Origin of the sequence: Moraxella caviae, assembly GCF_002014985.1 — a bacterium.
In the GTDB taxonomy this organism is placed as follows: Bacteria; Pseudomonadota; Gammaproteobacteria; order Pseudomonadales; family Moraxellaceae; genus Moraxella; species Moraxella caviae.
Genome location: NZ_MUXU01000027.1, coordinates 1 through 57671, shown reverse-complemented (window position 1 = coordinate 57671; position 57671 = coordinate 1). Strand labels below are relative to the sequence as shown.

At 49.4% G+C, this 57671-nt stretch carries 45 protein-coding genes, 3 tRNA genes and 1 other RNA gene (1 of these 49 running past the window's edge); 31 read left to right on the top strand and 18 right to left on the bottom strand.

Features of this window, described 5'->3' with window-relative positions; all coding sequences use genetic code 11:
• Both glnD and ettA read left to right on the top strand, forming a co-directional pair.
• Window positions 1-607, top strand: the final stretch of a protein-coding gene (gene glnD / locus B0181_RS04395) for a [protein-PII] uridylyltransferase (RefSeq protein ID WP_078276270.1). Its footprint begins 2237 nt before the window's first position; the window shows 607 of its 2844 coding nt (coding positions 2238-2844); the start codon falls outside the window, past its left edge; its stop codon occupies window positions 605-607.
• A 290-nt stretch (window positions 608-897) separates the two neighbouring features.
• Window positions 898-2559 carry an energy-dependent translational throttle protein EttA gene (gene ettA / locus B0181_RS04390; RefSeq protein WP_078276269.1) on the top strand — a complete coding sequence of 554 codons (1662 nt, stop codon included), beginning with the start codon at window positions 898-900 and terminating at the stop codon, window positions 2557-2559.
• A gap of 184 nt (window positions 2560-2743) precedes the next feature.
• On the opposite strand, the gene B0181_RS04385 is transcribed toward ettA, so the two are convergent.
• Entirely contained in the window at window positions 2744-3547 is an 804-nt protein-coding gene (locus tag B0181_RS04385; RefSeq protein ID WP_078276291.1) for a hydroxymethylpyrimidine/phosphomethylpyrimidine kinase, read from the bottom strand.
• A gap of 203 nt (window positions 3548-3750) precedes the next feature.
• On the opposite strand from B0181_RS04385, the gene B0181_RS04380 reads away from it, so the two are divergent.
• From B0181_RS04380 to hemN, 4 genes are all read left to right on the top strand, one after another.
• Window positions 3751-3840, top strand: a tRNA-Ser gene (locus B0181_RS04380).
• 107 nt (window positions 3841-3947) lie between these two features.
• Window positions 3948-4024 (top strand) — tRNA-Arg (locus B0181_RS04375).
• Window positions 4025-4260: 236 nt separating this feature from the next.
• Entirely contained in the window at window positions 4261-4890 is a 630-nt protein-coding gene (locus B0181_RS04370) for an RDD family protein (RefSeq protein WP_172462104.1), read from the top strand.
• Window positions 4891-5169: 279 nt separating this feature from the next.
• Window positions 5170-6573, top strand: coding sequence for an oxygen-independent coproporphyrinogen III oxidase (gene hemN / locus B0181_RS04360; RefSeq protein WP_078276267.1), 1404 nt, complete (start codon window positions 5170-5172; stop codon window positions 6571-6573).
• Between the two features lie 121 nt (window positions 6574-6694).
• Here the strand turns inward: hemN and B0181_RS04355 are convergent, their stop codons facing one another.
• Window positions 6695-7318 carry a 50S ribosomal protein L25/general stress protein Ctc gene (locus B0181_RS04355; protein WP_078276266.1) on the bottom strand — a complete coding sequence of 208 codons (624 nt, stop codon included), beginning with the start codon at window positions 7316-7318 and terminating at the stop codon, window positions 6695-6697.
• A gap of 438 nt (window positions 7319-7756) precedes the next feature.
• Between B0181_RS04355 and putP the strand changes: the two genes are divergently transcribed.
• Window positions 7757-9256 carry a sodium/proline symporter PutP gene (gene putP, locus B0181_RS04350; RefSeq protein ID WP_078276265.1) on the top strand — a complete coding sequence of 500 codons (1500 nt, stop codon included), beginning with the start codon at window positions 7757-7759 and terminating at the stop codon, window positions 9254-9256.
• Window positions 9257-9727: 471 nt separating this feature from the next.
• Here the strand turns inward: putP and B0181_RS04345 are convergent, their stop codons facing one another.
• From B0181_RS04345 to B0181_RS04325, 5 genes are all read right to left on the bottom strand, one after another.
• Window positions 9728-10684 (bottom strand): ribose-phosphate pyrophosphokinase, encoded by a 957-nt coding sequence (locus tag B0181_RS04345; RefSeq protein ID WP_078276264.1) that lies wholly within the window; start codon window positions 10682-10684, stop codon window positions 9728-9730.
• 212 nt (window positions 10685-10896) lie between these two features.
• Window positions 10897-10972, bottom strand: a tRNA-Gln gene (locus B0181_RS04340).
• A 496-nt stretch (window positions 10973-11468) separates the two neighbouring features.
• Window positions 11469-12386 carry a 4-(cytidine 5'-diphospho)-2-C-methyl-D-erythritol kinase gene (gene ispE / locus B0181_RS04335; RefSeq protein ID WP_078276263.1) on the bottom strand — a complete coding sequence of 306 codons (918 nt, stop codon included), beginning with the start codon at window positions 12384-12386 and terminating at the stop codon, window positions 11469-11471.
• 54 nt (window positions 12387-12440) lie between these two features.
• Window positions 12441-13313, bottom strand: a complete 873-nt coding sequence (lolB, locus tag B0181_RS04330; RefSeq protein ID WP_245953244.1) for a lipoprotein insertase outer membrane protein LolB — start codon at window positions 13311-13313, stop codon at window positions 12441-12443.
• Between the two features lie 184 nt (window positions 13314-13497).
• Window positions 13498-15606 (bottom strand): tetratricopeptide repeat protein, encoded by a 2109-nt coding sequence (locus tag B0181_RS04325; protein ID WP_078276262.1) that lies wholly within the window; start codon window positions 15604-15606, stop codon window positions 13498-13500.
• A 420-nt stretch (window positions 15607-16026) separates the two neighbouring features.
• On the opposite strand from B0181_RS04325, the gene hemA reads away from it, so the two are divergent.
• The 4 genes from hemA (at window position 16027) to B0181_RS04305 (ending at window position 19709) form a co-directional block, all read left to right on the top strand.
• A complete protein-coding gene (gene hemA / locus B0181_RS04320) occupies window positions 16027-17427 on the top strand; it encodes a glutamyl-tRNA reductase (protein ID WP_078276288.1) in 1401 nt (466 codons plus the stop codon).
• Window positions 17428-17825: 398 nt separating this feature from the next.
• Window positions 17826-18647 carry a WG repeat-containing protein gene (locus B0181_RS04315; RefSeq protein WP_078276261.1) on the top strand — a complete coding sequence of 274 codons (822 nt, stop codon included), beginning with the start codon at window positions 17826-17828 and terminating at the stop codon, window positions 18645-18647.
• 157 nt (window positions 18648-18804) lie between these two features.
• Window positions 18805-19161, top strand: a transfer-messenger RNA (tmRNA) gene (gene ssrA, locus B0181_RS04310).
• Between the two features lie 86 nt (window positions 19162-19247).
• A complete protein-coding gene (locus B0181_RS04305) occupies window positions 19248-19709 on the top strand; it encodes a hypothetical protein (protein ID WP_078276260.1) in 462 nt (153 codons plus the stop codon).
• 271 nt (window positions 19710-19980) lie between these two features.
• Here B0181_RS04305 and B0181_RS04300 read toward each other — a convergent pair whose 3' ends face one another.
• The 4 genes from B0181_RS04300 to B0181_RS04285 all read right to left on the bottom strand — a co-directional run bounded on the left by B0181_RS04300 (window position 19981) and on the right by B0181_RS04285 (window position 26418).
• Window positions 19981-20535: a hypothetical protein gene (locus tag B0181_RS04300; protein ID WP_242620095.1), complete on the bottom strand. Its 555-nt coding sequence runs from the start codon at window positions 20533-20535 to the stop codon at window positions 19981-19983.
• Window positions 20536-20839: 304 nt separating this feature from the next.
• Window positions 20840-21409, bottom strand: a complete 570-nt coding sequence (locus B0181_RS04295) for a hydrolase (protein WP_078276259.1) — start codon at window positions 21407-21409, stop codon at window positions 20840-20842.
• Window positions 21410-21872: 463 nt separating this feature from the next.
• Window positions 21873-25814, bottom strand: coding sequence for a phosphoribosylformylglycinamidine synthase (gene purL / locus B0181_RS04290; RefSeq protein WP_078276258.1), 3942 nt, complete (start codon window positions 25812-25814; stop codon window positions 21873-21875).
• Window positions 25815-26163: 349 nt separating this feature from the next.
• Window positions 26164-26418: a hypothetical protein gene (locus B0181_RS04285; RefSeq protein WP_078276257.1), complete on the bottom strand. Its 255-nt coding sequence runs from the start codon at window positions 26416-26418 to the stop codon at window positions 26164-26166.
• Window positions 26419-26696: 278 nt separating this feature from the next.
• On the opposite strand from B0181_RS04285, the gene B0181_RS04280 reads away from it, so the two are divergent.
• The 3 genes from B0181_RS04280 to B0181_RS04270 all read left to right on the top strand — a co-directional run bounded on the left by B0181_RS04280 (window position 26697) and on the right by B0181_RS04270 (window position 29612).
• A complete protein-coding gene (locus B0181_RS04280) occupies window positions 26697-26972 on the top strand; it encodes a GNAT family N-acetyltransferase (RefSeq protein WP_078276256.1) in 276 nt (91 codons plus the stop codon).
• 69 nt (window positions 26973-27041) lie between these two features.
• Window positions 27042-28871 (top strand): DUF294 nucleotidyltransferase-like domain-containing protein, encoded by a 1830-nt coding sequence (locus tag B0181_RS04275; protein ID WP_078276255.1) that lies wholly within the window; start codon window positions 27042-27044, stop codon window positions 28869-28871.
• A 72-nt stretch (window positions 28872-28943) separates the two neighbouring features.
• Entirely contained in the window at window positions 28944-29612 is a 669-nt protein-coding gene (locus tag B0181_RS04270; RefSeq protein ID WP_078276254.1) for a 3'-5' exonuclease, read from the top strand.
• A gap of 199 nt (window positions 29613-29811) precedes the next feature.
• Here the strand turns inward: B0181_RS04270 and B0181_RS04265 are convergent, their stop codons facing one another.
• Window positions 29812-31263: an NAD-dependent succinate-semialdehyde dehydrogenase gene (locus B0181_RS04265; RefSeq protein ID WP_242620096.1), complete on the bottom strand. Its 1452-nt coding sequence runs from the start codon at window positions 31261-31263 to the stop codon at window positions 29812-29814.
• 358 nt (window positions 31264-31621) lie between these two features.
• Here B0181_RS04265 and aroE point away from each other — a divergent pair, with 358 nt between their 5' ends.
• The 3 genes from aroE (at window position 31622) to B0181_RS04255 (ending at window position 34950) form a co-directional block, all read left to right on the top strand.
• Window positions 31622-32422 (top strand): shikimate dehydrogenase, encoded by an 801-nt coding sequence (aroE, locus tag B0181_RS04260; protein ID WP_078276252.1) that lies wholly within the window; start codon window positions 31622-31624, stop codon window positions 32420-32422.
• 197 nt (window positions 32423-32619) lie between these two features.
• A complete protein-coding gene (locus B0181_RS12210; protein WP_165474525.1) occupies window positions 32620-32763 on the top strand; it encodes a hypothetical protein in 144 nt (47 codons plus the stop codon).
• Between the two features lie 369 nt (window positions 32764-33132).
• Window positions 33133-34950, top strand: coding sequence for an acyl-CoA dehydrogenase C-terminal domain-containing protein (locus B0181_RS04255; protein ID WP_078276251.1), 1818 nt, complete (start codon window positions 33133-33135; stop codon window positions 34948-34950).
• A 205-nt stretch (window positions 34951-35155) separates the two neighbouring features.
• On the opposite strand, the gene B0181_RS04250 is transcribed toward B0181_RS04255, so the two are convergent.
• Entirely contained in the window at window positions 35156-36445 is a 1290-nt protein-coding gene (locus tag B0181_RS04250) for a glutamate-5-semialdehyde dehydrogenase (protein WP_078276250.1), read from the bottom strand.
• A 398-nt stretch (window positions 36446-36843) separates the two neighbouring features.
• Here B0181_RS04250 and B0181_RS04245 point away from each other — a divergent pair, with 398 nt between their 5' ends.
• From B0181_RS04245 to ppc, 7 genes are all read left to right on the top strand, one after another.
• A complete protein-coding gene (locus B0181_RS04245; RefSeq protein ID WP_078276249.1) occupies window positions 36844-37617 on the top strand; it encodes an ABC transporter ATP-binding protein in 774 nt (257 codons plus the stop codon).
• A 237-nt stretch (window positions 37618-37854) separates the two neighbouring features.
• Window positions 37855-38631 carry a transporter substrate-binding domain-containing protein gene (locus B0181_RS04240; protein WP_078276248.1) on the top strand — a complete coding sequence of 259 codons (777 nt, stop codon included), beginning with the start codon at window positions 37855-37857 and terminating at the stop codon, window positions 38629-38631.
• A gap of 18 nt (window positions 38632-38649) precedes the next feature.
• On the top strand, window positions 38650-39420 hold the full coding sequence (locus tag B0181_RS04235) for a transporter substrate-binding domain-containing protein (RefSeq protein ID WP_078276247.1): 771 nt from the start codon (window positions 38650-38652) through the stop codon (window positions 39418-39420).
• A gap of 269 nt (window positions 39421-39689) precedes the next feature.
• Complete coding sequence (locus B0181_RS04230; protein WP_078276246.1) at window positions 39690-40469, top strand: transporter substrate-binding domain-containing protein; 780 nt, start codon at window positions 39690-39692, stop codon at window positions 40467-40469.
• 211 nt (window positions 40470-40680) lie between these two features.
• Window positions 40681-41403: an ABC transporter permease gene (locus tag B0181_RS04225; RefSeq protein ID WP_078276245.1), complete on the top strand. Its 723-nt coding sequence runs from the start codon at window positions 40681-40683 to the stop codon at window positions 41401-41403.
• Entirely contained in the window at window positions 41400-42128 is a 729-nt protein-coding gene (locus tag B0181_RS04220; RefSeq protein ID WP_078276244.1) for an ABC transporter permease, read from the top strand. Before B0181_RS04225 ends, B0181_RS04220 begins: the two co-directional genes overlap by 4 nt.
• A gap of 327 nt (window positions 42129-42455) precedes the next feature.
• Window positions 42456-45221, top strand: a complete 2766-nt coding sequence (gene ppc, locus B0181_RS04215; protein WP_078276243.1) for a phosphoenolpyruvate carboxylase — start codon at window positions 42456-42458, stop codon at window positions 45219-45221.
• Here ppc and B0181_RS12045 read toward each other — a convergent pair.
• On the bottom strand, window positions 45164-45310 hold the full coding sequence (locus B0181_RS12045) for a hypothetical protein (RefSeq protein ID WP_158078930.1): 147 nt from the start codon (window positions 45308-45310) through the stop codon (window positions 45164-45166). The two genes, ppc and B0181_RS12045, sit on opposite strands and share 58 nt — an antisense overlap.
• A 287-nt stretch (window positions 45311-45597) precedes the next feature.
• On the opposite strand from B0181_RS12045, the gene azu reads away from it, so the two are divergent.
• Complete coding sequence (azu, locus tag B0181_RS04210; protein ID WP_078276242.1) at window positions 45598-46206, top strand: azurin; 609 nt, start codon at window positions 45598-45600, stop codon at window positions 46204-46206.
• Window positions 46207-46392: 186 nt separating this feature from the next.
• Here azu and hslO read toward each other — a convergent pair whose 3' ends face one another.
• Window positions 46393-47286 (bottom strand): Hsp33 family molecular chaperone HslO, encoded by an 894-nt coding sequence (hslO, locus tag B0181_RS04205; protein WP_078276241.1) that lies wholly within the window; start codon window positions 47284-47286, stop codon window positions 46393-46395.
• A 261-nt stretch (window positions 47287-47547) separates the two neighbouring features.
• Here hslO and B0181_RS04200 point away from each other — a divergent pair, with 261 nt between their 5' ends.
• The 3 genes from B0181_RS04200 (at window position 47548) to B0181_RS04180 (ending at window position 52485) form a co-directional block, all read left to right on the top strand.
• A complete protein-coding gene (locus B0181_RS04200) occupies window positions 47548-49236 on the top strand; it encodes a fatty acid--CoA ligase (protein ID WP_115338096.1) in 1689 nt (562 codons plus the stop codon).
• Window positions 49237-49640: 404 nt separating this feature from the next.
• Complete coding sequence (locus B0181_RS04190) at window positions 49641-50771, top strand: acyl-CoA dehydrogenase family protein (RefSeq protein WP_078276239.1); 1131 nt, start codon at window positions 49641-49643, stop codon at window positions 50769-50771.
• A gap of 346 nt (window positions 50772-51117) precedes the next feature.
• Window positions 51118-52485, top strand: coding sequence for an FAD-dependent oxidoreductase (locus B0181_RS04180; protein ID WP_078276285.1), 1368 nt, complete (start codon window positions 51118-51120; stop codon window positions 52483-52485).
• A 147-nt stretch (window positions 52486-52632) separates the two neighbouring features.
• Here B0181_RS04180 and B0181_RS04175 read toward each other — a convergent pair whose 3' ends face one another.
• The 3 genes from B0181_RS04175 to B0181_RS04165 all read right to left on the bottom strand — a co-directional run bounded on the left by B0181_RS04175 (window position 52633) and on the right by B0181_RS04165 (window position 54021).
• On the bottom strand, window positions 52633-53028 hold the full coding sequence (locus B0181_RS04175; RefSeq protein WP_078276237.1) for a hypothetical protein: 396 nt from the start codon (window positions 53026-53028) through the stop codon (window positions 52633-52635).
• Between the two features lie 412 nt (window positions 53029-53440).
• A complete protein-coding gene (locus tag B0181_RS12040) occupies window positions 53441-53593 on the bottom strand; it encodes a hypothetical protein (protein WP_158078929.1) in 153 nt (50 codons plus the stop codon).
• On the bottom strand, window positions 53593-54021 hold the full coding sequence (locus B0181_RS04165; RefSeq protein WP_078276235.1) for a hypothetical protein: 429 nt from the start codon (window positions 54019-54021) through the stop codon (window positions 53593-53595). The genes B0181_RS12040 and B0181_RS04165 overlap by 1 nt, the downstream gene beginning before the upstream one ends.
• 319 nt (window positions 54022-54340) lie before the next feature.
• Between B0181_RS04165 and B0181_RS04160 the strand changes: the two genes are divergently transcribed.
• The 3 genes from B0181_RS04160 (at window position 54341) to B0181_RS04150 (ending at window position 57602) form a co-directional block, all read left to right on the top strand.
• On the top strand, window positions 54341-55720 hold the full coding sequence (locus tag B0181_RS04160) for a CmpA/NrtA family ABC transporter substrate-binding protein (protein WP_078276234.1): 1380 nt from the start codon (window positions 54341-54343) through the stop codon (window positions 55718-55720).
• Window positions 55721-55746: 26 nt separating this feature from the next.
• Complete coding sequence (gene ntrB, locus B0181_RS04155; RefSeq protein ID WP_078276233.1) at window positions 55747-56634, top strand: nitrate ABC transporter permease; 888 nt, start codon at window positions 55747-55749, stop codon at window positions 56632-56634.
• 113 nt (window positions 56635-56747) lie between these two features.
• A complete protein-coding gene (locus B0181_RS04150) occupies window positions 56748-57602 on the top strand; it encodes an ABC transporter ATP-binding protein (RefSeq protein ID WP_078276232.1) in 855 nt (284 codons plus the stop codon).
• Window positions 57603-57671: the final 69 nt, after the last annotated feature.

The window sequence follows — 57671 nt, the reverse complement described above, 5'->3', positions numbered from 1 at the left end:
TGAACATGGCGACGTGGCATTAGGCGCAGTGCAGCTTTTGGTGTGTAATCAAGACCAAGATGATTTGTTTGCCGCCACCGTCTGCACGCTTGATGGCATGGGGCTTTCAGTGCTGGACGCCACCATTTTGACAGGTAAAATTGATGGCGTGCCAGTGGCGATTGACTCGTATGTCTTGCTTGACAGACTTGCCATCAAAGGCAGTGAGCGTAATGATATTTTGACCGACAGCCACCGCCAAACACTGCTGATACAAAAGCTTGCCACCGCCCTGCGCACCAATGATTACCGCACGCCGCCACGCACGTTTGGACAAAGCGAACTCAAGCATTTTAGCGTGCCGACACAAATCTCTTTTCAAGCCGCCACGTCCATCGCCAATGACGGACACCACGCCATGATGCTCATCACCAAAGATCGCCCTGCGCTGCTTGCCAAGGTGGGCGGCGTGTTTCGTAAGCTGCGCATTGAAGTGCATGGCGCACGCATTACCACGCTGGGCGAGCGTGCCGAAGATATGTTTCACATCAGTGCCAAAGATGGGCGCACGCTTAGTGATGATGAGCTTGCCACGCTCAAAGCGCAGCTTTTAGAAGTGTTGGGGTGAATTTAGAAGTACTGAGGTGAATTGGAGCAGGTTTCATAAAATTAAAAAACTGGGCGAATAAAATCATCAATTCGCCCACCAGTTAATTGCGCAGAGCTTTTTATCTTTTTGGCAACATTTTTATCTTTTTAATGATTGCCACGCTCAGCGCATAAATCAACCACCAAGCACCAACCCAACCCCAAATCCACACAACGCAAATCAAAGATACCAAATCCTTGTCTTTTGGCTTATAATAGGCACAATCTTTACATCATTTTTAATTTAATGAGCTGTCAATAGGAAAATTCATGGCCCAATACATCTACACCATGAACAATGTGTCAAAACTTGTTCCGCCCAAGCGCGAAATTCTAAAAAACATCAACCTATCGTTTTTCCCGGGTGCAAAAATCGGCGTGCTGGGTCTAAACGGTGCAGGTAAATCTACTTTGCTGCGCATCATGGCAGGCGTAGACACCGATTATAGCGGTGAAGCGCGCGCGCAAACTGGCATTAAAGTTGGCTATTTGCCCCAAGAACCGCAGCTTGATCCTACCAAAGACGTGCGTGGCAACGTGGAAGACGGCGTGCGTGAAGCCCTTGACGCACTTGAGCGCCTAAACCAAATCTATGCCGAATACGCAGAGCCTGACGCAGATTTTGACAAACTTGCTGCCGAACAAGGCAAAATGGAAGACATCATTCAAGCGTGGGACGCACACAACCTAAACACCACACTTGAAAAAGCCGCAGACGCACTGCGCTTGCCACCTTGGGACGCAGACGTATCTAAGCTGTCTGGCGGTGAAAAACGCCGTGTTGCCCTGTGCCGTTTGCTGCTTTCTAAGCCTGATATGCTGCTGCTTGACGAACCGACCAACCACTTGGACGCAGAATCGGTGGCGTGGCTAGAGCGTTTCTTGAAAGATTACACTGGCACGATTGTGGCGATTACCCACGACCGCTATTTCCTTGACAATGTCGCTGAGTGGATTTTGGAGCTTGACCGTGGCTATGGCTACCCTTATAAGGGCAACTACACCGAATGGCTTGAGCAAAAAAATAAACGCCTAGAGCAAGAACAAAAACAAGAAGAAGCCTTTGCCAAGGCGTTGAAGCAAGAATTGGAATGGGTGCGCAAAAACCAAAAAGGTCAGCAAGCCAAATCCAAATCTCGCCTAGAGCGCTTTGAAGAAATGAACTCGCGTGAGTTCCAGCAACGCAACGAAACGGCAGAAATCTACATTCCACCGGGGCCACGCCTTGGTAATAAGGTGATTGAAGTCAATGGCATTTCTAAGTCCTTTGGCGACCGTCTGCTGTATGAAAACCTATCATTCACCGTGCCACCGATGGCGATTGTCGGCATTGTGGGGCCAAATGGCGCAGGTAAAACCACGCTGTTTAACATGATTACTGGCAAGGACAAGCCTGACACTGGCTCGGTGGAAGTGGGCGAAAGCGTGAAGGTTGCCTACGTTGGGCAGGTGCGTGATGAGCTTGACGACAACAAAACCGTGTGGGAAGAAGTCTCTGACGGTCTTGATATGATTACCGTGGGCGAATACACCACGCCAAGCCGCGCGTACATCGGACGCTTTAACTTTAAAGGTCAAGACCAACAAAAACGTGTGGGTCAGCTGTCAGGCGGTGAACGCAATCGCCTGCAACTTGCCAAAACCCTAAAACAAGGGGCGAACGTTATTTTGCTTGACGAACCATCAAACGACCTTGACGTAGAAACCTTGCGTGCGCTAGAAGACGCGGTGCAAGTGTTCCCCGGCACGGTGCTGGTGGTGAGCCATGACCGCTGGTTCTTGGATCGTATTTGTACGCACATTTTATCGTTTGAAAACGATGAGCCTGAATTTTTTGATGGCAACTACACCGAATACGAAAAATGGCGTAAAGAAAAATTGGGCGCAGATGCCACGCCTAAGCGTATGAAATATAAGAAGATTGGTGGTTAATCAACCAAACTTCTTAAAGCTAAAACACCGCCTGACTGATACGTTAGGCGGTGTTTTTTTGATGAAGTTTTGACAAGTTTTTGGTAAAGACTTGGGTAAGTTTTAGTTTTTGGTGAAATTTGGGGCAAGTTTTAAAGCAAGTTTAAAAGTAAATTTTCAATCAATTTTTAAGCCAAACCCACCATCAACCAGCAAATTTATCCGCCCCAAAGCGTCTTGGAATCAGCTGCGCCTTGGCATCGGTATGCGGACGGTCAGCATCGTCAAGAACCTTGGCAATCCACGCATCGGCACGCTCAATCGCACGCACCACATCATCGCCCATCGCCAGCCGCCCTGCGATATGACTGGCAAGCGAGCAGCCAGAGCCGTGAAATTCGCCATTTAGCCGCCGAATCACGCTTGTGTGCGCAATCTGCCCATTCACATACAAAAACTGCTCAATATCACCTGCGCTAAAATCGTGCGAAGTCTTTACCAGCACGGCTTTTACGCCTTTATCGTTCAGCGCTTTGGCGCAGTCGTGCAAGTTGTCTTTGCCCGCCAAAGCCCTAAGCTCATGCGTGTTTGGCGTAATCAGCGTGGCAAATGGCAAAAGCTGCTCAAACGCTGCCACGAGCGTTTTTGGGTCGCCCAAAGAGCCGCCAGAGTTTGCCACCAGCACAGGGTCAAGCACAAAAGGCGTGCCAGCGGCAATCTTGCGCGTGGCGAACAGCTGGGCAATGGCAGCGATGTTTTCCACCGTGCCAAGCATGCCTGTTTTGATGGCTTTGACGGGCAAATCGTCCAGCACCGCCTTTGCCTGCGCCATCAAAAGCGTGTCCGCCACAGGCTCAAAGCCCAACACCGCCTGCGAGCTTTGCACCGTGATGGCAGTACAAGCGATGGCAGCGTGCGCACCTGCCTGCCCGATGGCTTCAATATCCGCCTGCAAGCCCGCCCCGCCTGATGGGTCAAGCCCTGAAAAACACAGCACCGTTGGACGCATGATTGTCATAATGTATCCTTATTCTTGGCAAATTCACCCAATTATCATAGCAAGTTTTCGCACGTACCGCCATCGGCTTTTTATTTTATGGGAAAATTCATCAAAAAAGTGAAAAATTTGCCAATATTTGCAAAATTTTGCTTGCAATCTTGAGAATTTTTGTTATAATTACCGCCCACAACGTACTGATTGTACAGCAAAACGGTGACGTGGGTGAGTGGCTGAAACCACATCCCTGCTAAGGATGCATACGGGAAACTGTATCGAGGGTTCGAATCCCTCCGTCACCGCCATTTATTTTCTAAAAATTGAAAAATAAATGAAAAAAGTGCTTGACATTATAAAATTAACTGCTATAATGTCGCACCATCAACGCTGAACACTAAGTTAAGTTGATTAAGCGCCCGTAGCTCAGTTGGATAGAGCACTTGGCTACGAACTAAGGGGTCGGGAGTTCGAATCTCTCCGGGCGCGCCACATTATGAAAACCACCAGCTTTTAAGTTGGTGGTTTTTTGTTACGCAGCTTTTCTTGTGTAAGTTTCACTCATCACGCTAACTTTCCACACATTTTCACCACATATTTTCACCAGAACGAGCTGCGCACCAACTTACCCCAACTACCCCTTAAAAACCACACCCACAATGTGCTACAATAGCAGCTTTAATCAGCCAGCTTATTTTAGTAATCAGCCCACGAACCAAACGAACGCCATGACCCGCCAAACCAAAAAATCCAGCACCGCTCACACCCAGCCAGCCGCCCATCTTGATGATGAAGTAAAAATCGCCAAACCTTTGGTGCGCTTGGCGGCGCTTTTGTACGATGGCATGCTGATTTTATCCATGCTGTTTTTGACCAGCCTTGTGCTGACGGTGATTGGCACGCAGCTGCTGATGGACACAGGCACGGCGGCTGCGGACGCTCAAACCTTGCCCGCTTGGTATCAAAATGGCGTGATGACACCGATGGCGGTGCTGACGCTCGTGGGATTTTATGGCGTTTTTTGGCGCAAAACTGGGCAAACACTCGGCATGCAAACGTGGCGACTAAAAACCGTTACCACCGATGGGCAGCTTTTGGACTGGCGTGCCAGCTTTGTGCGCATCATTTACGCCTGCCTTTTGCCCATGCTGTGCGCCATCATCGGCACACTCGTTTATGGCGGACGCTTGGCGGCGGTGGGCAGCGCATTTTTGGGCTTGCTGTGTAATTACGCAGTGTGCTGGTTCAATGCGCGTGGATTTGCCGCGCACGACATCTTGTCAAACACCATGACCTTAAAAGTGCCAAAAATCGCCCACGAAGGCATTTTTGCCAGCCTAAAAAAACGTGGCAAATAAATTTGGCGGCTTAGCACTTTTGCCCAATCTTTACCATCTAAGCTTGCCTACAAATTTCACCAAACACCAACAAATGCCACGCTTAGTCCAGCTTGTCATTTTATTAAAAGTTGTTAAAAACGGCATTTTACCCAAAGGCATTTTGTTGAAAAATCAGTACAAAAAACGGTATAATGAAGCCGTTTGAATAAACATTCATAATAAATACATTTTTAAAACAACAACATTTAGCGCAGTTGCTTGACGGCTCAACACAAACTTACGCCAGCCGAGATTTTTATGCACAATCCTTATGCCAACCCAGAACCGCTGCATTTTAGCGGTGTCAGCTTTGATGAAACCTTAATCCAAAAATACAACCGCCAAGGCCCACGTTACACGTCCTACCCCACCGCGCTTGAATTTGCGCCCATCGCAGAAGGCGTGGAAGCAGACGTGCTTGCCAGTCGTGATGTGGACGTGCCGCTGTCGCTGTATTTTCACATTCCGTTTTGCCGCCATCTGTGCTACTACTGCGGCTGCAATAAAATCATCACCAAAAAGAACAGCGATTCTGGCGATTATCTGGAGCATTTATTTGCTGAAATTCGCCACAAGGCTTCGCTGCTTCAGGGCAATCCGCTGGTTAAGCAAGTGCATTTTGGCGGTGGCACGCCCACCTTTTTGACCGATGATGAGCTTGTGCGCCTGTGGGAATTTTTACAAACGCAGTTTCGCTTTGCGGACGATGGCGATTTTTCCATTGAGATTGACCCACGAGAATTGCGTGAAACCACGCTGGAAGTACTGCGTGGACTTGGTTTTAATCGCCTAAGTTTTGGCGTGCAAGACCTTGAAGAAAAGGTACAAATCGCGGTAAATCGTGTGCAGCCAGAATCTTTGGTGCGTGCGGTGATGGCAGAAGCCAGACGCTTAGGCTTTCGCTCCATCAATATTGATTTGATTTATGGCTTGCCACATCAGACGGTGGCGAGCATGGCAAATACGGTGACGCGCGTGATTGACATTGCGCCTGATCGCCTATCGGTGTTTAATTATGCGCATTTGCCTGAGCGTTTTTACGCCCAAAAACGCATCAACGAAGCCGATTTGCCATCACCTGCCGACAAGCTCACCATGTTTGGCGACACCATCAACGCCCTAACCCAAGCAGGCTATCAATACATCGGCATTGACCATTTTGCCAAGCCTGACGATGAAATGGCAATCGCCCAACGAAATGGCGAGCTGCACCGCAATTTTCAAGGCTATGCCACGCTTGGCGAGTGCGATTTGCTGGGCTTTGGCGTATCGGCAATCAGCCAAATCGGCCGCCATATCCTGCAAAACCACACCAAACTTAAAACCTACACGCAAATGGTACAAGACGGCAAACTCACCGCCGTCAAGCACATCGCCGCCGACCCAAAAGACGCACTGCGCCGCTATGTCATCATGAATTTATTGTGCCATGATTATTTAGATTTTGCCGATGTGAGCGCCAAATTTGGCATTGATACGCCTACTTATTTTGCCGATGAGTTGGCGCAGCTTGGCGATTTACAAGCGGACGGCTTGGTAGCAATCAGCGACACAGGCGTGCGCATTTTGCCAAAAGGACGCATTTTAGGGCGCAGCGTGGCGATGGTTTTTGATGAATATCTGGGCAAAAAACACGCCAACCGCTTTTCTAAAGTGATTTAAAAAACCAAACCAGCCGATAAGCTGATTGACTTTCATTTTAAAACAAGCACCAAAAGAAAAACCCAGCAATAACGCTGGGTTTTTTAGGCTGAAAGCTGTTTGCGTAAATACGCACTCAGACTTATTCTTCGCCTTTTTCTTCAGTAGCAGCTTCTTCAGCAGCAGGCTCAACGCTTGGCGCTTGCATGGTAGCGATTACGCGCTCTGCGTCAGATTCTTCGTGGATAACCAAAGTTACATCGCTTGGTAGTTTCACGTCTTTTAGGTGGATTGATTCACCGATTTCTAGTGCAGATACGTCCACTTCGATCGCTTCTGGCAAGTGGCGTGGCATGCACGATACTTCAATGTCGTTCACCAAAGTAGATAGGATACCGCCTGCTTTTTTGCCAGCAGATTTCTCAACGTTCACCAGGTGTACAGGCACATGGAAGTTCATCACTTGACCGCGTACGATGCGTTGGAAGTCAACGTGTAGCGGGAAGCCTTTTGATGGGTGGCGTTGTAGGGCTTTTACCACAACTTCGTGGTTCTCACCGTCCAAAGCAAGCGTGGTTACGCTTGAGAAAAACGCGTCATCTTCCAGTGCTTTTACCAGCTCGTTTTTCTTAACGCAAACAGATACTGGCTCAGCGTCGCCACCGTAAACGATAGCAGGCACTAGGTTTTCTTTACGCAGGCGGCGGCTCGCACCTTTGCCCTGCTGCTCGGTAGGACGTGCTACCGTAGTTAGAGTGTAGCTCATGACAATTCCTTAAATTGTGATGTCAAGGGGAGCAAACTTGCGACCAGCTTGCTCAAAAATGCCGTTCGTGCTTGGCGCACGATTTGGTTTCGCTCGGCAAATTAGCGCAATATTATAGCCAATTTTTGCTGATTTACCAAGTAAAATTTCATCAATTTGGATAATTTTTATAAAAATTTACAAGATTTTTCACCATAATTGAGAGTAATTCTTGATAATTTGTGAAAAAAGATAGTACAAATTTTGCTGATTTGTTATAATATCGTACGAAAGTGTGTATATTTTCTACATTTTATTTGTATGTTTCATGACAAATAGCACTTTTTAATGACAAATTTTTACCGAAATTTACCAAAAAGTTGGCGAAAATGGCTTGCGTAAAAGCCTTGTGGAATTGAGCATTGCAAGTTTTGCCAACGCATGAAAAAGGAGTGAGCCATGAATGGAGTGGCTTTTGGCGTGTGGATTTCGCTCGCCATTTATTTTATCGGCATGATTGCCATCGGCGTGTACGCCTATTATAAGCAAAAAAATGACGTAGAAGGCTATATGCTGGGCGGTCGTAACCTAAGCCCTGCGGTGGCTGCGCTGTCGGCAGGTGCGTCTGATATGTCTGGCTGGCTGCTTTTGGGCTTGCCGGGTTATATGTATGCGTCTGGCATTGTCAGCCTGTGGATTGCAGGCGGTCTGACGCTTGGCGCTTTCGCCAATTACCTGCTCGTTGCGCCACGTTTGCGTGTTTATACCGAAGTGGCGAATAACGCCATCACCCTGCCAGACTTTTTCGCCAACCGCTTTGACGACCGCTCGCATATGCTGCGCATCATGTCGGCTGTGGTGGTGATTGTATTCTTTACCGTGTACACCGCGGCAAGTTTGGTAGGCGGCGGCAAGCTGTTTGAAAGCTCGCTGAATATGTCTTATGACATTGGCTTGTGGGTAACGGCAGGCGTTGTCGTGGCGTATACGCTGTTTGGCGGCTTTTTGGCGGTGTCTTTGACCGACTTTGTGCAAGGCGTGATTATGCTGGTTGCCATGCTGCTGGTGCCGATTGTGGCGTTTAGCGATGTGGGCGGTTTGTCTGCTGGCGTGGCAGTGGCAAGCTCTGTGAATCCTGAGCTGTTTAACATCATGAGCGGCGTTACCGTCATGGGCGCAATATCTTTGGCGGCGTGGGGTCTTGGTTACTTTGGTCAGCCGCACATCATCGTGCGCTTTATGGCGATTCGCTCAGTCAAAGACGTGCCTGTGGCGTGCGGCATTGGCATGGGCTGGATGATTCTAAGTTTAATTGGTGCGCTGATGGTGGGTCTGTCTGGCGTCGCTTACATCAAAAATCACAACATGGAACTTGCCGACCCTGAGACCATTTTCCTAGTGTTCTCACAGCTTTTGTTCCACCCGCTGATTTCTGGCTTCCTATTGGCTGCGATTTTGGCGGCAATCATGAGTACCATCTCAAGCCAGCTTTTGGTGGTGTCAAGCTCGCTGACTCGTGATGTGTACAAGCTGTTTTTGGACAAAGAAGCATCAGAAGCACGCCAAGTTTTGGTGGGTCGTATCTCGGTGGTTGCCGTGGCTTTGGTGGCAATCATCATGGCTTCAGACTCAAACAGCTCGGTACTAAAAATGGTATCGCACGCTTGGGCAGGCTTTGGCGCGGCGTTCGGCCCGCTGGTGCTGTTTAGCCTAATGTGGAAACGCATGAACCGCCACGGCGCATTAGCTGGCATGATTGTCGGTGCTTTGACGGTGATTGTGTGGGTGTATGGCGGCATTGAGATTGGCGGACAGCCAGCCAACGACGCCATCTACTCAATCCTGCCGGGCTTTGCCTTTAGTGCAATCGCCACGGTGGTGGTAAGCCTAATGACCGCACCGCCAAGCCGTGAAATCACGGAGAAATTTGAGATGATGGAACGTGGCCTAAAAGGCTGATTTCATCGCACGCATAAAAATACCGCTGGCAATGCTGGCGGTATTTTTTTTGGGTTTGTACTGGGGTTAAATGTTGGGTTTTGTGGGTTTGGTTTGAGCTACCGTCCGATTTGATGAATGATTTGTAGGCGTGTTGTTTGTGCGGTTTGTAAGCGTTTTTCGCATGGTTTGTAAGTTGGGTTAGCGACAGCGTAACCCAACATTTTGGAACGGAATTTAAACCCATGTTGGGTTTTCACTGCGCTCAACCCAACTTACGCATCGTCATTGAACCCAAATCATAAATCGGTTTGATTGGTAGATTTGTAAGTTGAATTAGCAACGGCACAACCCAACATTCCAAGCAACAAACCCCATTTTAAACACTAAATTTCGCCTACTAAAAAATCACCAACCCAACAAAAAGCCCGTCCGCAGACGGGCTTTTATGACTAAACTTGCATTGCCAAACATTGCAAGCAGCAAGTTTAATCACACTTCATAATCAAACATGGCACTGATTGATTCTTCGTTGTTGATACGGCGCAGCGCTTCAGCAATCATCGGTGCGATGGTGATTTGGCGAATGTTTGGGCAAGCCTTCGCAGCTTCTGACAAAGGAATGGTGTCTGTAACCACAAGCTCATCAAGCGCAGAGCCGCTGATGGTCTCAATCGCCTTGCCAGACAGCACTGGGTGCGTGATGTAGCCCACCACACGTTTTGCGCCGTTGTCTTTTAGGGCTTGGGCGGCTTTACACAGCGTGCCTGCGGTGTCCACGATGTCGTCTACAATCACGCACTCACGCCCTGCGACATCGCCGATGATGTGCATGACTTGCGATTCGTTGGCACGAGCGCGGCGCTTGTCAATGATGGCAAGGTCAGCGTCGCCCAAAAGTTTTGCCATGGCGCGAGCGCGCACCACGCCGCCCACGTCAGGCGATACCACCATTAGGTTTTCGTAATTTTTTTGTTTCAAATCACGCAGCAAAACAGGCGTGCCGTACAGATTGTCTACTGGCACATCAAAGAAACCTTGGATTTGGTCAGCGTGCAAATCCACCACCATCACACGGTCAATGCCCGCGATTGACAGCATATCCGCCACCACTTTGGCAGAAATCGGCACACGCGCCGAACGTGGGCGGCGGTCTTGGCGTGCATAACCAAAATACGGAATCACTGCCGTGATACGCCCTGCGCTAGAGCGGCGCAATGCGTCTGCCATCAGTACGATTTCCATCAGGTTGTCGTTGGTTGGTACGCACGTTGGTTGTAGGATAAAAACGTCTTTGCCACGCACGTTTTCTTTGATTTCAATGGCGATTTCACCATCAGAAAAACGTGTGATGTCGGCTTTGCCAAGGGGAATGTGCAGATTGTCAGCGACGGTTTGCGCAAGCTGTGGGTTTGCTGTGCCTGAAAAGACAGCCATATATGATGACATAAAAGAATCCTATATAGTCAAGCGGGCGGTGCTACGGTGGTGGTAGCGTTCGCGAAAAGTTGCATTGCCTAACTATTTTAGCATTTTTGCGCAAATTTTGCAGTAATTTTATCAAAGAATTTCTGTGTTTTTGGCAAGTCAAGATAACAAAAAAGCCAACCTTGACGGCTGGCTTGATTGCTTTTAGTGAATGGAGCTTAACACTAATAATATGGCAGGGGTAGCTGGACTCGAACCAACGAATGTCAGGATCAAAACCTGATGCCTTACCAACTTGGCGATACCCCTTTATAGGCTCGCCATTATACCGATATTTTTAAAAGTTGCAAGTGTTTTTTCAAGTTTTTTTGTGATTTTCAATCAAGATGAGCAAAAACTTGCCGTAAATTTTCTTAAAATCACACAAATTCTCCCAAAGAGCTAAAAACTTACGCCACGCAACCACGAAAACAAAACAGCGACATAACCGCACACACAATCACGCAAACAAAAAAGCCAACCTTAACGGCTGGCTTGATTGCTTTTAGTGAATGGAGCTTAACACTAATAATATGGCAGGGGTAGCTGGACTCGAACCAACGAATGTCAGGATTAAAACCTGATGCCTTACCAACTTGGCGATACCCCTTTATAGGCTCGCCATTATACCGATATTTTTAAAAGTTGCAAGTGTTTTTTATCACTTTTTGCTAAATTTTAGTAATTTTTAGTCAATTTACTAATTTTTTAGCGGATTTTGGCGGATTTTGGCAAGTTTATTGGGTAAATCGCCCTCAAAATTTGCTTATTTATCCGCCACATCGGCTGCGTTTGGCTCGGCAGTTTTTAGATTTGAGACGATGAACGCACGGCTTGGCGCACGCTCAAGCCACGCTTGGCGAGTGTCTGCGTCCACGCTCGCCACAATCGGCAAATACACCGCACTGCCCGTCCCTGTCATGCGTGCCACACCGCCCGCTGCAGGCTCAAGCGTGCGCAGGTAATTGAGCGCTGCCGCCACATCTGGTGCATAAGCGGTGGCAATCGGCTCAAAGGCATTATGAAACGGTGGATTAAATTGTTCAGCAAAATCAGACACTTGCGCAGGCAAATCATCAATGATGGGCGCATCTTTGCGCAAATTTAAATCACAAAACAGCTCAGCGGTCGCCAAATGCACTTCTGGCAAAAGCAGCAAATAATCACAATCAGGCAGCGTGATTTCAGTAAGCTGCTCGCCAATGCCCGTGGCGATGGCGTCAGGGTGCTGGCACTGCGCAAACACAAAAAACGGTACGTCAGCCCCCAAAGCCGCCGCCAATAAAAGCAGCTCATCAAGCGGCAAATCCAGCTCCCACAGCACATTAAGCGCCACAAGCGTAGCAGCGCAGTTGCTAGAGCCGCCACCCAGCCCTGCACCAGTCGGAATGCGCTTATTTAGCGTGATGGTAACAGGCTTGGCAGCTTTTGGGTAGTTATCGGCAAGCAATGCCGCCGCCTTGACAATCAAATTGTCCGCCGCCGTCTCGGTCAAGCCATCAGCACCAATCAGCGTTACAAGCGGCACATCATCGCTGGCAGAGAGTAGCGTAAACTCTAGCTCATCGCCAAAATTAAGCGCACGAAACACGCTTTGTAAATTATGATAGCCGTCATCACGCTGCCCTGTGATGTGTAAAAACAGGTTAATCTTGGCAGGTGAAAAAAGCGAAAGAGTCTGCATGGCGCACCTTTATTTAGATAATAAGCGATGAAATGAGCGACAAAAGGCTTGCAGCTAAGGCGTATGATTGATGGTCATCACCACACGCGAGCCATCGTCATGCGTAATGCGCAAGCGATACGGCTGGGTTTCGTTGGTGCGGTAGTCAAATTGCGCCGTCCACGCACCATTTTTGGCAGTGGCAAGACGTGCCGACTCGTCCGTGCTGCGTGCGTCATCAGACGGTGCGCTGCGTCCCAGCACCCAATAAGGCAGCTGGCTGATGGGCGCTTGCCAGCCTGTCGCTGCCAAAAGTAAGCGTTCTGGGCTGTCTGCACTGATTTCGCCTGTGCGCTCGCTGCTTAGCACAGCCGTTTGCCCATCGTAGCGGATGCTCGTTGCGCCAAGTCCTAGCGCGCCTGTCAAATCAATGGCGAAACGCTCGCCCTGCTGTCCCCATGCATAAAAAGCACTGCCCGCCTGCTTGCCTGCTTCAGACACGCTGGTAATGCCGATTTTGCCTGTGATATTAAAGGCGATAGGCGCATTGGCGGTGGCAGCTGCACTCACGGCAGGCTTGACGCTTTGAGTGGTCTGACAGCCTGCCAACGCCACCATCGCCACAGCAAAAACGGACGAACGCACAAGCGTGCGCTGACTAGAAAACTTAAAAAAACGTGCCATAAGATAAACTTTGATGAATTTTTGGTTATAACAATTTAATGATAAAAAACTTGATGGTAAAAATTTATAGCAAAACTTGACAGCAACATAAAACGTACGCCAACTTTTGCCAAACTTGCCAAGACTTGCCGACAATTCACTGATGGCGTGCCGATAATTTACCGACAATTTGCTTGCCAATCGGTTATAAACCAGCCGATAAATCTGCTTGCCTGCCAATTTACCACGCCCCACCAAAAAAATAAAGCCAAAAAATGTAGCCAATACGAAAGAAAGTCGTTTCGCTCGTCAAATGCTTAGCCAAACGCTTATCTGACAAGCCTTGTCAATTTTGCTAAATTTTATATTCATTAAAAACAAAAAAAGCGCAAAATTCTTGCGCTTGTTGTGTGTGATATTTCTGATTTTTGTGCCAGTTTTTCGCCAGTTTTTTATCAAAATTGCACGTTTAAAATCCTTGCCCTTGCACTGGCGTGCTTTGCGCTGTACCAAAGCGTGCTTGCAAATCCGCCAACAGCTCAGCCACCATGCCATCATCGCCCAAGCCCTGATAAGCACGCAGCAGCAGCACGCCTGTTTGTACACTTGGTGCAACGTCATAAGGCATTTGCAGCATATCAATCACCGCTTGATAATCGCCTTGCTTGAGTGCGTGTTCGGACAATACCACAAGCGATTCTAGCTGCAATGCGCTGTCATACAAAGGGTCGTCCACGCCAATCAAGCTGATGTTTTGGGCGGTGGCAAGCGCAGGCGCATCGTTTGGATTGTCCGCCAAAATCAGGCGTGCGTTCATCAGCTGATAGCGTGGATTGTAGCCGTCCAGCTCCAAAAGTTTGGCAACCGCTTGGCGTTTTTCATCAGCGGTCAGCTCATTTTCTAAAAGCTGGAAGCTTGCGTACAGCAGGCGGTCATCGTCTGGATATTGGCGCGTGGCAACGGTGAGTAAATCCTTGGCGGCTTCTTTGTCATTTTGGCGCAAGTGAATTTCCGCTTGTAAAATATAACTGTCCGCCGCCAGCATTTCATAATCATCACGCAGGCGCACCAAGGTCGCCATCGCAGCGTCCACGCGGTTTTCCAGCAGATAAAAGCCCACCACTTTGGTGCGTGCGTCCAGCACATGCTCATAATCGTCCACTTTTTCATAATGCGTGCGTGCGTGCGCCAAATCGCCCAGCCGCTCATAGCCAATGCCCAAATAATAATGCGCCTGACTGCGAAATTCTGGCACTTGGGTGAGTGATTTCATCAAATCAATGGCGGCATGATAATCGCCCACGTCCAACGCCACTAGGCCGCCAAGCAGCATGACATCGGCATTTTGGGTGTGTGCCAGCGCTTCTTGGAGCAAGCGCCACGCCCCCATCAGATCGCCTTGATTGATGAGCGTGCGGATTTCATACAAATACAAAGAATGCTCGTGCGGCAGCTCGCTGCGCTTGGCGTGGATAAATTGCCACAGGGCATCAGTATCGCCAAGTGATTGTAAAATATCAATTTTTAGGTTAATCAGCGCAAGATTGGCAGGCTCAAGCGTCAAAGCGTGATTGATGTGCAAAAGTGCCGCCTGATACTCGCTTAGGCGCATTAAAAGACCTGCTCGCAGCACCGACACCGAAGCATTATCCGCACCATCAACGTCCTGCAACGCCACAAACAGCGCGCGCTGATCGGCTGGCGCATTGGGCAAAATGCCTGTGAAAATCTGCGACAAATCCGAATGCGGATCGTACTGTAAAATCATCGCCAGCATTTTGGCGGCTTGGTCGTAATCCCCTGCTTTAATCGCCAAATGCGTAACATAAAACCACGCAGGAATATGCTCTGGATTGCGCATTTGCCAAGCGGTCGCAAAGGCAAGCGACACTGCTGGCTCTTCGTATTCTATGGACAAACCAAGCGCACGCTCAAATACTGGCGTGGCGTTTTGTTTAAAAGATTCCGCCTTGTAGATGGTGAGCGCCTGCTCAGGATTGCCACGATCAGCGGCAAATTCAGCGTACAGCAGTGCTTCTAAATCTGGCGAATCAATCATCGGCGTGGTGTCAAACGCCACAATCAACTCATCAAACAGCTCATCTGGCAAATCTTCCACGCCAAATTCACCGCTCGCCACACGCTTTGCCTGCGCTTCGTTATGGCGAATCACGCCTTTTTTTGGTGTATCCGCTTCTATGCCATCGGCAGGCAAATACGCATCATCGCTGCCATCATCTGCGTGCTGAAACCATGCGTCATCGCCTTCGTCAGCGTGTATATCGTTCGTGTGCTGAGCGTTTGGCGTAGTTTGCTCGTTTTCGTGGGTGAAGCTGTCGTCTTGGGCAGAATCATCGCTTTGGGCGGAATTATCTTGAGTGGATTTGTCGCTCGGCTGATAAAACGGCAACAAAATTCGCAGCAGCGGATCAAATACCGATTCTGCTTTTGCATTCACAGGCAGCACAGCAAGCACACACGCCGCTGCCAGCGCACCCAGTTTTTGCCAGCGATTTGGCAAACTTTTGTGCGGCTGCGATGCCAAATGGCGATTGGCGTGGCGCGGTTTTAAAATCATGATAATGCGTTTAATGACTTGCTGGATTTAACGGCAAAATAGTAAGTTTATAAAGGTTAAGTTGGGCTGATTTATCAAAACACAAGCCCCAACTCTAAGACCCAAGCCCAAGACTTGCCCATCAAACAAACAGCAAACTTGGCGACTTAGGCAGGCTTGCAAATTTTTAAGCCAAATTTGTCTATTATAAAAGGAAAATCCCAAAGCGCAAGGCTCTTTGATAAGATTTACACAAACTTTGTGCCAAAATCTGCGCCTTATTCTTTGCGGTTTGCTGATGGATTTTTAAACATTTAAAAATACAAAAAGTAGATTTTAAAAGAATTTTCACAAGAATGTTGTGCCTTTTACTGTTATCACTTCAAGAAAAATGCTATAATGCACGATTTATTCTCAGCCATTTTTAGCTTAAGTCAATCCATGAAATTAGCAGTCATCGGTGTCAATCACAAAACTGCTCCCGTTGAATTGCGGGAGAAGTTGTCGTTTGGTGCGGATTTGCCTGTGGCGATTGGCGAACTTGGCGCACTCAGTGATGGCTGCACCATCGTTTCCACTTGTAATCGCAGCGAGCTGTACATCGGCATTGCTGATGACAAAAATTCAGCAGGCAATGACGAAGCGCACGCCTTGCTTGCCCTTGCCAATACAGATGCGCACACAGATGGCGATGAATTTGTCTACGCTGAACAAATCGCCAAGGTTTGTCAGTGGCTTGCTGATTTTAAGGGCGTAAATTTTGCGGAAATTGCGCCATATTTGTACATTTATGAGCGTGCGCGTGCGCTGAATCACTGGCTGCGTGTGGCGGCAGGTTTGGATTCGATGATTTTAGGCGAGCCACAGATTTTGGGGCAAATTCGCCAAGCGGTTGCGCTGTCTCGTGAGCATGGCGGTATCAGCAGTGATTTTGGCTGGCTGACGCAGCAAGTCTTTGCCGCAGCACGCATCGTGCGCCGTGATACCAGCGTGGGTCAGCAGGCGGTTACGCTTGGTTTTGCCACCGCCAAGCTGGTAACGCAAATCTTTGATGAACCCAGCGAGCAGACGTTTTTACTTGTGGCGGCTGGCGAAATGAACCGCTTGGTGGCGCATAACGTTGCCGCACTTGGCATGAAGCACATCATCATCGCCAATCGCAGCCGTGAGCGTGCCGAAAATCTGGCGCGTGAACTGCATGAGATGGCAGCGCAGGCAAATCGCCCATTGACGGTGGATTTGGTGGGGCTGAGCGCACTGGACGACGTGCTGCACCAAGCGGACGTGGTGAGCAGCTGCAGCGGCAGTATGCAGGCGCTGATTTCTTATGACATGACAAAAGCCGCCCTAAAACGCCGCCGCAACAAACCCATGCTGATGGTGGATCTGGCGGTGCCTAGAGACATTGAGCCGAGCGCAGGCACGCTTGATGATGTGTATTTGTACTCGGTGGACGACTTGCAGCACGTCATCGCAGGCAACTTACAAGAGCGCAAACAAGCCGCCGTGGAAGCTGAGATTCTCATCAGTCAGCTGGTGCTGGACATCGAGCATCAGGCACAAGTACAGACCGCGCGCAGTCAGATTGCCGCTTACCGCAGCACCGCTCAGTGGCACAAAACACGCCTACTGGAAGAAGCTATGCTTGCGCTTGACGATGGCGCAGACAGCAAAACCGTGCTGGCTGAATTTGCCCACAAGCTCACGCAGACGCTGGCGCACGCCCCTTCTAAGATGATTCGCCACGTTGCGCTGCATGGTGAGCCTGCCGCTCTTGAAATGGCGGCGCACGCCCTAAATCACGCTTATCGTGCTAAATCATCGCCAAAGCCTTCTGAATAATTCCCACAAATTTGGCGCAAAACTCCGCCAAGTGCTTGCACGCAGCACGCCCAGCCTGCGCCCAAACAGCCACTTCCAAAATCAACCACGCCTGAAAGCCAAGCCATACAAAAATCAACAAACAAAACACTTGTCGCACACGCTTTTATGCTAAACTAATGCGCCATCAAGCCAAAATTTGCTCACAGGTTTAGTTTTTATTGACCACAAAAAACGTGTTAAAATTAAACACTTAAACTTGTCTTGCTTGACACAATTTTTAGCACAGCTTTTGGTACAATTTTTTAGCACAACTGTTGGCATATTTGCCACTATTTTGATACACAAATCAAAATCACAAATCAAGACACCCAAATTCAAACACTTAAATCAAAATTAAGACACACAAGGATTTTATCATGACAACGATTCGTAAGCTGGCACTTGGCGCATTGACGATGGCGACTTTCGCCCTATCCGCCCACGCACAAAACACGCAGACCATCGTTTTGGGCGACATTGAAGACGTGGGGCAAGGCGATGCGTGCGAAGCGAACATCAAGCTGCCAAAAGGTTACGAATTTGACCGCCTGACCGCCGACTGCCAATACAACGAAGGGCTAAACGTGGTGCGCAAAGGCAAATTGTACGGCTTTGCCAACAAACATGGCGACGTGGTAATTCCTGCCAAATACGAAGAAGCGCACGGCTTTGATGACGGCATGGCGCTCATCAAACAAGGCGGCAAATACGGCTACTTGCGCCCAGACGGCAACATCGCCATCAAGCCACAATTTGCGGACGCTTGGGGATTTTGGGAAGGCCGCGCCAAAATCATGCAAAACTCACGCTACGGCTTCATTGACAAATCAGGAAAAATCGTCATCAAGCCCACGCACGCCGAGACGGGCAACTGGTTTGAAAATGGCTTGGTGTCGGTACGCCAAGGCAAACTTTGGGGATTTATGGACAAATCAGGCAAAATCGCCATCGCCCCGAAGTTTGATTATGTAGAAGATTTTGCCGAAGGACTTGCGCTCGTTGGTAAGGCGTACGGCACCGATGACGCTGGCGACACGCTGTATCGCTTTGGTTTTATTGATAAAAATGGCGACGTGGTGATTGATATCAAATACGATTTGGCATCAAGTTTTATCAACGGCTCAGCCTTTGTGGTTGATGGCGATGAAGTGTACTATATTGACAAAACAGGCGCACGCACCGAAGCACAGGCGTTGTAACAGGTGTTATAATTTACGCCAAGCGTGAGCAAATTGATGATTTGGCGCTCAATTTTGCCAATCGCTTGTCGTTTACTTGCCATTTACGCCAATTTTTGCTACAATCAGAGTTCGGATTTGTCATTTTGGCTTAGGCTGGCTTGATAAAATCCACATTGGGGATGTTCTGGCTTCGACGCTGGTAATGAAACCTAATGATGCACGTCAAGAGTGTATGCCTCTTGTAAATCAACATACATTTAAAATAGTCGCAAACGACGAAACTTACGCACTAGCTGCCTAAGGGCGCTTGGGTCGGCACAGATTACCTTTGGTCTGGTTGCTCACCCCGATGCGAACGCACAAAGGTTAGTTTGACTTAGCGTTGCGATGAGTCAGGCGAAATTTTAGCAAATCGTCCAAGCCTACCTGACTGTCGGTTCGGTGCGGATTAAAGCCATAGACAGATTCTAAGCGTGTAGAGTCATGGGCGTAGTGCTGGCGGACGCGGGTTCAACTCCCGCCATCTCCACCACTTTTACACTCCGAAAAACACTAAAGCCTTGATTTTCAAGGCTTTTTTATATTCATCAATTCATCAAAACCGCCACCCACGCCTTTTTGTTACACGCCAACGCACACCGTGGCACAATCACGCACCGCCTTGCACTCATGACCGTCTTTTTGCTCAATGCGCTCGCCAAATTCTTAATCGCTTTGATATTCATCACACCATTTTTGGCATATTTTTTGGCACGCAAATACCGCATTCATTTGGCGCTGGTGTTTTTGCTCGCTTGCGTGGTGGTTTATGGATTGGTAGTCGGCGGTGCGCTGGCAACGGACGCACACTTGCAAGCACTTTTAGCCAGCTATGATTTAAATAATGATGGCTTTTTTGATGGCGATGAAATCACCCCAGAGCAAGAAAAAGTCATGCAAGCGGTCGTCTCGGACACAGGCAGGCGCATGGCTGTCGTTACAGGGCTGATTGTCGCGCCGATTTTAGTGAGCGGTTGCTTTTTGGGCTGTGCGATTTTGATGCGTATTGTCAAGTGGATTATACCCCATCGCACATCTTAAATTTAGCTCAAAGCTAAACCACGCCAAGATTTATTCAGCATTTCGTGCCAATATTTCACACCAACATTTCACGCCAAATCAACGTTACTCAAACTCTATTCATGTTATTTAGACAACAAAAAAAGCCAAACACTCAGTCTGGCTTTTTGGGTAAGTTTTTCAGGTAAGTTTTGGATAATTTTTAGCTACTTTTCAGTAAATTTCAGCGAATTTCAGCCAGTTTTCAAACGAAACTTTCAGCTCGATTGACTAAAAATCAGCCAAATTACCATCACTGAATTTTAGCGCGGTATTTTACCACTGCCGTTGCGCCAATGCCCAGCTCTTCAATCGTCCAGCGCAAGCCCTTGTAATTTGCCAATGGCAGCTCTTGCGCTTGACCGTTCACGCTCACACGAATCGGCATATTCACAAAACGGCCGCCGTCCATCGTGGCTTGGGCGATGGCAGGCTCGATGTTACCCACCAGCTCCGCGCCTTTTGGAATGTCCATGGTCGCCACCATCTTGCGCACACGGTTTGTGCCGTGATTGGTGAACAGACCTTGATATTCCACGATTTGCCCTTTGCTGATTGGCGTGTTCATGCCCACAGGGGTCAGCGTTTCGTTGCCTGCTGCGTCTTTTGACACCACAAAAGCATTCACCACCATGTTTACATTGGCATCATTGGTGGTGTTCATGACAGGTGCGGCGGCTGTCTTGGCAGGGGCGGCGGCTGCGGTGGTTGTGGTTGTCGGTGCAGCTTCAGGCGTTGGCAAAACTGCGCAAGCCGTTACCAAAACGCCAGCCGCCAAAATCGCCAATACTGTGGTGTGCAATTTCATAATAAATCCTTGGTGTTCAATGACACGATGTTTTGATTGAATAATTGAATAAATTGATAAAACGCCAATGCGAGCGTTTAAAACTTGCCTTGATGGCAAGAAATTTAAGCAAAATAAGCGCAAAAGCTGGCTCATTTACCAGCCTAAGCTCAAAGTCGCTATCATACCACAAACCACGCCTAAAGTTTGCACTTGGCGTGTTTGTTTATGTAACTTTTGTTGATGGATTTTATTGATGAATTGGTTTTGCTGCGTGAAAAACAAGATTTTCGCACAGCAAACCGTCCAAATCCGCTGCGCCAGCTCATTTCACCAGCTGGCTGATGGTCTTAAACGCAGGGTCGCTGCTTGAGCGCAATAGCTCAAATAAAATCGCTTCGGTGGTCGTTACCACAGCGCCTGCCCTGCGCATACGGCGAATGGCGATTTTGCGGTCGTAGGCGTTGCGTGAACCAATCGCGTCCACCACCAAAATCGGCTGCATACCATTATCCAGCAAATCCAGCGCCGTTTGTTGTACGCAGACGTGCGCTTCAATGCCAAACAGCAGCACATGATGGCGGTTTTGCATGGCAAGATGTCGCCATGTGGGCGCATCGTCCACCGAGCTGAACGCCCGTTTTTCAAAGTGCGGTGCGTCTTGTAATAGCTTGGCAAGCTCAGGCACGGTATTGCCCAAGCCCTGCGGATACTGCTCATTCACCGTGATTGGCACGCCAAGCGCATTCAAGCCCTGCACCAAAATGCTGGCGCGCGACACCAGCGCATCCATGCCGTCAATGTGCGGCACAAATTTTTCTTGGGTGTCAATCAATAACGCCTGCGTGTCTTCTCGCAAAACACGATAAGTGCGCTGAACGGTGGTGGTTGGCATGGCTGCACTCCTTGCAATGGTGGGTTGATGGCTTTACTTTAGCGCAATTTTGCCCGCCTTTCAAGCAAAACCCCAAAACTTATTGGGAAAATTTTACAAAAAATGGGGAAGTTGGTTTAAAACCAATCTTGTGGGCTGGATTGGGAAGGTGGCTCATAAATCAGATTAGTGGCGGCTTGTAAATTAGATTGGCAGCAGCTCATAAGTTGAATTAGCGACTGCTTGTAAGTTGGGTTAGCGACAGCGTAACCCAGCGTTTTGCGGAAAAATCTCGCCCCATGTTGGGTTTTCGCAAGCGCAACCCAACTTACCCATCGTTCACAAACCTAAATTACACATCATTTCCAAACCCAACTTACAAATCTCGTGCAGTCCACCATTTATAAAAAACAAACCTTGACCAAAAGCCAAGGTTTGTCTTATTTTTAGTGTTCAGCCAAACGGCTAAACTTGCCGTCAATTATTAACGCAAAAACGCACGCGCATTACGGAACAGACGCATCCACGCACCGTCATTCGTCCACTCGTCAGGTTTCCAAGAGTGATTCACCGCGCGCAAAGTACGCTCTGGGTGCGGCATCATCAAAGTAACACGGCCGTCATTGCTGCACACGCCTGTGATACCTTCTGGCGAACCGTTCGGATTTAGCGGATAATGCTCGGTTGGGTTGCCTTGGCTGTCCACATAGCGCATGGCGATTTGACCTTGCAGCGTCAGCTCACGCAATGATTTTTCGTCTAGGTCGGCATAGCCTTCACCGTGTGCAATGGCGATTGGCAAAATGCTGTCTTGCATACCTTTTAGCAGCACAGATTTGGTGCGCTCAATGCGTACGTTCACCGTGCGTGCTTCAAAACGTGCCGATTTATTGAACGTAAAGCGTGGGAAATGCTCTGCGCCCACCATCAAATCTTTAAGCTGGCTCATCATCTGACAGCCGTTACACACGCCCAGCGCAAAGGTCTCTGGACGATGGAAAAAGCGTGCAAATTGCATACGCAGCTCATCGTGGAACAGCACCGAATTTGCCCAGCCAGAACCTGCGCCCAGCACGTCGCCATAACTAAAGCCACCGCACGCCACCAAGCCTTCAAAATCACGCAAATTGATACGGCCGCTCATCAAATCGCTCATGTGTACGTCCACCGCATCAAAGCCTGCACGCACAAAGCCTGCGCCCATCTCTAGGTGGCCGTTCACGCCTTGCTCACGCAAAATCGCCACTTTTGGCTGGCTGGTGCGGCTGTTCACATACGGCGCTTCTACCGCCAAATCCAGCTCAAAATTCGCCTGCGCAATCAAGCCATGATGATTTTCATCGCCAATCAAGGCAAATTCTTGGTCAGCACATTCTGGATTATCACGCAAACTTGCAATGCTGTGGCTGACTTTCGTCCATTCTTGCTGCAGCTCGGCACGGCTAAAGCGGTGCGTTTGCGTTGGCGTGCTGATAGTTAGCACGTCCAGACCTGCGCCGCCTGCTGGCGTTGCCGTTACTTGACCGACTAGGCTTGTAAACTCTGCCACGCCATGCTCATTAGCAAGGGCGATGAACGCTTCAACTTGCTCTGGCAAAACTTGCACCACCGCACCAAGCTCTTCGGCAAACAGCTGACCAAGCAAATCATCATCAGTCAATGCCAAAGACACCGCACTGCGGCTCGTGAACTGCATTTCTGCCACTGCCGCAAGCAAGCCGCCATCGCCAATGTCATGATACGCACGAATCACACCTGCTTCGTTTGCCGCTTGGATAAAGGCAAAAAACTTCGCCAAATCTTCGCTGTTGTCCAAATCTGGCGCTTCATCGCCAAGCTGGCTAAGCGTCTGGGCAAAAATCGAACCGCCAAGGCGCAATTTACCGCGCGACAAATCCAAACGATACAGCGCACTGTCTGCATTGACAAGCTCTGGCGTGATGGTCTTGGCGACGTTTTGTACTGGCGCAAAGGCTGTGATGATAAGGCTCATCGGTGAAGTTACGCTCTTATCACCGTCTGCGTCTGCCCAGCCTGCTTTCATGGACAAGCTGTCTTTACCCACAGGAATGGTGATGCCCAGCGCAGGGCAAAGCTCTTCGCCCACAGCGTGTACCGCGTCAAACAATGCTGCGTCTTCACGCTCATCGCCACACGCCGCCATCCAGTTGGCAGACAGCGTGATGTCAGAAATTTTGGCAATGCGTGCCGAAGCGATGTTGGTTACCGCTTCACCCACCGCCAGACGTGCTGACGCTTTTGGGTCAATCAAGGCAACTGGCGCGCGCTCGCCCATCGCCATCGCCTCGCCTGTGTCCGCCATCAAACCTGTCATGGTAACGGCGCAGTCCGCCACAGGCACTTGATAACGACCCACATACTGATCTTGAGTAACCATACCTGTGATTGAGCGGTCGCCAATGCTGATTAGGAACGATTTGCTGGCAACGGTTGGGTGGCGCAGCACGTCTTTGATGCTCTCTGCCAAGTCTACACCGCTCACGTCCAGCGCACGCAAAGCGTTTGGCTTACGCTCAAAGCTGCGTTTCATTTTCGGTGTACCGCCAAGCAACACTTGCATTGGCATATCCACAGGCTGCTCTGGCAATAGGCTGTCGTCCACTTTTAGTTCACGCACGTCCGTTGCCACGCCCAAGATGGCATAAGGGCAACGCTCACGCGCACAAATCTCATCAAACAGCGCTTCACTTTCTGGCGCAATGGCAAGCACATAACGCTCTTGGGCTTCGTTTGACCAAATCGCCATTGGCGACATACCTGCTTCTAGCGATGGCACTTTGCGCAAATTCAAATGCGCACCCAGCTCGTGATCGTCCACCAGCTCTGGCATGGCGTTTGACAAGCCGCCTGCACCCACGTCATGAATTGATACGATTGGGTTTTTATCGTCGCCATCAGCTGCCATCGCCCAGCAAGTGTCAATCACTTCTTGGCAACGACGCTCCATCTCGGCATTATCACGCTGCACAGACGCAAAATCCAAGCCTTCGTCCAGCTCGCCGCTGTCCACCGAACTTGCTGCGCCGCCGCCCAAGCCGATTTGCATGGCAGGCCCACCCAAAACGATGAGCAAATCACCTGCTTTGATGGTGTTTTTTTGTACCAAATTGCGCTTGATGTTGCCATAGCCGCCAGCAATCATAATCGGCTTATGATAGCCACGCATTTGGCTGCCGTCTTGGTTTTCTGACGTGTCCAGCTGGAACGTACGGAAATAGCCGTTCAGATTTGGGCGACCAAATTCATTGGCAAAGGCTGCACTGCCCAGCGGCCCTTCAATCATAATATCAAGCGCACTCGCCATGCGCTCAGGCTTGCCGTAATCTTTGGCAGAGACTTTGCCTGACGTTTCCCATTTTTCTGGCATATTTGGCAAGTGCAAATGCGACACGCTAAAGCCTGCCAAGCCTGCTTTTGGCTTACCGCCACGACCTGTCGCACCTTCGTCACGAATCTCACCGCCAGCACCTGTCGCCGCCCCTGCAAATGGCGCAATGGCGGTTGGGTGGTTGTGCGTTTCTACTTTCATTAAGATGTCAATTTGCTCATCATGAAAGTCATAAACGGCATTGCCTGCTGCGTCTTTGATCGGATAAAAACGTGGCGTTTTAAAGCCTTCCATCACCGCAGCGTTGTCTTTATATGCCGACAAAATGCCTTCTGAGTGCTTTTCGTGCGTGTTTTTAATCATCTTGAACAGCGATTTTGGCTGCACTTGCCCATCAATCGTCCATTCGGCATTGAAAATCTTATGGCGGCAATGCTCTGAGTTGGCTTGGGCAAACATCATCAGCTCAACGTCAGTCGGATTGCGCCCAAGTTTGGTGAAATTTTCCACCAAATAATCAATGTCTTCGCCAGACAAAGCAAAGCCAAATTCGGTATTAGCTTTTTCAAGTGCGACGCGCCCTTGTCCTAAAATGTCCACTTGCTCAAGGTGCGCAGGCTCGCCATCAACGAACAAAGCCGCCACGTCATCAAGCGCATACACCAAACTTTGGGTCATGCGGTCGTGCAGCACCGCTTCGGCAGCGGCTGGCAATTTGCTTGGCAAATCTTTGCCTTTTAGGATAAATACCAGCACACGCTCCATGCGGTTTACGTTCACGCCGCAGTTGCGAAAAATGTCGCTCGCCTTTGATGACCATGGGCTGATTGTCCCAAAACGTGGCGATACCACCACCAAAAGCTCGTCATCGGCAGCCGCCATCGGTGCAGGCGCTTCGCCTTGATTGAGCAGATTGAGCGCTTTGGTGCGCTCAGCGTCAGACAGCGCAGTGTCAAACACATACACCTGCTGGCTTGCGATGGAATCTACACTAAGTCCTGCTTTGGTCAGTTGGCTTAGCAGTTTTTGGGCTTGAAAATCGGTCAAATAACGATGTCCAGCGATGATAGTCATCATAATGTCTTACCCCAATTTGGTAACAATTTGGCAAATTGTCTGGCTGTGCAAATAAATTTTCATATTATAACAGACTTTAGCGCAAAAATTTCGCCTATTCATCACAAAAAACACACCCAAGTACGAACTTAAGGCGTGTTTGTGTGTTTTTAGGGATTTTGGGCTAATTTCAGGGCAATTTTAGGGAAACTTTTGGATAATTTTTTGGCAAATCACCGATAGGTTTTGCTAAGTTTGACCGATTGTTCATTTTTAAATTCCGCCCTTTTAAATTCACCCTTTAAACTCGCCAATTTAAAGCGCATTTTAAAAAGCATTTTTAAAACTTACCAATTTAAATGCGCCAGCGTCAAACACTCATCGCACCCATCTTAATGCCGAAAAGCGCAAAAGCAGCAGCAAAAATAATCACCAGCACAATAAAAATCAGCTGCGCTTTGGCAAAATTGGACTTACTTGGATTGGTGCTGCGGCTAAACGCCCAAATCAAAAGCGCAATGATATTCACCACAGGAATGGATAAAATCAGCAGTGTCAGCAGCCATTCGCCTAGGCTGATTGGCTTGGGATTGGCGGCTAAATTATGATTTTGAATTTCGTTCATGATGTTCTCCGTGATTATTTTGTCAATGACTGATTTTACGATTGGTTTTGCGATTGGCTTTCGCCGTACCAATCACTGTACAAGATTGTACAATAAATGACAATTCATCTTACAAATCAACAACAAACGCACACCGCCCACAAATACAAACCACAAACACCAACCACAAAGCATAATCCACCATTTACACACGGCAAATTTTGCATTATGATGGCAAGACAAACCGCTTTTAACACCAAATCACAAAACACCAAACTATAAAACAACAAGGATTTATCATGACCACCATCACCCACCACCCAGAACGCCGCCGTTTTGAGACGCAAATTGACGGACACACCGCCTATTTAAGCTACGAAATCGTCAGCGATGACGTGCTGGATTATGATCACACCATCGTCCCAAGTGAGTTGGGTGGTCGTGGACTTGGCAAGCAGCTTGTCAAGCACGCCCTAGATTATGCGCGCGCCAATGGCAAAAAGGTGATACCAACGTGCAGCTTTGTGGCGGCAATCATCGACAAAACGCCAGAATATCAAGATTTGCTGGTGTAACTGGTGCTTAGGCTGTTGCCAAGGATTGACCGCTAAATTCACACACTCTTTCTCATAAAAAGGACTTTTATGACCGCTCAAACGCTACTTCAGCTGACCCAGCCGCCCTTTGATGTGCTGACCGACACCGAACGCAGCGAGCTGACACGCCACGCCAAGATGATTTATTTGGCGCAAAACGAAACCTTGCCCACCGCTTGGCAAGACGACTTTTTTATCATCATCAAAGGCAAGCTCACCCAATCACAGCACGGCGAGCTGATTGCAGGTCTGCGTGCGGGCGATTGGTTTTTTGCCAAGGACAAATCAGGACTTGCCTACGACATCACCACCCAAGAACAAAGCCTGCTGTACCATTTGGCAGGCGATGCGGTGAATGCAGCCAGCCAGAAAAACAGCGCATTAAATGCCCTGCTGTTTGCTGATTTGGCGGCACGCAGCCACACCCAAAAAACTCGCCACGCCCACCACGAAAACCAAGCACTGCTGCACCGCCAAATCCGTGAACTTGGCGAATACATCAGCCCTGCGCACTTTGTGGATTCAGACGCCAGCTTGCAGATGGCTGCCATGGCGATGACAGCCGCTGACGCCAAGCACGTTTTAGTCGTTGATGATGCGGCAGATAATGACAAAAAAATGGGTATGTTCACCCAAACTGACCTGTGCCGCGCCATCGCCAACGCCGCCGATTTACAATCCTGCGTGCGTGATTTTAGCCATTTTCCTGTGCGCACCATTCACCAAGACCACGAAGTCGCCGAAGCGCTCACCACCATGCTTGAGCAGCGTATGCACCGCTTGCCCATCGTCAATGACGCAGGCGCAATCGTAGGCGTGATTGGGCAGACGCAGCTTTTAAATTTCCTTGCCAATCACTCCGAACTCATCAGCGCACGCCTTGATGGCGCACAAACGCTCGATGACGTGGCGGCAGCGGTAGAGCTCATCGGCAAATACATTCGTGGGCAAGCGCAAAATGGCGTGAAAGTCCACGTCATTGGGCGTGTGGTGCAAAGCCTGAATGCGCAAGTGTTCGCCAAAGTTTGGCAGCTCATCGCCACGCCAGCGGTACAAGCGGCAAGCTGCGTGATTGTGATGGGTTCTGAAGGGCGCGGCGAGCAAATCATGCGCACCGACCAAGATAACGCCCTTATCATCAAAGATGGCACAGACGAAGCCTTACTCCAAGAAATCCAAACCTGCGCCATCGCCTTTAATGACGCGCTTGCCCAGCTTGGCTATCCGCCTTGTGATGGCGGTATCATGATGGCGAATGCGCTATGGCGACAGCCGCTTGGCAAGTTTTTAAACGAAGTGCAATCGTGGTTTTTGGCAAGCCATGGCGATAAGCTGACGTGGCTGTCCACGCTGCTTGATGCGCATTTTGTCTGCGGTGATAAATCGCTGTTTGATGCTTTGATGGCGCACGTTTTTGAAGTGGCTTATCCTGCCGCCACCGCCAATTTCATCAACCGCTTTGCAGGCGCAACCTTACAAATGGGCAGCTCGGCACGTTTTTGGGCGAAATTCACAGGCGGACACGATCACGACATTGACCTAAAAAAGGCGGGCATTTTCCCCATCGTGCATGGCACGCGCGCCTTGGCGTTAGAGCACGGCATTCGCACCACAAACACACGCGCACGCCTAGATTTGCTCGTGCAAGCCAAAGCCATTGATGAAAAATTGGCAAAAAACCTACAAGAAGCGCTGGATTTTTTCCTTGCCAAACGCCTAGACGTGGCGCTTAGCACGTCTGACCGCCACGCACGCAAGGTCAATCCAAATACACTCTCCACGCTGGAGCGTGATTTGCTCAAAGAAAGTCTTGCGGTGGTCAAGGAATTTAAAGGCTTTATCACTCGCCATTATCGGCTTGATGTGTTTGTCGGCTGATGCGCTTGCCAACCGATATGCCAATCGGTTGAAAATTTAGCAAAAAGGATTGACAATCAAATAAGGAAATTTATGCTCGCTTCACTAAAAACTTGGCTGTACAGCTTTGGCAAAACTGGCACGCACAGCAAAACGCCCGCTCGGCTCACTCGCCCAGAATTTGGCTATCTTTTTGCGCCGCCGCCTGCCGATGAATGGGTGTGTCTTGACCTTGAAATGACAGGATTAAACCCAAAAACCGACCACATTTTAAGTCTTGGCGCAGTCAAAATCAGCCGCACGCATGGCACGTTTAGCATAGACACCGCAAACGCCCTATCCATCATCTGCAAGCCGCCCATCATGCCTGCGACAGACACCATCGTCATTCACGGGCTTAGACCGATGGACGTGGCGGACGGTGTCAGCTACGATGAAATGCTGGCGCAGCTGTTGCCGTTTTTGGGTGCGCGTCCCATCGTGGGCTTTTATACACAGATGGATTTGGCGTTTTTAAATGCGCTTGCCAAGCCGTTTTTGGGCGCAGCACTGCCAAATGCCGCCATTGATGTCAGCCTACTTGACCAAAAACTGCGCAAACAACAAAACCGCAATCCCGATGCGCCCATTGACCGCCGCCATTTGCACGAAATGCTCAAAACCGAGCGCATTCCTGCCTTGCCTGCGCACGATTCGCTCAATGACGCATTGATGACCGCCATGCTGTTTTGTCAGTTGCAGCATGAGTTGCAAGCGTCTTAAATTTTGTGTGGCTTAGTGTAGCTTGGTGCGACTTGATGATTTTTCGCCCAATTTTTCCCTAATTTTTTGCCAATCCTGTGTCAATCTTGCGCCAATTCACCCAAAACAAAACCGCACTTATTTGGCTATTTGGCGGTTTTGTCTTTCAAGCACGATTTTATGAAAAAATCACAATGTTATAAAAACCAAGATTTTGCGATTAACTGTCAAGCCCTGCCAGCAGCACATATTTGATTTCTATATAATCTTCAATGCCATATTTTGAGCCTTCACGCCCAAGTCCTGACTGCTTCACGCCACCAAAAGGCGCAGCTTCATTGGATAAAATGCCCGTATTCACCGCCACCATGCCATACTCCAGCCGCTCGCTAACACGCACAATGCGCCCAATGTCTCGGCTGTAAAAATACGCCGCCAAGCCAAATTCGGTATCGTTCGCCATGTGCAGCACGTCATTTTCACCATCAAAGCGAAAAACTGGCGCAAGCGGCCCAAAGGTTTCTTCTGTGGCAACTTTCATCTGCTGCGTGGCGTTTTTCACCACCGTTGGCGCAAAGAACAAATCACCGCACGCTTCGCCGCCCAGCACCACTTCACCGCCTTTATCCAGCATATCTTGTAAATGCGCCTGAACTTTTTTCACCGCATTTTCATCGATCAAAGGCCCAATGCTCACGCCTGCATCCATGCCGTTGCCGACTTTTAACGCGCGCACCGCTTCGGCAAATTTCGCCACAAATTCATCGTACACGCCGCTTTGTACATACAAACGATTGGCGCACACGCACGTCTGCCCTGCGTTGCGGTATTTGCTGATGATGGCGCCTTCCACCGCTGCGTCAATGTCGGCATCATCAAAGACGATGAAAGGCGCATTGCCACCAAGCTCCATAGACACTTTTTTAATCGTGGGTGCGCACTGCGCCATCAAGATTCTGCCGACTTCGGTTGAGCCTGTGAAGCTAAATTTTTTCACTCTGTCGTCTTCGGTCAGCACTTTGCCGATTTGGCTTGCTGCGCCTGTGATGACGTTGAACACGCCTTTTGGCACGCCTGCTCGGTGGGCAAGCTCGCCCAATGCCAATGCCGAAAGTGGCGTTTGCGAAGCTGGGCGAATCACAAACGCACAGCCAGCCGCCAGCGCAGGCGCAGCTTTGCGTGTAATCATGGCGCAAGGAAAATTCCAAGGCGTGATGGCAGCGCACACACCGATGGGCTGCTTGGCGACCAGCACTCTTTTGTCATTGGCAAAACTTGGAATGATGTCGCCATAAATGCGCTTGGCTTCTTCGGCATACCACTCAAAATAAGACGCGCCATAAGCAATCTCGCCTTTGGCTTCGGCAAACGGCTTGCCCTGCTCGGCAGTCAAAATCCGCGCCAAATCGTCTTGGTGCGCCATCATCAAGTCAAACCATTTACGCAAAATCTGACTGCGCGCCTTGGCACTCATCGCTGCCCACGCACTTTGCGCTTCGTGCGCCGCTTGCACCGCACGCTTCGCTTCATCTGCGCCCATGTCAGGCACATGAGCGATGATTTCGCCTGTGGCTGGGTTTTTGACCGCCAAACTTTTGCCGTCATTTGCCGCTTGCCATTCGCCATTGATGTAGGCGCAAGTTTTTAGTAGCGTTGGGTCTTGCAGTACCAAGCTGCCTTGTGCGTGTGGGCTGTTTTTGGGTGCATCTTGTGATTGCATGGCGTTTTTCCTTGTGGCAAAAGAAGTGTTGGGGTAAAATGACGCCAGCCGTTTTAGACAAATGACTTGAACGAACAACTTAAGCAAAAGACCGAACTCATCGCAGTGGCTGGCGGTTTTAAATAATTGATTTTAAATTAAATTTTATGCGAATTTTAAAGCTATGGTTTTAATCTTGGTTCGTCATGCCAAGCAGCCAAGCGGTCAAACTTGATATTTAAACTTGCGCCACAAAACACGGCAAACTCCCAACGAAAGTAACAAATTTATCCCAAGATGTAAAGCCCAAAACGCACGCACAAGGACTCTCATGCAGCATTTTATCGTCATCGGTAATCCCATCGCCCATTCCAAAAGCCCGCAAATTCACCACGCTTTTGCCGAAAGTTTGGGGCTTAATATTCGCTATTCACGCCAATTTTGCCCTGATGATGCGGCAAGTTTCACCGCTGTGGTGGAAGCGTTTTTTCATGGCGGCGGCGCAGGCGCAAACGTTACGCTGCCCTTTAAAGAAATCGCCTTTTCGCTGTGCCAAAACACAGGAGTACTCAGCGAATACGCCAAAAGCGCAGGGGCGGTGAACACGCTTGTCATCAAAGACGGCAAATTATTTGGCGATAACACCGATGGGCGTGGCTTGGTGGCGGATTTGGTGGCGCAAGGCGTGAATCTGCAAGGCGCGCACGTTGCCATCGTGGGTGCAGGCGGCGCAACTCGTGGGGCGATTTTGCCCTTGGTAGAACATGGCGCAGCGCTCACCATTTTTAATCGCACGCTCGCCAAGGCGCAGACGCTTGCCGATGAATTTGCCGCCCACACCGCCATCAGCATAAAAAGCCTTGAGTCGCTGGGCGCAGACACCGCACATTTTGACGTCATCATCAATGCCACCAGCGCCACCACGCACGGCACACCGCTTACGCTTGCGCCCACGCTGAGCGCTGATTTTGCCTACGACATGATGTACGGCAAGCCATCGCCATTTTTGGCGCATTTTGCCAATCAAGGCGCACGCACATCGGACGGCTACGGTATGCTGATCCATCAGGCGGCTTTGGCGTTCACGCTGTGGACGGGACGTGCGGTGGATTTACAAAAGGTGGATTTGTGATTTAACATTGATTTTATTTAAAAATACCTTTTAAATCAATGGCTTAAATTTTATCTTTTGTCGTCAATTTATCATCATTTTTAGCTTGAATACAGCTTGAAATTGGGCGCACAAGCCCAACTTACAACGCACGCCAGCCGCATTTGGCAAATTGGCGAGCAATTTTACCCTTTGACAATTTATCTTTGGAGAGTGTTATGAGCGAAACAGCCGACAGCCTTGATGGCTTGGATTTTGACAACTTGGACGATTTGCTGAATGATTTTGATGGCATAACCGTAGAAGGCGGCGTGGATAACAGCGATGATGACGGCTGTGAAGGCGGTGCGTGCAAGCTGTAATTCGCCATTTTTTCAAAACCGCACTTGGCTTAGGCTAAAGTGCGGTTTTTTGTGGGTTTTTATAAGTTTTGCACCAAATTATTGCGCCAAATTATTCCGCTAAATTTTGTGCAAAACTTTGACAATTTCTTACCAAATTTCCGCCAAATTTTTGCCACATTGCGCACCACACTGATAATCATGAGTTTGAATAACATAAATTTTCAATGAAAATAAGTTATCAATCATGCTTTGACCCTTTCGTAAATCTTAAAATCCCTGTATAGTGAAACACACTTGAAATTTTCACATCTGGCGTAATCGGCATACTTATCAAGCGATGATTACCGATTGCGCCAAACACACCACGCATTTAATAAGGAAATGACCATGCTGACGTACAAAGCACCGCTTCGTGATATGAAATTTTTGATGAACGAAGTGCTGGATTATCAAGGCCACTACAAAGCCCTAGACAATGGCGCAGGCGCTGATGCCGAGACGGTGGCGATGATTTTAGAAGGGTTTGCCGACTTTGCCGAAAACGTGCTGTCGCCTTTGTATCAGCCTGCGGACGCTGAAGGCTGTACATTTAAAGACGGTGAGGTCAGCACGCCAAAAGGCTTTAAAGAGGCGTATCAGCAGTTTGTTGAAGGCGGCTGGCAAGGCATTTCTTATCCTGAAAATTATGGCGGCATGAACTTGCCCATGTCCTTAAATCTCATCAAATCTGAAATGATGGGTACGGCAAACTGGCCGTGGGCGATGTATCCGGGACTCACCACAGGCTCAATCAACACCATCTTACAATATGGCGATGACGCACAAAAAGACGCCTATCTGCCAAAGCTCATCTCTGGCGAATGGTCTGGGACGATGTGCTTGACCGAAGCGCAGTGCGGCACGGATCTTAACCAAATGAAAACACGCGCTACGCCAAACGCAGACGGCAGCTACGCCATCACAGGCAGTAAGATTTTCATCTCGGCAGGTGAGCATGATTTGACCGAAAACATCATTCACATCGTGCTGGCACGCCTGCCAGACGCACCTGCTGGCACGAAAGGCATTTCGCTGTTCATCGTGCCAAAATTTATCGTCAATGCCGATGGTTCACTGGGCGAGCGTAATGCGGTAACGTGCGGCTCGATTGAGCATAAGATGGGCATCAACTCAAGCGCCACTTGCGTGCTAAACTTTGATGGCGCGACAGGATTTTTGATTGGCGAGCCGAATAAAGGGCTAAAAGCGATGTTCACCTACATGAACACCGCACGCATTGGCACAGGCATTCAAGGCTTATCACACATGGAACTGGCATTCCAAAACGCCCTGCCATACGCCAAAGAACGCCGCTCCATGCGTGCGCTTTCTGGCGCAAAAGAGCCTGAGCAGCCTGCGGATGCCATCATTCATCATGCCGATGTGCGCCGTATGCTTTTAACCCAAAAAGCGTTTGTGGAAGGTGCGCGCTCCATGATTTATCACGCCGCTCGCTACTCTGATCATCTAAGCAGTGCTGTGGTGCGTGGCGATGAAGCCGCGATTAAAAAATGGGACGACAAATTGGGCTTTTATACGCCAATTTTGAAAGGATTTTTGACCGAACTTGGCATTGAATCCGCCAAGCACGGGCAGCAAATCTTTGGCGGACACGGCTACATCAAAGAATCTGGCATGGAGCTGATTGCTCGTGATGCACGCATTTCCACACTGTACGAAGGCACCACAGGCGTGCAGGCGCTGGATTTGCTGGGTCGTAAAGTGCTGCTGCACGGCGGCGGTAAAGTGGTGCGTGATTACACCACAGGCATCATGAAATGGTGCGGTGAATACGCACTGGATAAGGATATGCGCCAGTTCGTCTGGGCGCTGACCAAGCTGTGCGCTGAGTGGAATATGCTCACCGCGCGCCTGCTGCTCACCGCGCGCAAAGACCGCGACATCGTCTCAGCGGCGTCTGATGACTTTTTGATGTATTCTGGCTATGTGATGATGGCGTATCACTGGGCGCGCATGGCGGCAGTGGCGTTTGACAAGCTCAAAAACGGTGGCAAGCAGCCCAAAGAGTTTTATCTTGCCAAAACCCAAACGGCTGAGTTTTATTTTGAAAAAATTCTGCCACGCACCAGCAGCCATGCCGAAGCCATGACCACGCCAAGCGAAGTGATGATGAAAATGGACATTGAGCATTTTATCATTGACTAAGCGTGCCGTTGGCATGACGCACTGGCAGGACAAATGCCTGATGAATGACAAAACCGCCAGCAAATGTTGGCGGTTTTTTGGGTTTAAATCAATATTTTATTAAAAGTCCGACTTTAAAATGCAAATTTCATCTTAAACGCCGAACCTTTACAAGCACAATCCCTGCAGGTTGTTCAGACTTGAAAAAGCGATAGCAATCACTCACCTACCGCACTTCACCTCCGCCAAACACCACCCATTTTTGGGAAGTTAAGCCGTGCAAGCCCACAGGCCCGCGTGCGTGGATTTTGTCGGTGGAAATGCCGATTTCTGCGCCCAAACCATACTCAAAACCATCGGCAAAACGGCTGGACGCATTCACCATCACGCTTGATGAATCCACTTCACGGATAAATTTGCGGCTGTCGGCATAGTCATTGGTGATGATGACATCGGTGTGGTGGCTGCCGTAGTGGTTGATGTGGCTGATGGCAGCGTCAATATCCGCCACCACTTTCACCGCCAAAATCGGCGCAAGATATTCTGTCCACCAATCTTCTTCGCTGGCAACACTGATGTGATTTGCCAAATCGGCAGCATTTGCCAAGGCGCTTTGGGTTTGTGTACACACACGAAATTGCATCTTATCATCTGCTGCCACCATCGCACGCAGCACATCAGCAATTAACTCCGCCTTGTCTTGATGTACCAGCAACGTTTCCATCGTGTTACAAGTGCCATAACGAGACGTTTTAGCATTCACCGCCACCGAAATCGCCATCTCGTTATCCGCTGCCTTGTCAATAAAAGTGTGGCAATTACCGTCCAAATGCTTAATCACAGGCACTTTGGCGTTGGCGGCAATGCGCTCAATCAGCCCCCTGCCGCCGCGCGGAATCACCACGTCCACGCAGTCTGTCATGGTGATTAGGCTGTCCACCGCCGCACGGTCTGTCGTGGCAAGCACCTGCACACCGTCCATAGGCAAACCCACCGCCAAAAGCCCTTCGTGAATGCACGCAGCGATGGCTTGATTGGAATGAAAGGCTTCAGAGCCGCCACGCAAAATGATGGCATTGCCTGATTTGATGGCAAGACTTGCCGCTTCTAGCGTTACGTTTGGGCGGCTTTCATAAATCATGCCCACCACGCCAAGCGGCACACGCATTTTACCAAGACAAATCCCAGACGGACGGTACGTCATCTCGCTCATCTCGCCAATCGGGTCTTGCAAGGCGATGACGTCATTTAAACTTGCCACCATGCCATCAAAGCGTGCGTCCGTCAGCGCCAAGCGGTCAAGCAGCGCACTGTCCAGTCCGTTTTGCTCGCCCTTTGCCACGTCTTTGGCGTTTTCACTTAAAATGGCTGCTTTTTTGTCCAGCAAAACTGCCTTGATGGCAGCAAGCGCAGCGTTTTTGGTCTTGGTATCGGCAGCGGCAAGCGTGCGTGCGCATTGCTTGGCACGGCTGCCCACATCTTTCATGTATGAAGCGGTGTCGGTGATGGCGGTCATGAGTTTTCCTTATTTTCCTTATTTGTTCATCGTTTTGGCAAATGACGATACGCACAGTGATTAAACCGCCATCATACCGCAGCCAAGCACGACACGCAAGACAAAGCACGTCAATTTCGCCATCATCTTGGCAAATCAGAGCAAATCTTTAAAACTTACCAACAATCAACCCATTGACCGCCAATTTATCGCCACTCACCGCACCATTTACGCCAAAATTTTGCCGAACTTTCAGCAAACTTGCGCCAAATCGACCCAAAATTTGCAAAAATTATGTAAAATTGTCGCAAAGTGGCGAAAACCATTTGCCTTTTTGTGTCATTTTGGCGAAAATATAGGGTTAAAACATTCCGTGCTTATTTTATTAAGTTCTACTAATACAATTTTATAGAAAAATTATGACAGACTCTCGCCCGATCGCCCTTGATTTGCAAGACATTCACAAAAACTACGGCGCGCTAGAAGTGCTAAAAGGCGTATCTTTGACCGCCCATGATGGTGATGTCATCAGCATTTTGGGCTCGTCTGGCTCGGGCAAATCCACCCTGCTGCGCTGCATCAACTTGCTAGAAAAACCCAGCAGCGGTAAAATCATCGTGGGCAACGAAGAACTTGCGCTCAAGCCGCACAAAGGCGAGCTTGTCGCTGCCAACCCAAGACAGCTGGAAAAATTGCGTGCCAAAATCGGCTTTGTGTTCCAAAGTTTTAACCTATGGCCGCACAAAACCATCTTGCAAAACATCATTGAAGGCCCAACGCAAGTGCTTGGCGTATCTAAGACAGAAGCCACCAAAGAAGCCGAACGTTTGCTTGAAAAAGTGGGGCTTTTGGACAAAAAAGACGCTTATCCTGACAATCTGTCTGGCGGTCAGCGTCAGCGTGTGGCGATTGCCCGTGCGCTTGCCATGCGTCCGCAGGTGCTGCTGTTTGATGAGCCGACCAGTGCGCTTGACCCAGAGCTTGTCAATGAAGTGCTGACGGTCATGCGTGAGCTGGCTGCCGAAGGGCGCACCATGCTGATTGTTACGCACGAAATGCGCTTTGCTCGTGAAGTTTCTAGCAAAGTGGTGTTTTTGCACCAAGGGCGCATTGAAGAGATTGGCACGCCTGAAGAAGTTTTTGACAATCCAAAATCTGAGCGTGTGCGTGAATTTATGGCATCGCACCGCTGATTGGTATGTGAGAATTTGGCAAGTTTAATAACTTGATTTTAAATGATTTTTAACTTGATTTTTATCCAACGTTTAATCGCCTTTGCCAAATTACCAACTTAAACTTTAAAGCCGATTTTTATCTTTAGACTTATTTTTATCATCCATTTTAATCGTCAAAATATGGTCAAGCCATGCCCTTGAAGCCAAAAAAATCAAGCGCAAGCAGACCATCACTCTTGTAAAAGGATTCAACCCATGAAACACACCCTAAAATTTGCCGCAGCTGCTGCATTTGCCCTAAGCCTAAGCGCCTGTGGTGGCGACAAACCAGCCGAAACCGCAGCCGCGACTGACACTGGCGAGCGCACGCTACGCATCGCCACCGAAGCTGCCTACCCTCCGTTCAACGACACCAGCCCAGACGGCAAAATCATCGGCTTTGATGTGGACGTGATGAACGCTTTGTGCGAAGAGATGAAAGCCAAGTGTGAAATCGTTGCCCAAGACTGGGACGGCTTGATTCCGGGTCTTTTGGCGAACAAATACGACGCCATCATCGCAGGTATGTCTATCACCGAAGAGCGCTTACAACAAGTGGATTTCACCGAGCCATACTTTGCCAACACCATCGTTTGGCTTGCCAAAAATGACGGCAGCTTTGACCCAAATAACATCAGCAATTCGGTGCTTGGCGGACAACGCTCAACCACAGGCGCAGCGTACATCACCGAAAAATATGACGGCAAAGACGGCAACCGCGTCCAACTTTACGACACCTACACCAACGCTTATCTTGACATGAAAGCAGGTCGTAACGTTGCGGTGATGGCAGAAAAAGTGTCAGCAAGCGACTGGCTAAAACAAAACAACGAAGGCTTTGGCTTAGTTGGCGAAGAAATTGACAACAACGACAACATCGGTATCGCTGTGCGTAAAGGCGATGCGCTAAAAGCCGAGTTTGACGCTGCGCTTGCCGCCATCAAAGCCAATGGCACGCTAGAGAAAATCGAACAAGCCAACTTTAGCAACTAATCGCCCAAGGAGTGTACCATGAACATCAAATTGATGACTGCCGCTGTGGCAACCGCCCTGCTTGCTGCTTGTGGCGGCGACAAACCAGCCGAAACCAGTAATTCAGGCGAAAAATTCATTCGTATCGCCACCGAGTCAAGTTTTAAGCCGTTTAGCTATCTTGACAACCAAGGCAACTTGGTCGGCTTTGAGATTGACCTTGCCAATGCGCTTTGCGAAGAGATGAAAGCCAAGTGCGAAATCTCAAGCCAAGACTGGGACGGCTTGATTCCGGGTCTAAACGCTGACAAATTTGACGCCATCATGGCAGGTATGTCTGCCACGGCTGAGCGCGCGCAAGTGGTGGATTTTTCTGAGCCGTATTTTGACAACACCATCGTACTGATTGGCAAAAAAGGCGTAGACGCAGACGCGAACGCCCTAGCGGGTAAAACCGTAGCGGCGCAGCTTGCCACCGTGTCTGCTGACTGGGTGAGCGCAAACCAGCCACAAGCCACACTAAAAACCTACGACAAGCAAGACAACGCTTATCTAGATCTATCAGCAGGTCGTGCTGATGTGATGATGAGCGACATCGTGCCTGCACTGGACTGGCTAAAAACCGAAGCAGGTCAAGACTTTGAAGTCAAAGGCGAGCCGATTGACATTGGCGATACCGTTGCCATCGCTGTGCGTAAAGGCGATGCGCTAAAAGCTGAATTTGACGCTGCGCTTGCCGCACTAAAAACAAACGGCAAATACAACGAAATCGTTGGCAATTATTTTGACGCTTCGGTGGTTGGCAAATAATTGCACGCCGAGCAGATGATTTTATCATCAAAACAAATCCCCCTTGAGCAATCTTGGGGGATTTTTAGCGCTTACACCTTATCGATTATGCCTTGCCAACTTGCCAAATTTTAAAAAATCGCACGCCAAACCAATAAAAGATACACAAACACAACAAAAACGTGTATTATTAGAAAGTTTTACGCTCGTCAATACCGATTGAAACGAGCTTGGCGATATGCCAAATCAAACGAACAAAACCCAACCCATCACCACACAAGGAATTGTCTATGTTTAAACGCACTCTTACTGCACTTTTGGCGGCTTTTGCCTTGGCTGGCTGCAGCGGCGGCAACAGCACTGCCACCAACGAGCAAACCCTGCGCATTGCCACCGAAGGCGCGTACGCTCCATTCAACCACACCAACGCTGACAGCACGCTTGGCGGCTTTGACGTGGACATCACCCACGAGCTGTGCGCGCGCATGGCGGTAGAATGTCAAATCAGCGCCCAAGATTGGGACGGCATCATTCCTGCACTAAAAGGCGGTAAATTTGATGCCATCATCTCTGCCATGTCGGTTACGCCAGAGCGCAGCGAGCAAGTGGCATTCAGCGAGCCATATTACTCAAACAGCCTAGTATTTTTGGCACGCCAAGATTCTGCCTTTGACCCAAATAACGCAAGCGACATCGCAGGCGCTAAAATCGCCGCTCAAGGCTCAACCATCTCAAGCCAATGGCTAGAAGCGACCCACCCAAACGCCAAAGCCCAGTTGTATAACACGCTGGATAACGCCTTTTTGGACTTGGGCAATGGACGCGCGGACGCGATGGTGGCGGATTTATTGCCAGCTTTGACGTGGCTTGGCAGTGATTTGGGCAAAAATTTCACCATCAAAGGCGCACCGATTGACATCAACGACCACTTCGCCATCGCTGTCAATCCTGAAGATGCCGAACTTTTGGCGAAATTCAACCAAGCGCTTGCCGACATCAAGGCAGACGGCACTTATGATAAGCTGGTTACCGAACATTTTGGCGAAATGGCGGCAAACACCAGCAAATAAGTCAGTGCGCCAATTTGACACCAAAACCGACAAGCGCACATCGGCAAGCAAAAAAGTTTGCCGATAATCGCAAGTCTTGGTAAAATATGCGGTTTGGGATTGATTTTCCTGACTGCATATTTTGCTATTGTATTTTACTCATCTTTTTGTTTCACTCCATCATCACCATCACGGCACGCTGCATACCGTGGCGGCATTAAGGTAAAAGAACGTGTTTGACCTGCAAGGCTATGGCCCACTACTCTTACAAGGCACGATAGTTACCATCAAATTGGGACTGACAAGCCTAATTTTTGGGCTGTTGTTCGGTCTGCTTGGCGCACTTGCCAAACTCTCGGGCATTTGGATTTTTAAGAAACTTGCCGATATTTACACCACCGTTGTGCGTGGCATTCCTGAGCTGCTCGTGGTGTTTTTCATCTATTTTGGCGGCAGTGCCATCATCATGATGGTCGCCAAGCAGTTCAATTACACAGGTCGCATTGATGTCAGCCATTTTTGGGCGGGCGTGGCGGCGTTGTCCATCATGTTTGGCGCGTATGCCACCGAAGTTTTTCGTATGGCGATTGAAGAGATTCCAAAAGGACAATGGGAATCCGCTCAAAGCCTTGGTATGCGTCCATTTCAGACCTTTTGGCGCATTATTTTGCCGCAAATGTGGATGGTGGCGTTGCCGGGGCTTGGTAACTTGGCGCTGGTTTTACTCAAAGACACCGCTTTGGTGTCGGTCATCGGTCTAAAAGATTTGATGTATTTTAGTGCGCGTGCAGCACAGTCCACCCAGCAGGCATTCACCTTTTATTTGGCAGCAGCGCTGATTTATCTGTGCTTGACGATTGTCATCACCGCCTTGATGTCTTGGGGTGAGTGGCGCGCCAATCCTGCCGCCCGCTACGCCAAACGCCTAGCCGCTGGCAAAGGGGGTGCGTCATGAATTGGAATTGGCAAGCCATTTTCACTTATTTTCCAGATTTGCTCAAAGCGTCTGTTACCACCATTGAGCTGGTGGCGTTGTCGTGCGCTTTGGGCTTGGTGTTTGGCGTGATTTTGGGCTTGGTGCGCTCATCTAAAAACCCACTGATTGCCGCCTTGCCTTTTGCTTATATTTTCTTTTTTCGTGGCACGCCGCTGTTGGTGCAGATTTTCTTGATTTATTATGGTCTTGGGCAATTTGACATCGTCAGAGACAGCGTGCTGTGGGAGCCTGTGTTCAGCCAGCCGTACTGGTGCGCCATCATCGCCTTTACGCTAAATACGTCAGCCTACATCGCTGAAATCGTGCGTGGCGCGGTGGCTGCCGTGCCAAAAGGCGAGCTGGAAGCTGCGGACGCCATCGGTATGTCAAAATGGCAAAAACTGCGCCGCATCACCTTGCCACGCGCCTTTGGCATCATGGTGCCAGCCTACAGCAACGAAGTGATTTTTATGCTCAAAGGCAGTGCGCTGGCTTCTACCATCACGGTGGTGGATTTGACTTATACCGCCAAAGCTATCATCGCCAAGACCTACTTGCCGCTTGAGATTTATTTTGCCGCTGGCGTGATTTATCTGGTGATTTCGTGGGTGCTGCTGTTTGGCTTTAGAGTGTTTGAACGCTACATCAATAAGCACAAACGCTATGTGCCACAAGTCTTGGCGCAGTCTGCCGCCCAGCCGTAAATTTTCTATTTGGCATAAAAATAAACCCAAAACCAAGCGCAGGTTTTGGGTTTTTTGTTGGTCGGCGGTTGGATTGAGTGAAGTTGGTAAGTTGGGTTGAGCAGAGCGAAAACCCAACGTTTGAGTTTAAATTTACCCCATGGAATGTTGGGCTACGCTTCGCTAACCCAACTTACGACCAACCCAATTTACGGCTATCAACCAACCCACAAACCACCCAATCATTTTATCAAATTTCTCCAAAACAAACCCCACATCGCAGGGCTTGACCTTGGCGCGCAAAAGGCGTAGAGTATAAAACCTAACAAAAACAATCAGGACAACGCCATGAGCCAGCCGCAAGACGACAAATCCACCAAAAACGCAGTCATCAACCCATCGCACCCAAATTTTGAGCTGCACCAAGACCTAAAACTTTTGGGCGATTTGCTAGAAAAAACCTTAGCCGAGCAAGCCAATCCCAAATTACGAGAACACGTCGCCCACATCCGCACGCTGAGCCAAAAAATCCACCAAGACCCAAGCGCGCGTGGTGAGTTGAGCGACTTTTTTGGCAAGCTGCCAAACGATGAAATGCTGCCGCTGTCTCGTGCGTTGGCGCAGTTTTTGACGCTTGCCAACATCGCTGAGCAATACCACAAAGTGCGCCTGCGCCGCCGCCACGAAAACGACACCGCTACACTGACCCAAGACAACGCCCTAGAGCGTGTGTTTGCCGACATCAAAGACGCTGCCACCAGTGCGGACGACTTATACGCCACGCTGTGCAAGCTGTCCATTGAGCTGGTGCTGACCGCCCACCCCACCGAAGTCAGCCGCCGCACGCTGATTCAAAAATATGACGACATCAGCAGCTGCCTTGCTGAGCTGTCCGAGCGCAAACTCACCGACAGCGAGCGCGCGGACGCACTAGCACGCCTAGAGCGTGAAATTGTGGCGGCGTGGCACACCAATGAAATTCGCACCGTGCGCCCCACGCCTGTTGATGAAGCCAAATGGGGCTTTGCCACCATTGAAAATACGCTGTGGCAGACGGTGCCAAAATTTGTGCGTAAATTGGACGACTTAGCCTTTCACGCCTGCGGCAAACGCCTGCCCATCGGTGCTGCGCCTGTGCGCTTTGCGTCTTGGATGGGCGGCGACCGTGATGGCAACCCAAACGTTACCCACAGCGTTACCAACGAAGTCATCACCCAATCTCGGCTTGCCGCTGCCAAATTATACCTACAAGACATCGGCAATCTGCGCTGGGAGCTGTCCATGCAAGAATGCACGCCAGAATTTGCCGACAGCGTCAATCATCACAGCGAACCGTATCGTGAACGCCTGCGTAACATCAGAGATCGCCTGACCGCCACCGTGCGCTACCTAGACGCACGCCTGCGTGGCGAGCGCATGGACAGCACAGGCGTGATTACACATACCGATGAGCTGCTTGAGCCGCTGCTTGCCTGCCATCAATCGCTGGTGGCGTGCGGCATGACGCAGATTGCAGATGGCACGCTTTTAGACGTGATTCGCCGTGTGGGTGCGTTTGGCATTTCTATGGCACGCCTAGACATTCGCCAAGAATCCACTCGCCACACCGAAGCGCTGTCCGCCATCACGTCTTATCTGGGCTTGGGCGAATACGGCTCATGGAGCGAAGCCAGTAAGCGTGCGTGGCTGGTGAGTGAGTTGGCAAGTAAGCGTCCGCTCGTCAGCTCAAGCGTCTACAAAGCCGCCGCTGCAGGCCGTCTGAGCGAAGTGCTGGGCGAACAAGGCGACACCGCCCAAAACGAGCGTGTCCAAGAAGTGCTTGCCACGTTTCGTATGCTTGCCAGCCAGCCAAGCGATGCACTGGGTGCGTATGTGATTTCTATGGCGAAAAACGCCAGCGACATCTTGGCAGTCATGCTTTTACAAAAAGAAGCTGGCGTGAGTAAGCCCTTGCGTGTCGTGCCGCTGTTTGAGACGCTGGACGATTTGGGCAATGCCGCTGACACCATTGACAGCCTGCTTGCCATGCCGCTGTACAAATCCCGTATTCGCGGGCATTTAGAAATCATGATTGGCTATTCGGATTCTGCCAAAGACGCAGGATTTATGGCGGCAAACTGGGCGCAATACCGCGCTCAAGAAGCTCTGACTGCCATCGCCAAAAAACATGGCGTGCGCCTGACACTGTTTCATGGTCGTGGCGGCTCAGTCAGCCGTGGCGGTGCGCCCACCCATCAAGCGCTGTACGCACAGCCACCGGGGTCTATTGACGGCTCAATCCGTGTAACCGAGCAAGGCGAGATGATTCGTTTTAAATTTGGCTTGCCTGCCATCGCCATGCAAACGCTGGAAATCTACACCGCCGCCACGCTCAAAGCCACGCTGCTGCCACCGCCTGCACCAAAAGACGAGTGGCGTGCGCTCATGAACGAAATGACGCAAGTATCGCTGGGCAATTATCGGCAAGTGGTGCGTGAAACGCCTGATTTTGTGCGTTATTTGCGCACGGTTACACCAGAGCTGGAGCTGCAGCTTTTGCCGCTGGGTTCACGTCCTGCCAAGCGTGTGGCAAGCGGCGGCGTGGAAAGTCTGCGTGCGATTCCTTGGGTGTTTGCATGGACACAAATTCGCCTGATGTTGCCTGCGTGGCTTGGCACTGGCACGGCACTTTGGTGGGCGCTTGAGCATGATAAAAAGCCGCTGCTAGAAACCATGCTTAGCCAATGGCCGTATTTTCACACGCTCATTGATATGCTAGAGATGGTGCTTTTTAAGGCGGACGTGGACATTGCACATTATTATGAAAGTCATCTGACGGACGATAAAGCCTTGATTGAGCTTGGCGAAGTGCTGCGTGCGCGCTTGGCGGTGTCTATTGAAGTGCTTTTGACACTCAAGACTCAATCCGCCCTACTCAGCGACAACAGCGAACTGGAAAAAATCCTGCAACTGCGCCAGTCGTACCTGATGCCACTGCATTATTTGCAAGCAGAAATCATGCGCCGCCGCCGTGAATACATCGCCACTCATGAAAAAGCTGCCGACACGCCGCTGGATCAGGCGCTGATGGTGGCGATTGCTGGCATTGCCACAGGCTTGCGCAATACAGGCTGACGCTTAAAATGAATGGCGCATTTTGGCAAGGTATTTTTGATTTTTAGTTGTAAAGCACTTGCCAAAAGCACGCATTGACAGCTTGTCATCGCCACACCAAAGGTGTAAAATAGGCGGTATAAAGATATATTTTTTATGAATGTTCTTTGGGTGAAAGTTACCGCTAAACTTAGCACGGTTAAATTTTAACACGGTTGAGTTTTAGCGCGGTTAAACTTAGCACGGTTCAATTCAGCAAACGCTCAAGGCAATTCGCCAGACAAAGCAAATCAGCAAACGTCCAGCCAAATTGCCAAGCCTAAACCGCATTCGCCCAAATCCGTTAGCCCATGCAAACACGGCGATTCACCGTATTTGCCAATTTGAAGGAATGATTATGAAAGCACAACTAGCCCTACTGTCTTTGGCTGCACTTGGTTTGACTGCGTGCGGCGGCGATAAACCAGCCGAAACTCCAGCACCAGCTGAAACCGCTGCGCCAGCTGAAGCACCAGCACAAGAAGCCGCTGAAACTACTGAAGCGACCGAAGCGACAGAAACCACCGAAACTCCAGCCGAAGAAGCAAAAACTGAAGAAACGGCTGCTGTGGTGGACGAAAAATGCACCGCCATCGTAGAATCAGACGACAAAATGAAGTTCAACACCAGCACCTTGCAAGTGAACAAAGCCTGCCCAGAATTTGTGGTAACGCTAAAACACACTGGCAAAATGCCACGCGCTTCTATGGGTCATAACATCGTCATCACCAAAGCCGATGACGTAACCGCCGTAGCGGCAGATGGCGCAGCAGCAGGTGCAGCGGCTGGCTTTATCAAAGCTGGCGATGAGCGCGTGGTGGCTGCCAGCGAATTGATTGGCGGCGGCGAAGAAACCACTTTCACCATCGACCCAACCAAACTGACCGATGGCAATTACGAGTTTTTCTGCTCATTCCCGGGTCATGTGGGCGTGATGAAAGGCAAAGTTACTTTGGTTGAATCTTAATTCGCCAAGTCTTAATTGCTTGTATTTTAATTGCTTGTGTCTTGATTGGTTAAATTTTAATTCGCCAAGATTGACCTTTTAGCATCACAGCAAAAAACCCTGAAAATCGCTTTTTCAGGGTTTTTTGTTTGGGCGTTATGTAAAGATTTTAAAGATTTACTCAAAGCGCAATTTCACCAAATCCCATCACGCATCGGCAAATAGCCCATCAATCGCCGCTTTGTCAAATTGATATTCCGCACCACAAAATCCGCAATCCAGCGTCAAACTGCCGCCATGCGCTTGTAAGGCTTGAAGGGCTTCTTCATGCCCAAGCTGCACGATTGCGCCTGCGCTTTTATCATAAGAGCAAGTGCAAGCAAAATGCAGCGCCGCCGCGTCTGGCAACACCACATTTTCTTCGTGGTATAAGCGATACAACAGCTCGTCCGCTGGCAAATCGGTCAGCTCGTCAGGCGCGATGGTGGCGGTCAATGCCGACAAACGATCCCACAAATCAGGGTCAGCGTCTTTATCTTCGTCCGTGCGTGGCAATAATTGCACCAAAATCCCGCCTGCGCTGGTGTCGTTCGTGGCAAGTTTGATTAAGGTTGGAATCTGCGCTGATTGCTTTTGATAATGCGCCAAACACTCGCCCAAATCATCGCTCACACGCTCCACAATGCCTTGATAACTCTCGCCTTTTTCTGGGTGAATGCTGATGAACAGCACGCCTTGCCCAAGTTCGGCAAAGGCTTCGCGGCTTGTGCGCTTATCCGCCCACGCATCAGACGGCACAAAGCCCGCCAGCGCACGCACTGCGCCTGTGTGGTCGCACTCTGCCATCGCCCAATTAAGCAGGCTGGATTCGTCATTAGACTGCAGCTGAATGGACAGTTTGCCGTCAATTTTTAGCGTGCTGATGAGCAAACTTGCCGCCACCAGCATTTCACCCACCAGCGCACGCACCGCCGCAGGGTACGGCTTTTGGGCGATGACGATCTGATACGCGTCCGTCAGGCGTACCACGTCGCCACGCACAGGCGAATGCTCAATAAAAAAACGCTGACGCTGGTCGGTGTGAGTTGTTTGTTTGGTCATGTGTGAAATCCTATTGATTGAAACTTTGCCTTTAATGGGGGCGGATTTGTGGTTTGCAATGTGTGAGAATGTGTTAATGTGTGCAAAGCGCACAGTGCAAAATGGAAAATTTTTACTCAGCTCTTTACAAGCCGTGCATTTTGTTTTATCTTAATTCACATCGCAGTTACAAGGAAGTCTAAGCCAGCCATGCCAATAAACCGTTAAACAGCATTTTAATCACCCAACCATCAAACCAACGGCTCAAAACAAGGACGTGCTATGCTTTACACACCACAAACCACCCATTCGGCACAAAACTTCACCCTGACAGAAGGCTTCTCCCCTGCCGACACCGCTTATGGCTTTCCGCTGATTATCAAGCAGCTATTAAACCGCCCAAAAGCCGTCTCGCTTGACCAAAAAATCTACTACGCCGACAAGCGTGAATTTAGCTATCGTGAGTTTTTTGCTCGTATCAATCGCCTTGCCAATGTCTTGACAAGTCTAGGCTTACAAAAAGGCGATACGGTGGCGGTGATGGACTGGGACAGCCATCGTTACCTAGAAGCGTATTTTGCCATTCCGATGCTTGGCATGATTTTACAAACGGTAAACATCCGCCTATCGGACGATAAAATTCTCTACACCATCAATCATGCCAAACCAAAAGCCCTACTGCTTAATGGTGAATTTTTACCAATGATTGGTAATCGCGCCCATGACACACCAAGCATTGAACACGTCATCTGGCTGGACGATCACGGCACGCCTGCGCCAGAATTTACTGTGGGCGAATACGAAAATTTGCTGGATAAAGCAAGCGATGCGTTTGATTTTCCTGATTTTGACGAAAACACCATCGCCACGATTTTTTATACATCTGGCACAACAGGCAACCCAAAAGGCGTGTTTTTTAGCCATCGCCAAATCGTCTTACACGCGATGGGCGTGATTGCTGGAGCAGCGCTTAACCCCGACCAAGTAGGACTGCGATACAGCGATGTGTATATGCCGATTACACCAATGTTTCATGTCAATGGCTGGGGCATTCCTTATGTGGCAACCATGATTGGTTTAAAACAAATTTACCCCGGTCGTTACATTCCAAGTTTGCTTGTGGATTTGGTTGCCAAGCACAAAGTGAGCTTTACCCACTGCGTGCCGACCATCTTGCAGATGATGCTAAAAGAAGGACAAGCGCGTGATTTTGATTTTGGCGGGCTAAAAATGATCATTGGCGGCTCACGCTTGACAGAAGGACTTGCCAAAGCCGCCCTTGCCAGTGGTATTGAAGTCTTTACCGCCTATGGCATGAGCGAGACTTGCCCTGTGATTACGGTGGCAACTTTTGACACCAAAGAGCCTTTGACGGTGGAAAATTCACTTGCCATTCGCACCAGTACAGGCACACCTGTCCCGCTGGTGGATTTGCAAATTTGGGCGGATACAGGCGCAGCACAGCCCCAAGACGGCGAAAGCGTGGGCGAAGTGGTGGTGCGTACGCCTTGGCTGACGCAAAGTTACTTTAAAAATCATGACGCAGGCAACGAGTTGTGGACGGGTGGCTATCTGCACACTCAAGACATCGCCCACATGAATGCCAAAGGCATGATAAAAGTAACTGACCGCCTAAAAGACGCCATCAAATCAGGCGGTGAGTGGGTGTCGTCTTTGGAGATTGAGACGATTTTATCCTTGCACCCAAGCGTGGCGGATATTGCGGTGATTGGCGTGCCTGACGACAAATGGGGCGAGCGTCCGCTGGCATTGGTGGTTAAAAAGCCGAATTTTGATGACGTCAGCCCTGATGACGTACTGGCACTTGCCGAGCAGGCCTTTGAGCGCGGCATTATCCCCAAATATGGCATTCCAAGCCTGCTTAGATTTGTGGAGCAAATCCCAAAAACCAGTGTCGGCAAACACGACAAAAAAGTCATTCGCCAGCTGGTGGCAGATGGGCAATTATGATTGGCGTTTCAACCAAAAGCGTAGCAGCTGCTGCGCTTTTTATATTTTCAACCACTGAAAACAACCATATCTTGCCTTTGCTTATTCCAAAACATCATACTATTATGCAAAAATAGCAAATTGACAAGATTTTTTCAGCCTTTATAATGGGTTGGTGGATTTTTGGTGTTGGGTTATTCTATTTTTGCATTAAGACGCATTTGCCGTTGGTAAATTTTGGTAAAAAATCCATAAATATCAAGGCTTTGAGTGATTTTTCCCGAGCGTTTTAGCTTACCGAGATTTGCTTGCCAATAATCCCAAAACCCAACCATCACATCAATAACCACCACTGAGCAGACGATTTTAACGACAAACAAACCACATTTTACGCACATCAATTTTAAAACAACACCGAGCCAATTATGACTGCTGCATTTGATTTTAGCGACCACAGCGCATTTTTAACCACCATCAAAACCCTTGCCCAAGAAACTCTTAGCCCAAAAGTTTTAGACATTGACAAAGGCTATTATCCGCTTGATGAGATGGCGGTGCTGGGCAAGGCTGGCTTGTTTGCGCCACATCTGAACGAATACGGCAACCGCTTTGATTTGGCGATTTTGGCGAATGCGCAAGTGGGACGTGTCTGCGGCACAACCGCGTTTTTGACGTGGTGTCATCAAGTGATGGGGCTGTATTTGGATCAGTCAAACAATGCTGCGCTCAAAGGCGAATTTCTTGCCAATCACACCCTAGCCAACACCTTTGGCGGCACAGCATTATCAAACCCCATGAAAACGTGGGCGAACATTGAAACCATGAAATTCACCGCCAAAAAAGACGGCAACGGCTACAAAATCTCAGGCATTTTGCCATGGATTAGCCACATCAAAGACGGACAATATTGCGGTGCGGTTGCCAAAATTGACGGCACCGAAGACGAAATCTTTTTCTTACTACACTTTGACAAAGCGCGCGCTGGCACTTGGCAGCTGCACGCCTGCCCAGAATTTAGCGGCATGGAAGGCTCAAGCACCCTGCGCATCGAGCTGACCGAATACCCAATCAGCAGCGATGACATCATCGCAAACCCTTGTAAAGACTACATCACACGCATTCGTGGCGCATTTGTACTCATGCAAATGGGCATTGGCGCTGGCATTATTTTGGGGGCGATTGACGACATCAAGCAAGGCACTGCCGTGAGTAACGCCTATTTGCAAGACCAAGCAGGCAATCTGACTGCCGAGCTTGACGCGCTGGTGGCACGCACCGCTGAGCTTGCCAAAACGCCATTTAACACCGACAAAGACTTTTTCTTAGACGTGCTAAACGTGCGTGAACAAGGCGCACTGCTTGCCCTGCGTGCCACTCAAGCTGCCATGCTGCACCAAGGCGCAAAAGGCTATCTGATGACAGCTGCACCACAGCGCCGCTTGCGTGAAGCGCAGTTTGTGGCGATTGTTACGCCTGCCATCAAGCATTTGCGCTATCTATCACATCAGCTGATGGGCGAGCCTGCCGTAAAGCGTGATATTGAATTTTATATTTGATATTGCCAAAAATATCCGCTCAAACGGTAAAATTTTTATCAACGTTTGTACGCCTTTGTTTGGCTTTGGCTGTAAATCGGCTTGGCAAATTTGATTGGCAAATTGACTTAAAAATTCGCTTAAAAAGTTGGCTTGGAAAGTTGGCTTGGAAAGTTGGCTTGGAAAGTTGGCTTGGAAAGTTGGCTTGGAAAGTTGGCTTGGAAAGTTGGCTTGGAAACTAAAAAACCGCCAACGTAAAAAGGCGTAATGCAACTGCAAGCCATTTACCAAAATCGCCAACCATTGCCAAACTTACCAAACAAAGCGCACAAACCCAAAACAACCCACAAAATCACACATGACCACCATGACAAACAGCACCCAACCCACAGACGGACGTGGCGCATGGCGTAAATTCATCTGCCTTGCTTGCGGCTACATTTATGACGAACAATTTGGCGACCCAGAAGACGGCTTGCCTGCTGGCACACGCTTTGAAGACATTCCAGACGACTGGCAATGCCCACTGTGCGGCGTGCGCAAATCCGACTTTGAGCCGTATGACGAACCCAGCGAAGACACCGACCCTGCTGCCGCCATCTTTAACAGCAGCAAAAAAGGCGTGGTGATTGTCGGTGCTGGCTTGGCAGGCTGGAGCGTGGTGGACGCCATTCGTGCGCTGGATAAAGACATTCCCATCACGCTCATCGCAGGCGACAGTGCCGACCGCTACCACAAGCCCATGCTGTCAGTCGCCATTTCCCAAGGCAAAACGCCAAGCGATTTGGTACGCACCACAGGCACACAGTCGGCACTGGATAATAACGTGCGCCTGCTTGCCAATACTTTCGTCACGCACATCAACACCGACACACAGACGCTGTCCACCACGCGCGGCAATGTCGGCTATGCAGATTTGGTGCTTGCCATCGGTGCTGAGCCTGCTTATCCACCAACCATCGCCAAAGATGTGGCGTGGCACGTCAATAATTTGGCACGTTTTGGGGAATTTGCCCAGACTTTGGATAAGCCAAAACACATCGCCATCGTTGGTGCTGGCATGGTCGGTACAGAGCTTGCCGAAGATTTGAGCAACGCTGGGCATCAGGTGAGCTTGATTGACGTACACGCACAGCCTTTGGCGGCAATGCTGCCGAGCGTGGCGGGCGAGCGGATTTTGGCTGCCGTGCGTGCGCTTGGCGTGAATTGGCTTGGCAAGACGCTGGTGCAAGGCGTTGAGCGCACCAAAGACGGCTGCGTTATTAGCCTAGCGGATTGCACCGATGACAGCACACGCACGCTGATTACCGATGAAGTGGTGGTGGCGACAGGACTTTTGGTGAATGAGCGCCTGCCTGTGCGTGCTGGCATTGCCTTTGATAAGCGCACTGGCATTGCGGTCAATCACAAAACCCTACAAACCACCGTGCCGCACATCTATGCGCTGGGCGACTGCATCAGCGTGGATGGCGAGCCGTGCCGCTATGTCGCACCGCACCGTGCGCAGGCGAACGCCATCGCCCACGAAATCCTAAATCTGCCACATTCAGGCTATGAGCATAAGCCGCCGATGATTCGCCTAAAAAATAAATCCATCAGCGTTACGGCAAATGGTCGTCCGCGCGCAGATGGCGACTGGCGTGTGGTGAGCGAAACAGACAGCGAGCTTGGCCTTGAGATGTATCAAGATGGCGAAATGATTGCCAAGGCTTTATTAAAACTGCCGAACGCTTGACGGCTGTCATTCGCACAATGAATAAAACACCTGTCAGGTTGGCAGGTGTTTTGCTGTGGGTGGCTTGTAAGTTTGGTTGGTGGGGTGTGGTTTGGTATTGTGGATAATTTATTGGGTTTGTTGGGGTTTTGGTTTTCTTAATCCAGCTTACAGGCTGATAATCAGCTGATCACCAATATTCTTAATCACGAGTTTTTTATCTTCTAAACCTAATTCAAAACCAAAATTAACACCATATTCATTGATTAGCCCAAGGACGTCTTGAACAACCAACCCTTTTTTAAGACCCAAAAGTCCAGATAGGTCTTGTATTTCAATCACGCCATGATCACCCATATCAATTTTGCGTAAGTTATTTCCTAGGTCAATATCTAGCGTTTCTCCGTCTTGATTGGTGGATAACGTTATGCTGAATTTTTCAAAAATCAGACAAATATCCATAATGTCATCTAATGAAAAATTTTCAGTATTTCTATGTTCAAAATAAACCCCAGCTTGTATTCGATGAAGCGAATCGCCAATCAGCGTTTGAAATTCATTCATACCATTTTCCTAGAGCTGTTTTTACAAATGTATTATCAACCCGCAAACCCAGTTAGCAGCAGCGCAACCCAGAGTTTTTAAGATAAATCATTGAATTTGCTGGGTTTTCACAAGCTCAGCCCAACCTACTATCTGGCTTACAAATTAAACAAACCAACTCTCACCCACCATACTTTTTATCCAAAACATAATGCAAATACCCACCGCCCAAGCCTAATGCAAAATCCAGCGCCACACGTGGTGCGCCCACTATTTTGTGGTGCTGATTATCTTGCATGGCAAATAAATGATAATAAACTAAAAATCCCAAAAACGACAAGGCGCAAACCATCAGCCATACTTTTTTATCGTTTGCCAACAACCTTGGCACCAAAACCACCGCAAAAAATATCAACAGCACCACATTCATCACTCACCCCACCCAAAAATCCGCCGCCAAAATCCCCAAAAGCGCGCCCATCGCCAAAACCATCGCCACTTTTGGGCGTTTGGCGTGGCGTTTGATGTCTTGATAAATATCCATCATCAGCGGAATAAATTCTTGAAAAATTAAAAGAAATTTCATCATTCACCCATTTTTTGTTTGTATACTCTGGCACAGCGGTTTGCCACGAGCATAATCAGAGCAAATTGTCCGATACACAGCGCACAAAACAACCCAAACACAAGACCAGAGCGCATCATGCCCAGCTGAACAAAACACCCATACGACACCACGATTGCAATTTGCGCACCCAGCCAATGCAGCACTTTACGAGTCTTTGTGATGGACGCCCAAACTTTTTGATGGTAAAAAATTTGCACCATACGCCAAAAGAACAGCACTGGTGCCAGCGCAAGCACCGCATACACCCACACAGCCACATCAAATCCTGTAAACTTATTCATGACGATAAGGATTTGCACGACTACCATCATGCCGAGCAGACTTATCCAATTGCCATGCTCATCATTTAGCTTAATTGTTTTGTTTGCTGGTTGTTTTATCGGCATTATGCGTCATCGCCGTCCTTATTTTTCATCAAATACTTTCAAACCCACCCTTCTCATCATAACCCAACTTTCTTACACAATTTACCAAATCCAGCGCAGGTTTTGTAAATTATCGTGTACTATTGTTCACTATTTACCAGCGTTTGGCAAGCGAATTTCAAAACCGACATTTAATGCCATCAAGCCCACTCACACCCCGCCCAAAACCCAATCAAAGAATATAAATATTCCAATTCATCATAAACCTTTGGCGTACTTTCTTATGCAAATTTTATATAATGGCGCGGTATTTTTATCCGTATAAAAGAATAAGCAAACCATGCCAAACATTTTTCGCCCCTTTGATACCGACAGCACTTTAGGCTGCACCTGTGGCAATCACAAAAGCCAAGCCGAATGCGACAGCGCGCGTCATTTTGCGCTCAATCAAAACACCCAAGAAAGCAGCCAAATTGAAGCGGCAAGCACCGATTTTATTGAAGCGGCGGCGGTAAAAGCCCTGTTTCCGCACGAGCCGACACGCCGCGCCTTTTTGGCAAGTGTGGGCAAATCCACCGCCATGGCAGCCGTTGCCAGCGTTTTGCCGCTTGCCACGCTCCAAGAAGCCGCCGCGCTTGACCGCCTGTGCCCAGAAAAGAAAAATCTCACCATCGGCTTTATTCCCATCATTTGCTCCACGCCGCTCATCATGGCAGACCCTTTGGGCTACTATGCCGAACAAGGGCTAAACGCAAGCCTTGTCAAGCGTGCAGGCTGGGCGCTGGTGCGCGATCAGATGATGAATCGTGAGCTTGATGCCGCGCATTTTCTTGCGCCCATGCCGCTTGCCATCTCGCTGGGCGCAGGCTCTGCCAAGCAAGACATGAAAGTGGCGTGCATTCAAAACGTCAATGGGCAAGCGCTCGTCATGGCGCTCAAGCACAAGGACAACCGCGACCCAAGAAACTGGAAAGGCATGACTTTCGCCATTCCGTTTGAGCATTCCATGCACAATTATCTGCTGCGCTATTTTCTGGCGGAATACGGGCTAGACCCCGACCGTGATGTCAAGCTGCGCCTAACCACGCCGCCTGATATGATTGCCAACCTAAAAGCGGGTAATATTGACGGATTTTTTGGCCCTGAGCCGTTCAACCAACGTGCCGTGTGGGATAAAGCAGGCTACATTCACACGCTATCTCGTGATATTTGGAATGGACACCCTTGTTGCTCGTTTGGCACATCGCAAAGTTTCATCAGCGACAATCCGCAGTCGTTTTTGGCGATGTATCGCGCGATTTTGAAAGCGAACGTGATGGCGAATAAGCCTGAAATGAAGCGTGAACTTTCCAAAATCCTTGCGCCAGCCAACTACCTAAACCAGCCAGAACTCGTCATTCGCCAAAGCCTGACAGGCCGCTTTGCCGATGGCGTGGGCAAAGTACAAGACGTGCCAGACCGCACAGGATTTGATGCGATGCCTTGGCATTCTTTGGCGGTGTGGATGCTCACGCAAATGAAACGCTGGGGCTACATCAAGGGCAACGTCAATTATCACACGCTTGCCGAGCAGGTGTTCTTACTCACTGACGCCAAAAAACAAATGGCGGCAATGGGTTATCAGTTTGCCAACGAAAAATCCATCACCGTGATGGGCAAGCGTTTTGACCCTGCCAAGCCTGACGCTTATTTGAATAGCTTTAAAATCAAAAAATCCTAATTTTGCACCAATTTACCGTACCGTTTATGACATTTTTTAGTAAACTTAGCGCCCAAACCAAAGCCTACTTGCTCACCGCCGCCATCGTGCTTGGTGTGCTTGGCGTTTGGCAAATGGCGACCTTGCCCACGCAAATCACCGCACCGACCGACCCTATTGCCCTAGAATACGAAGTGCTGATGGGCAACATTCCAGAACACACGCCAGCGGGCGCGGTTTTGGCAAGTCAGCCGACCGAATTTCCAAGTCCAGCACGCTTTGCCGCCACCGCTTATGAGCATTTGTCCGACCCTTTTTATGACAAAGGACTCAACGACAAAGGCATTGGCATTCAGCTGATGTACTCCATCGCGCGGGTGCTGGCGGGGTTTTTCTTGGCGATGATTGTTGCTATTCCGCTGGGATATTTGCTGGGTATCAGCTCGGTGATGAATAAAGCAATCTCGCCTTTTGTGCAGCTGCTCAAGCCGATTTCGCCTTTGGCGTGGATGCCGATTGCGCTTTACACCATCAAAGATTCTAATTTATCGAGCATTTTTGTGATTTTTATTTGCTCAATCTGGCCAATGCTGACGAACACCGCCTTTGGTGTGGCAAGCGTGCGCCGTGAGTGGCTTAATGTCGCCAAGACCCTAGAAGTGCCGCCACTCACCAAGGCGACCAAAATCGTGCTGCCGGCCGCTGCGCCCACCATCGTTACAGGTATGCGCATTTCTATGGGCATTGCGTGGCTTGTGATTGTCGCCGCTGAAATGCTTGTGGGTGGTACTGGCATTGGCTATTTTGTGTGGAATCAGTGGAATAATTTATCCATCGCCAACGTCGTCTTTGCTGTGCTGATGATTGGCGTGGTGGGCATGGTGCTTGATTGGCTGTTTGCACTGCTACAAAAAAAGGTGAGCTACACCGAATAAGGCGCACTGCCAGATTTCGCCACAAATTGAATGATTTCAAGAAGTTAGCACATTATTTGACATAAATTTAACACAAGTTTGGCAATTTTACCAAGCTCAATAAAACAAAAAACATCATGAACGACACCACCTTAATCAGCGTACAAAACCTATCCAAACGCTACGCCAAAGACGCACCAAACGTCTTTGAAAACGTCAATTTTGACATCAAAAAGAACGAATTTATCTGCCTAATTGGACATTCTGGCTGCGGCAAATCCACCATTTTGAACGCCTTGGCAGGACTTGAGCGCCAATCTGGCGGCACCATCAGCATGGAAGGCGTGGAAGTGAGCGGCCCAAGTCTTGAGCGTGGCGTGGTGTTTCAGTCGCACGCTTTGCTGCCGTGGCTGAGCGTGGCGGATAACATCGGCTTTGCCATTGACGCTAAATTTCCAAACATCAGCAAGGACGAAAAACGTGCCAAAATCCAGCATTATCTGTCGCTCGTGGGGCTTGGCGGTGCGCTGGATAAAATGCCGTCTGAGCTGTCTGGCGGCATGAAGCAGCGTGTGGGCATTGCGCGCGCTTTTGCCACTGAGCCAAAAATGCTCTTGATGGACGAGCCGTTTGGTGCACTGGACGCACTCACACGCGGCAACATCCAAGATGAGCTGGTAAAAATCATTGAAGACACACACCAGACGGTGTTTATGATTACCCATGACATTGACGAAGCGATTTTGCTGGCTGATCGCATTTTTTTGATGAGCAATGGGCCGCGCGCCTGCCTTGCAGAGATTGTCGTCAATACGCTGCCACACCCCAGAAGCCGTGAGCAAATCCACCACGACCAAGGCTACTACCGCATTCGCAATCATCTGCTGGACTTTTTGGTGCATCGCAGTAAAAAACTGCAAGCCGAAACCGACCGCCCCGCCCAGCCAAAAGTGGTGTACCCCGCGCGGGATAATTGGGATTTGTTATAAATTCTCTGAAAAAATGGTTGTTAGAATTGTAAGCTAGGTTAGCGAAGCGTAACCCAACCTTGTATCTTC

Bases quoted from the DNA above. Each gene is read 5' to 3' on its own strand.
- B0181_RS04235 (WP_078276247.1), top strand. From the start codon at position 38,650: ATGAACATCAAATTGATGACTGCCGCTGTGGCAACCGCCCTGCTTGCT.
- B0181_RS04165 (WP_078276235.1), bottom strand. From the start codon at position 54,021: ATGCCGATAAAACAACCAGCAAACAAAACAATTAAGCTAAATGATGAG.
- ppc (WP_078276243.1), top strand. From the start codon at position 42,456: ATGAGCCAGCCGCAAGACGACAAATCCACCAAAAACGCAGTCATCAAC.
- purL (WP_078276258.1), bottom strand. From the start codon at position 25,814: ATGATGACTATCATCGCTGGACATCGTTATTTGACCGATTTTCAAGCC.
- ntrB (WP_078276233.1), top strand. From the start codon at position 55,747: ATGACATTTTTTAGTAAACTTAGCGCCCAAACCAAAGCCTACTTGCTC.
- putP (WP_078276265.1), top strand. From the start codon at position 7,757: ATGAATGGAGTGGCTTTTGGCGTGTGGATTTCGCTCGCCATTTATTTT.
- B0181_RS04315 (WP_078276261.1), top strand. From the start codon at position 17,826: ATGACAACGATTCGTAAGCTGGCACTTGGCGCATTGACGATGGCGACT.
- hslO (WP_078276241.1), bottom strand. From the start codon at position 47,286: ATGACCAAACAAACAACTCACACCGACCAGCGTCAGCGTTTTTTTATT.
- B0181_RS04240 (WP_078276248.1), top strand. From the start codon at position 37,855: ATGAAACACACCCTAAAATTTGCCGCAGCTGCTGCATTTGCCCTAAGC.
- B0181_RS04345 (WP_078276264.1), bottom strand. From the start codon at position 10,684: ATGTCATCATATATGGCTGTCTTTTCAGGCACAGCAAACCCACAGCTT.
- azu (WP_078276242.1), top strand. From the start codon at position 45,598: ATGAAAGCACAACTAGCCCTACTGTCTTTGGCTGCACTTGGTTTGACT.
- B0181_RS04385 (WP_078276291.1), bottom strand. From the start codon at position 3,547: ATGCGTCCAACGGTGCTGTGTTTTTCAGGGCTTGACCCATCAGGCGGG.
- ispE (WP_078276263.1), bottom strand. From the start codon at position 12,386: ATGCAGACTCTTTCGCTTTTTTCACCTGCCAAGATTAACCTGTTTTTA.
- hemA (WP_078276288.1), top strand. From the start codon at position 16,027: ATGAAATTAGCAGTCATCGGTGTCAATCACAAAACTGCTCCCGTTGAA.
- B0181_RS04295 (WP_078276259.1), bottom strand. From the start codon at position 21,409: ATGCCAACCACCACCGTTCAGCGCACTTATCGTGTTTTGCGAGAAGAC.
- B0181_RS04175 (WP_078276237.1), bottom strand. From the start codon at position 53,028: ATGAATGAATTTCAAACGCTGATTGGCGATTCGCTTCATCGAATACAA.
- B0181_RS04245 (WP_078276249.1), top strand. From the start codon at position 36,844: ATGACAGACTCTCGCCCGATCGCCCTTGATTTGCAAGACATTCACAAA.
- B0181_RS04230 (WP_078276246.1), top strand. From the start codon at position 39,690: ATGTTTAAACGCACTCTTACTGCACTTTTGGCGGCTTTTGCCTTGGCT.
- B0181_RS04270 (WP_078276254.1), top strand. From the start codon at position 28,944: ATGCTCGCTTCACTAAAAACTTGGCTGTACAGCTTTGGCAAAACTGGC.
- ettA (WP_078276269.1), top strand. From the start codon at position 898: ATGGCCCAATACATCTACACCATGAACAATGTGTCAAAACTTGTTCCG.
- B0181_RS04370 (WP_172462104.1), top strand. From the start codon at position 4,261: ATGACCCGCCAAACCAAAAAATCCAGCACCGCTCACACCCAGCCAGCC.
- B0181_RS04300 (WP_242620095.1), bottom strand. From the start codon at position 20,535: ATGAAATTGCACACCACAGTATTGGCGATTTTGGCGGCTGGCGTTTTG.
- B0181_RS04250 (WP_078276250.1), bottom strand. From the start codon at position 36,445: ATGACCGCCATCACCGACACCGCTTCATACATGAAAGATGTGGGCAGC.
- B0181_RS04190 (WP_078276239.1), top strand. From the start codon at position 49,641: ATGACTGCTGCATTTGATTTTAGCGACCACAGCGCATTTTTAACCACC.
- B0181_RS04355 (WP_078276266.1), bottom strand. From the start codon at position 7,318: ATGAGCTACACTCTAACTACGGTAGCACGTCCTACCGAGCAGCAGGGC.
- B0181_RS04180 (WP_078276285.1), top strand. From the start codon at position 51,118: ATGACAAACAGCACCCAACCCACAGACGGACGTGGCGCATGGCGTAAA.
- aroE (WP_078276252.1), top strand. From the start codon at position 31,622: ATGCAGCATTTTATCGTCATCGGTAATCCCATCGCCCATTCCAAAAGC.
- B0181_RS04275 (WP_078276255.1), top strand. From the start codon at position 27,042: ATGACCGCTCAAACGCTACTTCAGCTGACCCAGCCGCCCTTTGATGTG.
- hemN (WP_078276267.1), top strand. From the start codon at position 5,170: ATGCACAATCCTTATGCCAACCCAGAACCGCTGCATTTTAGCGGTGTC.
- B0181_RS12210 (WP_165474525.1), top strand. From the start codon at position 32,620: ATGAGCGAAACAGCCGACAGCCTTGATGGCTTGGATTTTGACAACTTG.
- B0181_RS12040 (WP_158078929.1), bottom strand. From the start codon at position 53,593: ATGAAATTTCTTTTAATTTTTCAAGAATTTATTCCGCTGATGATGGAT.
- B0181_RS04220 (WP_078276244.1), top strand. From the start codon at position 41,400: ATGAATTGGAATTGGCAAGCCATTTTCACTTATTTTCCAGATTTGCTC.
- B0181_RS04325 (WP_078276262.1), bottom strand. From the start codon at position 15,606: ATGATTTTAAAACCGCGCCACGCCAATCGCCATTTGGCATCGCAGCCG.
- B0181_RS04285 (WP_078276257.1), bottom strand. From the start codon at position 26,418: ATGAACGAAATTCAAAATCATAATTTAGCCGCCAATCCCAAGCCAATC.
- B0181_RS12045 (WP_158078930.1), bottom strand. From the start codon at position 45,310: ATGACAAGCTGTCAATGCGTGCTTTTGGCAAGTGCTTTACAACTAAAA.
- B0181_RS04280 (WP_078276256.1), top strand. From the start codon at position 26,697: ATGACCACCATCACCCACCACCCAGAACGCCGCCGTTTTGAGACGCAA.
- B0181_RS04200 (WP_115338096.1), top strand. From the start codon at position 47,548: ATGCTTTACACACCACAAACCACCCATTCGGCACAAAACTTCACCCTG.
- B0181_RS04160 (WP_078276234.1), top strand. From the start codon at position 54,341: ATGCCAAACATTTTTCGCCCCTTTGATACCGACAGCACTTTAGGCTGC.
- B0181_RS04255 (WP_078276251.1), top strand. From the start codon at position 33,133: ATGCTGACGTACAAAGCACCGCTTCGTGATATGAAATTTTTGATGAAC.